Genomic DNA, 57671 nt, shown 5'->3' with positions numbered 1-57671 from the left:
TGTAACAAATCACGAGTGTAATCGTGCTGCGGATTTTGCCAAAGTGTTTCCACTTCGCCAGACTCCACCAAAACACCGTGTTTTAACACAATAACGCGGTCGCACAGCTTGCGAACAACGGCAAGGTCGTGGGAGATAAACAACATGCTTAATTCGTGTTTATCTACTAAGTAACCAATCAATTCTAAAATTTGTTTTTGGATTGTTACATCCAATGCCGAGACAGGTTCGTCGGCGACAATAAATTCTGGTTTTGTCGCAATGGCACGGCCAATAGCAATGCGTTGTCGTTGGCCACCAGAAAATTCGTGGGGATATTTGCGCACAAACGCACGGGCAAGGCCAACGTCATCCATTAATTTTAAGACCGCCTGATTTAATTCTGCGCCTTTGGCAATGCCGTGTAATTTCATCGGTTCTGCCAATGTATCGTAAATGGTCATGCGTGGATTTAACGATGCATAGGGATCTTGGAAAATCATCTGCATTTTGCGGCGCAAAGGTTTCATTTGTTGCGCATTTTTATTGAGCAGCTCTTCACCGTGATAGGTTACTGAGCCGCCGCTAGCATTCACCAAACGTAAAATACTGCGACCAATGGTCGATTTACCCGAACCAGACTCGCCCACTAAGCCTAATATTTCTTTCGAGTAAATGTTAAAGCTAACGTCGTTAACCGCACGGAAAACATTACCTTTGACTTTAAAGTCGGTGACCAAATTTTTAACCTGCACCAAAATCTGCGAATCTGAATTGTTGTGGTGAGGGGTATCTTTTGCACCTGACGGAATTGCCGCCAATAATTTTTGTGTGTATTCGTGTTTGGGATTTGATAACACTTCTTGCGCGGTGCCTTGCTCGACAATTTGACCGGTTTTCATCACGATAACTTTATCGGCTAGGTTTTTCACAACACCTAAATCGTGGCTGATAAAAATAACACCAATGTTCCGTTTTTTCTGAATATCGGCGATTAAATCGAGAATTTGTTTTTGAATCGTTACGTCAAGTGCTGTGGTGGGTTCGTCGGCGATTAATAATTGCGGCTCGGCGATGAGTGCCATGGCAATCATCACGCGCTGACGCATACCGCCCGAAAATTCATGGGGCCAAGCATCAAAATTTTCTTCCGGGGTGCGAATTCCTACTTCAGTCATTAAATCAATGGCTTTCTTTTTGGCTTCGGCACGGGAGAGTTTTTTATGATAAATCAACGGTTCGACCAGTTGTTCACCCACGGTTAAATACGGGTTTAAACAGGTCATTGGGTCTTGGAAAATCATGGCGATTTTATTGCCGCGAATTTCTCGTAATTTTGTGTCGCTGCAATTGAGCAAATCAACACCGTCAAATAATGCTTTGCCGGATTCTATTTTTCCCGGCGGGCAGGGAATTAATCCCAACATCGAATAACAACTCACCGATTTACCAGAGCCAGACTCACCAACAATGGCTAGCGTTTCGCCGAGCTCCACCGAGAAGCTAATGTCTTGCACGGCGCGAGTAATACCGTTACGGGTATAAAAGCTCACCGCGAGGTTTTCAATAGAAAGTAATGCCACGGATTACCCCTTAATCTTTAGACGCACGTACATCAAGGGCGTCACGCAATCCGTCACCCAAGAAATTCAAAGAAAACAGCACAATCGACAGTGCCAAACCCGGAAAAATTAATAGCCACGGATATTCTTCCATGCCTTCTACGCCGTTAGAAATAAGCACCCCCCACGATGATTGCGGTGGCTGAATACCTAATCCTAAGAAGCTTAAAAAGGCTTCCAGCAGCATTACGTTTGGAATGGTGAGGGTGGTGTAAACGATAACTGGCCCCAAGGCATTGGGAATAATATGACGACGAATAATGGTTGCTTTGGATAAACCAATCGAAATAGCAGCCTCAACGAATTCGAGCTGTCTTAGCGTTTGCACCTGACCGCGCACAATACGCGCCATGGTTAACCATTCGACCGCGCCAATCGCTAAGAACAACAACAGCAAAGATCGGCCAAAAACCACCATTAATAACACGATAAAAATCATGAAAGGTAGAGCGTAAATAATGTCGACCAAACGCATCATGATGGTATCGACTTTACCGCCGGTGTATCCGGCAATGGCTCCCCAAGTCACACCAATAGTCAAGGCCACCGCTGTGGCGATTAAGCCAACCGCCAGAGACACACGACCGCCGTACATGACACGAGTCATAAGATCGCGACCTAGGTTGTCGGTGCCGAACCAATGCTGTGCCGAAGGTGGTGTTGCACCCAGCGCGAGATTTTGATGTTCGTAACTGTAGGGTGCTATCCACGGTGTCAGAATACAAACCAGACCAATGAAGATGAGTAGTGATAAGCCAATAATGGCGAGTTTATTTCGCTTAAGTCTGCTCCAAGCGTCTTGCCAAAGTGAGCGTCCAGATTCGAATTGATCGATATTCGTTAAGTTTTCTGCTTGGGAAGTCATTAGGATTTACCTCCAAGCTGACTGCGAAGGCGAGGGTTTAAGTAAGCGGCTAACACGTCGGAAAATAAGTTGAAGAGAATAATTAAAGCAGCCAAAAATACGGTACAGCCCATAATTAAGGTGTAGTCGCGGTTGAATGCTGCCAATACGTAGAATCGGCCAAGTCCGTGAATTTGAAAGACCGACTCAATAACAAATGAGCCCGATAAAATTCCGGCGAAAGCAGGGCCTAGATAGGCAACCACGGGCAACATACCCGCGCGTAGACCGTGTTTTAAAATAACCACGTGCTCGGGTAATCCTTTGGCGCGGGCAGTGCGAATATAATCCTGTGATAGCACTTCTAGCATGCCGCCGCGACTTAAACGAGCTACGTATGCCGCGTACACTGCGCCCAGGGTTAAACTGGGTAGTACTTTATCGCCGGGTAAATCACCCCAGCCCGAGACCGGTAACCATTCAAGCCAGATACCAAAGATTAAAATTAACAACGGCCCCAATAAAAACGCTGGCATACAAATACCAATCATCGCTGCCGACATAGAAACATAATCGCGGGTGCTGTTGGGTTTAAGCGCCGACAGCACACCGGCACAGCCACCAATGGCAAGAGCCACTAAAATCGCGTAAATACCTAATTCTGCGGTGATAGGAAAACCAGCACCAATTAATTCGTTAACAGAACGACCCGGATATTTAAATGAAGGGCCAAGGTCGCCTTGAATCAAATCGCCTAAATACGAGAAATATTGAGTGATTAACGGTTGATCGAGATTGTATTGTGCTTCTAATGCTTTCAATACCGAAGGATCGACCTTGCGTTCGCCGTCGAATGGGCCGCCCGGTGCAAATCGCACCAAGAAAAAAGTAACGGTGATTACCACCAGCAATACCGGTATTGCTTGCAGTAATCGAGTAAAAATAAAACGTAACATGGTGATTAATTTCCTAGTGTGACGTGTTTATAGCTGTAGTAATCCATAAAGTTCGGGGTTAAACCTTTCACGCTAGGATCGAGCAAATACTTAGTTTTGTAGGTATAAATGGGCACAAAAGGCATTTCGTTTAAGATAATTTCTTCGGCTTTTGCAAAGTTCGCCAAACGTTCTTCTTTGGTAGCCGATTCAGGAATAGTTTTTAGAATTAATTCATCATAGGCAGGATTGTTATAGCCGGAGCGGTTGTTACCATTGCTTGAAAGTCCTAAATCTAAAAAGTTAATTGGATTAACAATATCGCCAATCCAGCCAGCGCGAGCAATGTCATAATCGAGGTTGTTACGGCTGGCGAGATACACTTTCCATTCTTGATTTAATAACTGAATATTTAAATTCAGGTTTTCGTTCCACATTTGTTGTACGGCAACGGCTATTTTACGGTGTGATTCGTTGGTGTTGTAGAGCAGTTCTACTTCAGGAAAGCCCTCACCATTGGGATAACCGGCCTCGGCGAGCAATCGTCGAGCTTCTTCAGGATCAAAGCTGATCAGCTTTGGTGGCTCATAACCACTGGCACCCGGTGGCGTGAGAGTGTATGCAGGTTCTACAACGCCAAACATTACCGAATGATTAATGGCTTCGCGGTCAATGGCTAGCGACAGCGCGCGCCGCACTCTCACGTCATCAAAGGGTGGTTTAGTTACGTTAAATTGATAGTAATAGGTGCCAATATAAGGCTCATTTCGTAATGTTTCGGGATTTTCTTTGCGATAGACATCGACTTTATTGAGTGGAATTTCGAAGGTTTTGTGGACTTGGCCAACGCGAAACATACGCTCGGCGGTTGAGAAATTCTCGATGGGATAGAAGTGAATTTCATTTAAAGACACGGTGTCTTTATCCCAGTAATACGGGTTTTTCTCTACCTTTAATACTTTGTAAATATCCCATTCTTTTAACCGAAAGGGCCCGCTAGATACCATATTGCCGGGTCGAGTCCAGTTAGAGAAACGATCGGTTTTTGAACCGTATTTTAAAATGGTGTGTTTAGGTACAGCGTAGGTTGAGTGGTGGTCGAGTAATTGTAAAAAATAATCGGTGGGGTTTTCGAGTTCAACTTTTAAGATTCGATCGCTGATTGCGTGTACGCCCACTTCATCAAAGTTATCCATTTTTCCGGTAGCATATGGCTCGGCATTTTTTAATGGAAATAACATATAAGCGTATTCGTTGGCCATCTGTGGATTTAATGAACGGCTCCATGACCAAACATAATCGTGAGCGGTAATAGGTTCGCCGTCTGACCAGCGGGCATTTTCACGAATATAAAAAAGATAGGTTTTACCGTCTTCGCTGATTTCCCAACGTTCGGCAATACCGGGTACAGGCGTGAGATCGGCGGGATCTTTACTGACTAAGCCTTCAAATAAGGCCAAAATGATGTTGTTTTCGGGTACACCGGTACTGACGTGAGGATCAATGCTTTGTGGTTCAGCAGAGTTTTCAACATGAAAAATTCCATCCCGATTGCCAGATTCAACTCGCGTTTCTCCGTTTGAGCAAGCCATCAGGGTCAAGCTTGTTAGGGCGAGTGTCGATATCAACAATCTGTGCAGTGTTCGTTTCGGGGATGTTTGCCGCATTAGGGTTCGCAGCAACTCAATAGCTCTCAAATGTGGGGGATGCATAAATTCTCTCGGGCGTTACTCTCAAGTCAATTGGGCTTGCATGGACTCTCGGTGAAATCTTTACCGATAACCCATAGCGACGAATGATCTTCAATTGTCTTCATAGACAGGTTTTAAGAGTAGCTGGGTTTTTTATCGATTTCCTCAATCATAATTGCTAAGTTCTCGCAAGTTTAACTGGGAATGTTACGGCTATATTCAGAGAGCACTTTTACACAAACATTCCATTTTTGATCGTATATCTTCTGAGAGTTTTTTATATAGGGTTTTTTATATAGCCATGGGAGATGGATCAACGGTTATTGATGTTGGCTACGATAAAAAAATATGAGCAATCATTACACTTAAATGGGTGGCCATTGGTGTAGAAAATTTGGGTTAATTTGGATAATAGTTAATCGAAAATATCTTTGAATTGAATGTATCAGAGGACAGAAATTGACAGTGCGATTCACAGTGCCAGTCACTTATCGTTCTTGACATTGGCGACACATCCTTGTGCCGCTGGAAACTATCGGTTAATCGGAGTTTCCTAGAATACATATCAAAGCTTTCTAGACATTCTTACAGGATTTTATTCTTCTAAGAATTCTATTAATGATCTTTCAGCCACGAAATTACATTACTAATCTATGCTCAGTCTTTTTATTTTCACCAGTACAATGCTAGCGCTCGCACCGGGGCCGGATAATCTGTTTGTTTTTAGTCATGCATTGAGTCATGGCCTGAAAGCAGGTTTATTGATCACGCTGGGCTTATGTACGGGCTTAATTGTACATACCAGTTTAGTGGTGTTGGGACTGGGGGAGTTGGTCGGCGAAAATAAATTGGTGTGGCAAATAATTGCGATATTAGGTGCTTGTTATTTGTTGTATCTGGCTTATCTCAGTTGGCCAAAATCACGATCTACCTCAGTAATGTCAGACCTCGAAAAGGGTATTGATGTTAATCCGTCCGAGTCCATGATGTCTGATTTTGCGTTTTATCGCCGCGGTATTATTTTAAATATCTCTAATCCCAAGGTGGTAATATTTTTTATCGCTTTTTTACCGCAGTTTGTTCAAGCAGAAAGTGACTTGTCTACAACACTGCAATTGGCTTTGTTGGGAATTCTATTTATCGCAGTGACATTGGTAGTGTTTGGTGGTATTGCGGTGGGTGCCGGTGCTTTACGACGCTTTGCGGTGAAAAGTTCTGGCTTTGATTTTTGGCTACAGCGAATCAGTGCGGTGATATTTTTAGCCATTGCGTTGCGTTTATTCTTTTCGCTTTTTTGAATAAACGCAAATCACCAAAAATAGTTGTGGCTACGTATTTAAAAACGGTACGCGCCGGAGAAAAATATCAGTGGTTCGCCGCTTTCGGCAGCAGAAAATTTCTCAACTTCGCCCACCAAAATAATGTGATCGCCGCCTTCGTATTTTGCCCAAATTGAGCATTCCATGGTAGCTAGTGCGTCTTTTAAAATTGCCTGGCCAGATTCACCTAAAATGTATTGGTCTTTATTCAGTAAATGCGAGCCGCGTTGTGCAAACTGATTGGAAATATCCATTTGTTGATCACTTAAAATGCTAATGGCGTAGCCGTTGGCAGTATCAAAAGCTTGAAAGCATTCAGAACTTTTTTGGATGTTCCATAATATAAGTGCGGGTTCGAGAGATACCGACGAAAATGAATTGATGGTCATTCCAATTGGGCCATCGGCCGTATCTGTGGTGACAACACAAATTCCGGTAGCAAATTTTCCAAGTGTATTTCGAAATTCTACCGTATCGATTCCGCTACTTTGTTTTCCCACAAAATGTCTCCGTTAGTTTTGCGCACTGAACCAGTACGGTTTTATTGTCCTCTACTCGATCAGGAGTTTACGTGAATAGTGATTGATTTCTCAATGGCATTAGCAATCAGCTGTGCGTATTTGTGTGGAAACTTGCGTTAATTAACGAATTGCTGATTTAGAAGTATTTAATGCGGTTTTGGATTGTTAGGTTAACGACAATATTTTGCTAGCCAGCGATCTAAACTGTTCGCGAATTGTTGCTTATCTTGAGCCGTAAAACTTTTTGGGCCTCGTGAATGAATGCCACTGGCTCTTAACGTTTCGTTGAAATCGCGCATTTTTAGCTTTGCTCTAATAGTTTCCTTTGAGTACTGATCGCCTCTTGGATGAAGTGCAAAAGCGTTCTTTTCTAAAATATCTGCGGCTAAAGGAATATCTTGGGTAATGACTAAGTCCCCCGATACAACACCTTCGCAAATGTAATCGTCGGCTTTATCGAAGCCTTGAAAGACTTGTTGTGATTTTAAATAAGGAGAGTTTGGTAAGCTGAGAGGCTGGTTAGCAACAAATACCGCCAGTATTTTGGCTCTACCGGCGGCTTTGTAGATGACTTCTTTGACGGCAACAGGACAGGCATCTGCGTCTACCCAAATTTGGGGTTTACGCACTTGCTCATCGGATGTTGCGGTCATTGCTGTCGAGAATTACTGGCAGTTATTAATGTTCGCGAGCTTGGAAGCGTTCACGTGGTTTAAAGTTGCGTTCACTTCTACCACCGCCGTTACTACCGCGATCACCTCTGCCGCCACTGTTACTACCACGATCGCTTTTGCCGCCGCCACCGCCGCTACGCTCACGTCGTTGCTTGGCCGGGAAGTCAGAAGAATCTACCTTATGAAGATTCAATGGCTTGTTGCGAACGTAAATACGCTTGAGGATTTGGTTAACCTCACTCGATAAATTCTGTGGCAACTGTACAAAGCTGTGAGTATCGTTAATCGCAATTTGACCGATGTTGTTGCTGCGCATGTTGGCTTCGTTAGCAATAGCGCCAACCAAGTCACCTGGGCGTAAGCCATCGTTGCGACCTACTTCTACTCGATAACAATCCATTGGGATGCTATTGAAACTGTTGGAACCGCGACGCTCACCGCGATCTCCTCGGTCGCCGCGATCACTTCTGTCACCACGTGAACCTCTATCGCCACGCTCGTCACGACGACCGTCTCGACCTTCGCGACGTTCTGCTACTAGTGGTTCGTCGAGCATTTTGTCTTTTGCAACGAATAACGGTTTATCCGACTGAGCTAAATACGCTAATGCAGCGGCAACCTCGTCAGCACTTACGTTTGCTTCGCTTTGTACTTCTGCAACTAGATCTTTAAATTCACCTAAATCTTGCGCATCAAGGGTTTCCAAAATACTTTCGCGGAACTGCGAAACTCGGCGAGTGGTTAATTCTTCAGAAGTTGGTAAACGTGTTTCTGTGATAGCTTGACCGGTACTGCGTTCGATTGAGCGCAGTAAATGTTTCTCGCGTGGCGTAACCAGTAGAATGGCTTTACCAGAGCGACCCGCGCGACCGGTACGGCCGATGCGGTGTACGTAAGCTTCGTTATCGTAAGGAATATCGTAGTTTACTACGTGAGTAATGCGCGGTACGTCAATACCACGAGCGGCAACATCGGTTGCAATCACAATGTCGATTTTGCCTTTCTTTAATTGCTCAATGGTAATTTCACGCTGTTTCTGATTAATGTCACCATTCAACGCAGCGCTTGCATAACCACGGGCTTCTAATCTTTGTGCTAAATCTACGGTCGCGGTTTTGGTACGCACGAACATAATTAAGCCATCGAAATCTTCGACTTCTAAAATACGCGTAAGTGCATCGATTTTGCGACTCGGGCTGACCATAACGTAGTTTTGTTCGATACGATCAACGGTTTTAGTCTTAGATTCAATTTGAATTCGCTCAGGGTCATTCAAATAGTTCGTCGTAATTTTTTTGATAGCAGCAGGCATGGTGGCACTGAACAAAGCGACCTGACGATTTGCAGGCGTGTGCTCCAAAATCCACTCGACATCGTCAATGAAACCCATGCGAAGCATTTCGTCTGCTTCATCAAGAACAACGGTTTTTAAACGCGATAAATCCAAGCTGTTGCGGCGTAAATGATCCATAACTCGACCGGGTGTACCTACCACAACATGCACTCCGCGCTGCAATTGACGCAACTGCGCACGCATGTCCTGACCGCCATAAATTGGCGCAATGTGGAACCCAGGAGTATTTTTCGCGTAGCTTTGGAAAGCTTCTGCGACTTGAATCGCCAGTTCGCGCGTAGGTGCCAAAATTAACGCCTGAGGTTTGTTAATGTTCAGATCAATATTGGCAAGAATCGGTAAAGCAAAGGCTGCGGTTTTTCCAGTACCTGTTTGCGCTAAACCTAATAAGTCTCGGCCAGTTAAAAGAACTGGGATACTTTGCGCTTGAATAGGAGATGGAAGTTCGTAGCCAATGGCTTTAAGAGATTCACATAAATTTTCAGGAAGGCCAAGCGATGCAAAATCGCCGGAAAAATCATTCGACATGTAAGGGTGCCTGTTAAAACGAAACGATTGCGGACCCTTACCAATAATGGGTGTTACTACACACGAGTGTTGTCTCAAAATTACCAACACACAAGAGAGAAACTCTTGGACATATTGCTTGGCAGGGCCAGTGAAGAAAGCTAATTATAGGCCAGCTCGCGTATAAACAAAACGCTTTTTTTATAAAGCTGATAAAACACTTTAAAAATTGCTGCAATAACCATCGAATAAACCGTTAAAGGTGTTTGGGTGTTATTCAGAAAAATCGCCTTTTTATGTCGTTTTGAATGCCCATTTGTTAGAAACCGCTATGAAATTGTCGCGCGGGCTGTTAGATGTATCAGTAATTCCTTATCTGGCGGCGGGTAAGTGTTTGCATTGAGAGACGTTGGTGAAAAATACCGTAACAATTCAAGTCTTTCTTTTTAACGTCAAGCTTCTGTAATTAAAAGCATTTTTAGTGTGTACACGAATAGCGTATCGACATAGTCAGTGTTTTGAATTGACTAGAAAATGTCAGTTGAGACAACACATGGAATAACACTGTGAAACACAACTTGATCGGTAATGATTAAAGATTACCCGTTGATTGAAGAGAGCTTGGTTGCTGATTCTTAAGAGATCATTCGCTGCCATTCATGATTTTTCATCATTATTCATGCTTTTTTCATGTTATGGCTTCGATTTTCAGGTATCGCCTCAATTTTAGGGACGACATCTTTCGATACGACATCGATTTTTGTAATAAAAGATAACTTCATGCATGATAAAAGAGTCGCACTAAGTTTTGTAAAGTATATGAATAGATAGCTTTTATGGTAATTTTTGTCTCACTAATTATGTCGTTTTGTGTATTTGCTTTAGTACTGTGGGTACTGTTAAAAGTGAAAACTCCGCGATATCGTGTTCAGGCGTATCAAATAAAAAACTTGTTAGAGATGATTTTATGTGGGCAAGCATCCAGTAATGATTGGAATTTGTTTCTAGCATTTGAGATTCGAGACAATGACTATCTCGACAGTATTCGCCAACGCTGCATTGAAATCGACTTATCTGAATTCCGAGACAATGGTACTAATCAATATTTGTTTACATCGAAGGGTCTTGGTGAAATTCGCGAGCTACTTTCGGAGTTGAATGCAACACTTAATGAAGAGTCTCGCGATAGCTGATTCTTAATTTGCTAAAAATATCTGTGTCGAGCGGTAAGATACATAACTTTCATTTTATCTTAATAATCGCAACATCCATCTACGATCATTATTACTTTGCTCTTTTTGTTTGAGCCAGAGCGACCCATCCATATTATTAATCTCCGAACGAGTACTTTTCGCCGTGACTGTGTCGTTTTAGGTCATTGTTCGTTTGGAATTTCAGCTGAGATGCTTCTCGCTTTCTAATTGAAGTTTGCTGTTAAGCCACCTGTGCTCTGTTACTACAAGAACTGCTACCACAACTACCACCAGAACTTACAACCTAAACTATAACCACAGTGCTGCAATTAACGTCGCCATTAACCAATGATTGGCGTTGCGTTACAAAGCTTGTACATTGCTACTTTCTAAGACTCAGCAACGCAGCATTAAAAAATGCTAAGGAATGCTATGAATTTTGAAGTTTCTCCCGTAACACGTTTTTTGGTGATTTCTGCGGCAATCGTAGTAGTGGTTGCCGGGATGAAATCAGCAGAAGCTATATTAGTCCCGTTTTTTTTATCGCTATTTATTGCGGTATTGTGCTCGCCGCCATTAGCGGCTTTAAAACGGTTGGGCCTACCCAGTGGCTTGGCGATTTTAATTATTATTGTTGTCATCATGATTTTGGGGATTGTTGTTGGCGCCGTGGTTGGTTCGTCGATCAACAGTTTTCGATCCGATTTACCTGAATATCAAGAGCGCTTAAGAGCGCTCACCTCCGGCGGTATAAAATTCTTGAACAGTTACGGCATTGAGCTCGATGCTGCGCAAATTCGAGAGAGTTTTGATCCGAGTGCTGCTTTAGGTTTTGTCGGAAATACTCTCGCCTCGCTCGGCAACGTCATGACCAACGCTTTTTTAATTTTGCTGACCGTTGTGTTTATTTTGGCGGAAGAAGTGCGTTTTAGTGATAAATACATGATGGCAACATCGAAAAACAAAAACGCTCTAGAGGCTTTAGGCCGATTTACTTCAAGCATAAATCGCTACATGGCCATTAAGACTTTAATGAGTGTTATGACCGGCGTGATTATTACCATTTGGTTGTTGGTGCAAGGTGTTGATTACGCGGTTCTTTGGGGACTCTTAGCCTTTTTACTCAATTTTGTGCCTACGTTGGGTTCCATTTTGGCGGCGATACCGGCAACGCTTTTATCGCTGGTGCAATTGGGTGTTACCGATGCTGCTATTACCGCGTTAGGTTTTATTCTGGTCAACGGTATTATTGGCAACGGTATTGAACCCAAAACTATGGGGAAAGGCCTTGATTTATCAACATTGGTGGTCTTTCTATCATTGGTTTTTTGGGGTTGGGTATTAGGCTCTGTGGGAATGCTTCTGTCGGTTCCGCTGACGATGACCATAAAAATAGCGCTGGAAAGTTTTGATGATACGCGCTGGCTTGGGGTAATTTTGGGGTCAGGAAAGATGCCCGTAAATCTTTCAGAGATAAAAATGGAGCCAGCGGCCGATATTAACCATCGTATCTCTCAAGATAAAGACAAGTAGTCCATTAAGCTCAATAATGATGCTCGGTGCACCGATTAACTTGCTGCGTCCATGAGTCTGCGATCTACAGTCGATTTTTCGATAATGATAAATTGCCAAAATCGAGTAAAAACCTGGAAATCGTATTTCCAATTTCAATGTACCGATTCAGGAGCAGATGACTTAGGCGAAGATTCCGATAGGTTTCTCAGAACAACAGAGCTGTTATAATCGGTGTCCTGTATTCAACCGAGAAATTGAGGAACAACAATGTATAAGCTGGTGCTCGTGCGACATGGCGAAAGTTTGTGGAATAAGGAAAACCGCTTTACTGGTTGGAAAGACGTCGATCTTTCTGAAAAAGGTAAGCAGGAAGCAATCGATGCCGGTAAGCGCTTGAAGGCAGAAGGCTATGAGTTCGACAAAGTTTATACCTCTGTTTTAACTCGCGCGATCAAAACCGCTTGGTCGATCATGGCTGAACTAGATGCTTGCTATTTACCCGTCATTAACAGCTGGAAATTGAACGAGCGTCACTACGGTGGTTTACAGGGGTTGAACAAAGCAGAAACCGCCGAGGCACACGGTGAAGAACAAGTGTTGGTTTGGCGTCGCAGCTACAATACGCCACCGCCAGCACTGGAAAAATCCGACGAGCGCTACCCTGGTAATGATCCACGTTATAAAGACTTGGATGAATCCGATATTCCGCTGACCGAGTGCCTAGCCGATACCGTTGCTCGTGTTGTCCCTTATTATGAACAAGTGATCGTTCCTGAAATTAAAGCCGGTAAGCGTTTGTTGGTTGCTGCGCACGGCAACTCCATTCGTGCTCTGGTTAAATATCTTGATAACATGGGCGAAGATGAGATCATGAAAATCAACATTCCAACAGCAACGCCTTTAGTGTATGAGTTGGATGAAAATCTAAAACCAATTAAAAACTATTACCTTGCCGATGAAGAAGCTCTTCAAGCTGCTATGCACGCGGTTGCTAACCAAGGTAAAAAGCAATAATCAGCAGATACAGCGTCTAAAGAAGCCCCGGTCTCCGGGGCTTTTGTTTTCTCGTCTTTTAAATTTTAAGAACTTTTTACACTGCCTTGGTCTTTATCTCAGTAGTATGGCTTTAGGGAATTCTGATTAACCTCAAGGTCATTCAGGTCAGCAAGTTTTTTTATTTTTTATTAAGGTGTGCTTTCGGCTCTAACGACTTAAATCGAAAAAGCAAACACTACAGCAAGAAAAAACGAGTAGGGTTCAATAGGGCTGCGCTTTACTCAGCATATTTGCTGCATTACAGTTTTTGTTTGGCGTCACGATTATTAAGTGTAAATGTCGCCTTGCAATTGCGAGCTTCAGATCACGTTGAGTAATTTTGAGGTTAATTAGAGATTCCTTTAGTTCATCAAAAACACATAGGTTTATTATGAAGATTGTAAAAATACTCGCGGCCATTATTTTGGTGGTACTTATTGTTGTTGGTATTGGGGTTTATTTTGTTTTTAAAAACTTAAACGACATTGTTAAATACGCCGTTGAAGAAGGTGGCACCGAGGCGACGCGTACCGAAGTACTTTTGTCTTCGGCTGATATCGATATTCGCGCCGGACGCGGTGAATTGGGCGGTTTAAGTATTGCCAATCCTCAAGGTTTTAGTTCGGAAAAGCTTTTTAGCTTTAACAAGATTGTTGTAGATATAGAGCCAACATCGATTACTAAAGATGTCATTGTTATTGACGAAGTTACTATCGATGGCGTTAATGTTCGTGCAGAACATAAAAATCTTACCGAAACTAACATCGAAGCCATGCTTAAAAACCTGACTCAAGGGGCTGGTGGTTCTTCCTCGGAGAGTTCTGGTAGTTCGGGTGAGCCTGGTAAAGAAGTTTTATTAGCCGTGAAAAAACTGGTTTTCAGCAATTCCAAGCTCAGTCTTTCATCGGATCAATTGGGAAGTTTTGACCTAACGGTGCCTAGCTTTGAAGTGAATAACCTAGGTTCAGCCAGCAATGGATTAACGCCCAAACAGCTTGCTGAGGCGGCCTTAAAACCGTTGTTAAAGAAAGCGCAAGATCAGGTTGAGAAGACCATTAAAGATAAAGCCGAAGACGAATTAAAATCTAAAATCGAAGACAAATTAAAAGAAAAAGTTGATCAAGAAGATCTTGATAAATTGAAAGGATTAAAATCACTCTTCGATAAGGGCTAATGCTCTTGAGCAGGCGCACTGCTATGGTGGGCCTGCTAAACATCCGCTGCTAATTCTGTCCTCTGTTAGGCTGATTCCCAGTCAATCTCCGTAAATTCTTTTTCATCTTATCTCGGCAGTACAAATATTCTTCACATCCGAAAATTACATTCGGAAACTCTGCTTAAGCTAGTGTTTCTAATAGCACAGCGGTGTATCCGCCAATTTCAAGAACTGTAGGTGATTGAAGTCGTAGAGAAATTGAAAGCCACCTTGTCAAATTTTTTCGCTGATTAAACCCTAGATACGTTCGTTAGAACCTCCGATCCTATCACTAGTAACTCGAACAATACGATGGTAGATAAACCGTATGTGAAAGTTGAGCTCACCTGAGTACTGAATATCTAATGGCGTTTAAAAATACGATGTTTCGGGATTTTACGAATTAACTCGACCGTTGGTTGTATCAATGTCACTAAATGACACGTTTGGTTAAGCGTTTAAAAAATTCATCCCTAAATGCCTTATCAGCGACGCCTTCTGTGAAATTTATTCTTTTTTATAGATAACGCGAATGGATCTGGCCGAATTTCAGATCGGCAGAATTCAATCTTAATTTTATGAAAAAATAATAATAACCAGATTTCAATTAGCTAAAAATCGGTTGTTGTTAAATCTCGTTAGATAGTGACGCAAAAAGTCAAATTGTGATCGGCTTGCGCAGTTATATTTTTTAGGAGTGATCTACCTTCTAAGAATATCTGCATAAATCGCTCTTAACGGCTTTGGAGTGCTTTTTGAATACTTATTTTGAGAAGTTCTGATTGTGACCCACCTTAGAGGTATTTCAATGACAGTCTCTGACCGTAGAATTAGTAAAATTTTGCGCGTTTCGATTACTTATCGTTATTACGATTAACAATGCTGTCTTATATCGCTAGAAACTCAGGGTTATTTGGTGTGTTCTTTATTCTTTCTAAAGTGATAAGAATGATTTACGAATCCGGCAAGCTACATCGCTGTGGTCGTGAGTTATGCTGCAAAATTAATCGGTTTATCGTTTGAAAATGCTTGTGGTACATCAAAAGATGGCGAATTCGATTCGCTAACAAGTAAACCTGTGATTATTGTCGGTGAAATGTGAATAAATAATCATTATGTTCATCTTGTCCTCTACTGCACCCTCTGTGAGAAAATACACCCGTTGAAAAGCGCTAGACTGGGTATAACAGTTGATGGAATGATTTGGCTCCAAAGACGCAGCGATTACCAGATTTTTCTGAATCGAAATATTAAAATCAGCTGTTATTTTTTTAAAATTGGACAATTTGTTAAAAACTTTGGACAGTTACTGATTTTTAAAACTGAATTTCTTTTCAAATTGTCCTTAAGCTATAGCTTGTTATAAGCTCGCTGCGAAAATTTTCAGTACCTGTTCGTGTGAGAAAATATGCAAAATTCATTAGCCAGAGACGCCAACCAGAATGAAGTCGAACGACTCTTGGAGTTTATTCCTTTTTTCAGGCAGGTGAAAAACAAAGAACCGCAGCAATTTCATGTTTTAATGGCGTTTTCGAAAGTTGCTCAGCTTTCCACGGGAGAAGAGATATTCTCTATGGGATCTGACGATCGTTGGCTATTTTTCTTGGTACGCGGTGAACTCAACGTGCAGCTGCGAGATACCAATGATCGACTTCTAAACCTCAATAGCATTCATTCTGGCGAAGTGTTTGGTGATTTAGCCATGTTGCTTGGACGCCCCAGAAGCGCATCAATTACGGTTGCACCCAATTGCAAGCAAGCACTGGTGTTTGGTCTAGATTGCAATATTTTTGGTTACCTAAACGATTTCTCATTGGTGACTTTGCACACCAAGTTAGTCTTCTACCGTAATGCCGTGCACAGCTTGCGATGGAAGCTAGAAATGTATCGCAATCAACATCCCGATCATTCCTTGGCAGGCGAACACCGAAAACTGAAAATACACCATCCTCAAGACGGTACTTTAGAGGAGCTACAGTCGTTGCATGAACAGGCTGTTGCATTGGCTACACTGCTCGTAACTTGGAATCAGTCGTTCTGTCAGTTTGGCAACAGTGCCTTACTGAAGAAGCCCCAATAGAGAATCCTTTATTGGCTCAACTTAAGGAATAGACTCTCCTAAATTGACGTTCGGAACTCTGATTAATTCAGAGTTCTCAATGATTTAGAGGTGAGCGATTTGAAGATTCCTCTAGAGCGTTTATTTCTCCTTTAATTTTAGGAGCCTCTGATTAACTCATCTCCTGATTTAATCAGAGGACAAAAATTGAAAATGCGATTTCCAATTTCTCAATTTCAATCATGTACCGTTTTTGAAATTGACGACACCTCCTTGTGTCGCTGGAAACTCTAGGTTATTCAGAGTTTCCTCTACCGTCACAACCTTTTTACTATTACTTGAATCTCGTAAATCAACTGTTTCTATAATTACGCGTGATTGGTCTATTCCAATGAAGCTTAATTTGTTAAAAACGGCGTCATTTATACAGGTTCTATCACTCTGTAAGAGTCTGGGAGTTGTTTAAGAACGTTAATTCCTGACGCTGTTTCTACGTTCAATCAACAGACAAGGTTCGTCTTGGTTCTCGTCTGACTCAAGCTGCTACACTGAATACATCACAAGTGCGGGTGATGTTATGGACCTAAATAAACATCGATTACTCTGTCAGAAAACGTTATTTGTTTTATGTGCGTGCAGCTCGGCTTTTGCGTCATCGGATCAGGCTGAGTCGATGCATACGCAAGAAATCGAACAGCATATGATGCACACCGATTCCAATATTGATCCCAACAAGCTGTTGTTACCCAGCAGTTTAGATTTTTTAAAGCCTCGACTTGTTCAGGCGGCAGAGATAGCGTCTGCATCAACAGAATGCGTGTCTTTTGTGAAGGGTGAATTAAAAAGCATCAAACCGGATAAATCTAAACCAATATTTAGAATTATCTGCAAAAATACTTCTCAACAAACCTTTGCGTTATTAATCGATGGCGATAATTTTGAATTTATCAACGTTAAGGGCGAAACCAGAGCGCAGCAACATCAACGTCATTTGCATCAGTACTGGCAAATTTGTCGGAAAGAGATTGAAAAAAAGACCGATAAAATGACGGGTGTACGATGGCCTGAAGGTGGATTCGTCGATCCGGTTTCAATTTCTGACGATCACGTAAATTTTGAAATCGATATTGACGCGAAGGGTTTTGGTGGGCAACCCTTGCTGTATCGGGGTTATTGCGAATTTCAAAGCCTGAAAAATTTCTCGGTTGAGCTGAGAGGACGTCCTAAAGCAGATTCTTAAGCAAAATACACTAAAAGAAACGTCTATCCGCGTTAATAAGACGATTAGTCATTTATTCTGCCTGCGGTGATGACGAGCTACGAGATCCATTCTTTCGACAAGTTGGCGCCCTTGTTTTACCTTCGTGTCCTTTGATTTGGAATTTTTGTTTAAAATATCGCTAAGAACTTAACGCCTGATCAGAAACATCTTAAGAATACGCATTGAGCCTAACGACAATATTTATCAATTTTTGCCGTGCTTGAGAGCTAAATTTGTAGTTGTAGAGCGAAAATAAAAAAGGCCGACAGAGTCGGCCTTTTTGGGAGTCTACTTAAGCAGTTGCTTTTGGTGGACGTCCACGACGTTTTTTAGCTGGAGTGCCTTCTGCTGCTGGCGCTGCTTTAGGTGCAGCTACTGCGGCTTTCTTAGGACGACCGCGACGCTTTGGAGCGGCACCGGTAGCTGCAGGAGTCGCTGCTGCTGCAGGTTTAGCGGTAGCTGCCTTTTTCTTCGCTACAGTTTTAACTGCTTTAGCTGGAGCTTTTTTGGCTTTGGTTTTTTTCTTGGTCGCAGTTGCAGCTTTTTTGGCTTTAACAGCTTCTTTTTTAGCGGCGGCTTTTGCTTCAGCAGCTTTTGCTTTAGCAATTTTAGCCAATTCACGGCTCTCGGCTTTTTCTAAAGCGTTAGCTGCTTTGTTAGCTGCTTTCAAATCTTTCAATTCGTTTTTAGCAGTAACTTCTGCGGCTTTCGCTGCAGCGATTTCTTCAGCAGCAGCAGCAAGATCAGCTTTAGCTTTAGCAACGGCCTTGGCAGCAGCTGGAGTTTTCTTACCAGCAGATGCTTTTAGTTTAGCTTGAGCTTTAGTTTTGTTGTCGGTTGCTTTTTTAGTTGCCACGGCAAGTTTTGCAACTTCTTTGGCGAGATCAGCTTCTTGTTTTGCTCTAGCTTCTGCAAGTTTTGCTTTCAGAGCCGCAAGTTCCTGTTCTAGCTGCTGGACAGGATCAACAGCCTTTGCCTTCGCTTTGCGTGCAGCCATATTTGCTTTCCTTTAATGTATTAATAATGCGGGCGAAAATATTAGATATAAATATGCGACATAAAATAAGCATTTGAAAAAAAATTTCAAGCTCTTTGGTAAAAAAATAGTCCATTTTTTTAAAAATGGGAATAAATTTTCATCTTTTTTGGAATTTTTTTTGATTCATGAGTAAAAAAAACCTCATTTGAGAAAAAATATCGGCTCAGTTTTATTTTCTGAAGGGCTGAAAATTTTTCCTGAACTTAAAAAATTTTCTTGATTCTCACTTTTTGACTGCCTTGAAAGAAAATCTTTAAGGCGTTTTTAGTTGATAGTCAAAATCTCCCGATCAGAGCATTTCGAAACAAATAATCAGTATGGGTATTCGATAAGGTTTGATTATTTTTTACAAACCTTAGGTAAAACGATTCAACAATATGCCATAACGACCTGAATTTTGAGATTGAATCCGTTATCGCGCTTTTTAATGATGTGCTCTCGGCTTTCTGATGGGCATTTTTGTGCCGAAACATTCCACTTGAGATTCTTTGCTAACTTATTCGCGAGTGAGTTCCGATCTTTTTGTTGTCTCTTGGTACTAAGTTGTCTCTTGGTACTAAGTTGTCTCATAGTACTAAATAGGATTATTGAGCGTCCTTGTCTTGGCCTTTTGACAATGATAATGCGCAGACGTTAAAAAATTTGGCTTAGCTTGGTCGAAAGTAGGGGAAAACTAAGGAATATCTGAATTGACTTTTCGATATTAAGGCAAATTTGCCGATCTTAATTGAAAATCTTTTTGTTTATCCCATCGTCAACTGTGTCTGTGTGAATCAATTTAGAGATCATACTGTTTAAAAAAATAGATAACGATCTGTCTTGAAATCCATTATCGGTCAGAATCTTATGTTCTTATAGGGTGCGTTGGCTCTATTTACTCGGTATTCGGTTCTAAAAAAATTCTCGATTGATCGTTATATTGATTAACACAACGGTGAAACGTTGAAATCTGCAATTAGATCTCTGGATTTATCGCCTTGAGTAATATAATTGCCGTTGTTGTTTAGTAGGACACCTTGATATTAGAGAAATCGCTCGGTATTAAATGAGTTGGAAGTAGAAAATTGTCATTCAATAATCAACGATTGGTTTTACATTGCGATGCGGACAGTTTTTTTGCCGCAATTGAATTACGTGATCGCCCACAGCTAAAAAATTTACCGGTTGCGGTTGGTGGTCGAGCTACAGATAGAGGCGTTATTGCGACGTGCAACTATATTGCGCGCAAGTTTGGTGTTCGATCTGCAATGTCTACAGCAATGGCAGAAAAACTTTGTCCAAATCTTATTGTTTTGGCGCCACGTTTTTCTTTGTATCGGCAAGTTTCTGAAGAAATGCACGGAATTTTTTCCAACTACAGTCGTTGTATCGAACCTATTGCGCTGGATGAGGCCTATTTAGAGTTAGATTCCGATGATTGGAATATCTGCGCAGAGATTGCCAAAGATATTCAGCGACAAATCGAAAGCAGTCTTGCCATCACGGTTTCAGCCGGATTATCGCGCAATAAATTTTTGGCAAAGTTAGCCAGCGAGTGGAATAAACCCGCTGGGTTTAAAATTATTCGTGACGAAGATGTCGCTCAGGTGATGTCGCAGTTGGCGGTCGGTAAAATTCCAAGTGTTGGTGGTAAAACAAAAGAGAAGCTAGCGAAACTTGGAATTGTGACCTGTCGGGATTTACAACAACAAAGTCTAGATTTCTTAACACAACATTTCGGTGTGCATGGTCAATTACTTTTTGATCGATGCCGCGGTCGTGATTTGCGAACAGTAAAAAATACTTGGATTCGGAAATCCATCAGTGTCGAGCGAACGTTTTCGAACGACTTGGTTCGTGACGACGAGATCAGTGCCGCATTGAATTCGTTAGTTGGTTTATTAGATGAACGTTGGTTGCGCCTGAAGTCAGGATATTTGGCAAAATCGCTTTTTGTTAAAATTAAATATTCCGATTTTTCTCTTACGACCCGAGAATCAGCTTTTTCTGGTTACATTCATTCCGGCGAGCATTTTTCGCCTCAACAACAGCTGCAATTGACCAGCACGGCAAAAACTTTATTGACCTCGGCTCTTTCCGTAAAAAATGCCTCCATACGTTTACTGGGTCTGGGTTTTTCAGTACATCAAGGCGATCAAAAACAAATGAATCAGACGGATTTATTTATGTAATCTATTAAAAATGTCCGCTCATAAATCCCAAATAATCTTGATGATTAACCGATGTGTTCAGTCCTGTTGGCTGATTACTGCGATGATAGTGGTTGTTTGATGGGGCCTTTTCTATGTCTAAATTGCTGCCTTGGGTCTCTATTAAGATTCAATGCTCAAGCTGACTTCTAATTTACTGCATATTTGTAGTAAATTTCTGAATTTTCTAACATCGGGTGTTTGGGTATTTAAGCTAAACCTCTATAAAGTTCGGTCAAAGGCATTGTTTTCTTGCGTTTTTATAGATCGAAAATCGGTAGGTTAATTTTTCAGAATTAATGCATTCGGAAATTTTGTGCTTGGTGTCCTGCAATTGCGCGATCAAGAACCAATAGGCATAGTGAGAGTGGAATTTGCTGGGTTGTATTTTTGATCAATACTTCTTTATGGTAAAAAATCAGTACAAAAATGTCGGTGAGCCCGGATTGTGGGTGTCTTAAGTAGCGGTCGAGAATTTCAGTTGCTGCAAGCTCGGGGGAAAACTCTTTTTGATGTAAGCAGAATTCCGATCTCGATGATTGTTGATGGCGTCAGTTATTGGCCCGGCTATTTTGGAATTTCTGGTCAAATTTGCAATGGGTTTTGATTTACTTTTGGGGTTGTGCGAGCGGATTTCACCGATTGGTTGAAATCATTTCAGAACTTTTTCGGTGTTTAAAGTTGGTGGTACTTAGTGTCTAATCCGTCTTCTGGTCACTTAGAAAAATTTAGGGACATTTGGGCAGAAGCTGATAATATGTTTGTAAGCTTTTGGGGCTAAAATCCGGCCTTTGAATGTAAGAAATTATTTTGCCAAGTTAAGAAGGGGGCAGTAGTGAGCCGAAGAAGACGGCGCGGCGAGGCCGAAGATAAAGCAGACATCGACTTAACGCCGATGTTGGACGTTGTATTTATCATGTTAATCTTTTTTATCGTTACAGCATCCTTCATTAAAGAAGCGGGCTTGAACGTTAACATTCCAGAGGTGCCTGAGAATCCACCGCCACCAGATCCAGATGAACCGAAAAACATTTTGGTTCAGGTGAATGCTGCGAACGAAGTGATAATGGATAACCGTCGTGTCGACGTACGCGCGGTGCGTTCTGTTATTGAGCGTCAGTTTGCTGAGAACCCTAAAGCTTTGGTGATTATTCGTGCTGATCCAAAATCAGAAGCGGGTACTTATGTGGCGATCGCTGATGCGGCTATTTCTGCTAATCCAAATGCGCAAGTTTCTCTGATTCCCGAGAAGCCAAAGAGATAATTTCTGGCGTTCTCGCTATCGTAAAAAAGCCCGCATAAGCGGGCTTTTTTACGTCTTGAGTTTATCTTAGAGAAGTGTCGCTAAGAAGGTAGAGCTTTCACTCCACCGTTCTATGGTTTCAAGCGGCGGATTTGGATCGACTCTTCTCAAGTTCTTCCTTTTGCATTTTTTGAAAATCCAACTCCTTTTTAACATCGAAGTTCGAGCGAATAAAATCACGAAGTCTCGGCTGGATTTCGGTTCTAAAGCGCTTACCGTTGAACACACCGTAGTGGCCTACGCCGGGTTGGATGTAGTCAAACTGCTTATCTTGTGGAATGTTGATACATAAGTCGTGAGCCGCCTGAGTTTGACCAATACCCGATATATCGTCGTTTTCACCTTCGACCGTCATGAGAGCAACTTTCGTAATTGCTGCCGGATCGACTCGCTGCCCATGATGGTAAAATTTACCCACCGCTAGGCTGTGTTTTTGGAATACTTCATCGATGGTTTGTAAATAAAACTCTTGAGTGAGATCGAGCACCGACAAGTACTCATCATAAAACTGGCGATGTTTTGCGACGCTATCGCAATCGCCTTCGACGAGGTGATTGAAGTATTTCTGGTGGGCATCCAAATGCAATTCACTGTTCATGGAGATAAAACCACTGAGTTGCAAAAAGCCTGGGTAAACACGTCTAAAGGCGCCCGAATGAGGCATTGGCACCGAGTAGATCACGTTGTTCTCAAACCAAGATAAGGGGCGTTTTTTGGCGAGATCATTCGGTACCGTTGGCGAGCGACGGGTATCAATGGGTGAACCCATAATAGTCATTGACGACGGCAAGCAGGGGTTGTTGTTTTGCGACATCAATGATACCGCGGCCAATACTGGAGGCCCTGGTTGGCAAATGGCTAAGATGTGAGCGTCGGGTCCTACGTGTTCTAAAATCTCAATAACATAATCGACGTAGTCATTAAGGTTAAAATCACCCTTGTAAAGTGGTACGTCACGGGCGTCAGTCCAGTCGGTAATGTAAACCTCGTGTTCTGGTAAAAATGCTTCTACAGTGCCGCGTAAAAGGGTCGCGTAGTGCCCAGAAAGTGGCGCAACAATTACTAATCGTGGATCTACATGCTCTTTTCCATAAGCTTTGAGCATGTCTTCTTCTTTACGTTTGAAGTGAACAAGGTTGGCAAAGGGCTTAGACCAGACGACTTCTTCTTCGATTGCGACAGGCTGGCCGTTAATTTTGGTTTGGTTTAGACCAAATTCGGGTTTGCCGTAGCGTCGAGTCATCGATTCGAACAGATCGCAGGTTGCCCCAATGATTTTACCGGGATAGGTATAGGCCAAAGGGTTGAGCTTAGAATCAAAGACTTTTTTGCCAAGGCCTGCGGCGTCACGGAAGGGTTTTAAGGCCGCATGATTGAGTTCGTATAAGTAATATAACATCGGTATCTCCAACGGACGCGCCCATAATGCCTAATTGGTAGCGTCATTCTATTCATCCGTCACAGGTAAGATTTATAGATTGTGATTAACATTTCTACAATTATGGCGCAAAGATTCTTACTTTATTAATTAGCTCTCTATAAACAGCGGTAATCAAGTAGTCTAATTGCAGTATGCTGCAATGCAGCAAAGATTATACTCTACACCGTTCAGTTGGCAAATTTTTGCGCTCGATATGTGAATTTGTATCTAGTGCTGAAAAGTAAATAGCTAATGGTGCTAAACAGAGCAGCGATGACCTTTGTTATGGTTGAAATACGTCATCTATTTTGAATAGGTTGGCGCAAGGCTGCGGAATTGCGTCCTAACTTCACAAAGTCCTCATATTTAAAAAAAAGTTTCAAACGCGCAATTGAATAAAAATATTTTCTTATAAAAAACACAAAAAAATGAGAGATGTTGCCTTTAAACACTCTTTTCTTGTTACTTAAAGAAACTTTCGCGCCAAAGATGACAGTATTTTTTGACTGGTAGTTCAGGTTTTGGAAGCATTTGTAGAGCCTGAACTGACTTTGACTCTCGATGCCAATTGGCTGAGTATAAAAAAGCCCGCAGGTGCGGGCTTTGAGGAGCTGTTAAGCGTTGATGTGTTTATAGACAGATTCTAAAGAGTCGTTAGCATCACCAAATAGCATTCGAGTGTTCTCTTTATAGAACAAAGGATTATCAACACCTGCGTAACCGGTACTCATACCGCGCTTGAGAACGATGGTTGTTTTGCCATTCCAAGGCTCCAATACGGGCATGCCGGCAATTGGACTATCTGGTACTTCTTGAGCTGCCGGGTTAACAATGTCGTTAGCTCCAATGACGATTGAAACATCGACCTTGGGGAAGTCTTCGTTAATTTCTTCCATCTCAAACACAATGTCGTAAGGGACTTTTGCTTCAGCGAGAAGTACGTTCATGTGCCCCGGCATACGACCAGCAACCGGATGAATCCCGAAGCGAACATTGACACCTTTTTCGCGCAAGCTCTTGGTGATTTGATAAACCGTGTGCTGTGCTTGAGCAACCGCCATTCCGTAGCCGGGGATAATCATCACTTCTTTTGCAGAAGTCAGCATGTTTGCTGCTTCCTCGGCGTCTACAGATTTAATATCTTCAGCGTTACCTGCAGGTCCGGCTTGAGCGCCGCTCGATGATTTTTTAGGGGTACCAAATCCGCCAGCAATAACATTGATAAATTTACGGTTCATAGCTTTACACATAATGTAACTTAAGATTGCTCCCGAAGAGCCAACAAGCGCACCAGTAACGATTAACAAATCGTTGGCGAGCATAAAGCCGGTGGCGGCCGCGGCCCAACCGGAGTAGCTGTTGAGCATCGAAACAACGACGGGCATATCGGCACCACCGATGGCCATTACCATGTGTACACCAAATATCAGTGCGATGATCGTCATGATAACGAGCGGAGTTAAGCCTAAACCTTGGGCTGATTGGTCGACAAAACTGAAACCTAACCAAATTGCCGCCAACAGCAAAATGAGATTTAAGTAATGGCGTCCCGGAAGCAGCAGTGGTCTGCCGCCGATTTTGCCGCTGAGTTTTAAGAACGCGATGATTGATCCTGAGAAAGTCATTGCACCAATTAAAATGCCAATATAAGTCTCGACATCATGAATGCTTTTTTCGACACCGATTAAATTAGGATCGTGTTCTAGGAAGTTTGCGTAGCCGACTAAAACAGCCGCCAAACCAACGCCCGAGTGAAGAATGGCCACTAATTCTGGCATTTGAGTCATAGCGACTTTTTTGGCCAAGACGAAGCCAATAATTGCACCGCCAGCTAAAGCAGCCAATAACAGCGCGTAATTATCGGTAACAGAGCCAATAAAAGTGACGATTAACGCGATCGCCATACCGACGATACCAAAATAATTACCGCGTTGAGCTGTTTCTTGTTTACTTAATCCACCTAATGCCAGAATAAAAAGAATAGTGGCACCGATGTAAGCAACATTAATCATACCTTGAGTCATATTCAGTGCCCCTTACTTTCTAAACATAGCCAGCATGCGCTGTGTAACCGCGAAACCACCAAAAATATTAATACTGGTGATCAAAATTGCGACTGCTGCAAGAACAATTACCCAAGTGCTGGGTGACGAAATTTGAATTAATGCACCAATTACAATGATGCTACTAATGGCGTTGGTAACGCTCATTAATGGCGTGTGCAGGGCAGGGGATACGTTCCAGATAACCATATAACCAACAAAGCACGATAAAACAAACACTGTAAAATGAGACATAAACGATGCAGGCGCGCCGGCACCGATACCCAGCAAGGCAAGTGCACCAAGCAGCACCCAAATCCAGGTGTAATTCTTGGCGGGCTTTGCTTCGGTTGCTTCTACAGCAGGTTTTGGCTCTTCTTTTTTCTCAGCAGGTTTGGCTGACAATTTTGGCGGTGGTGGTGGGAAGGTGATTTCGCTGCCAAGCACAGCGGTTGCGCCACGCACGACCTCATCGTCGAAATTAATAACAAGTTCGCCATTTTTTTCAGGCGTCATGTCGGTTAATAAATGACGTAGGTTGGTTGCGTATAATTGACTCGCCTGACTGGCCAATCGACTTGGCATATCGGTGTAACCAATTAAGGTAACGCCATGTTTAACAACCACTTCATTGCGTTCGATTAATTTACAGTTACCACCTTGTTCCGCCGCCAAATCGACAATTACGCTACCTTCTTTCATGGATTTAACCATGTCTTCGGTAATTAATTCGGGCGCTGGCCGGCCAGGAATTAGTGCGGTAGTGATAATAATATCAACGTCTTTCGCTTGCTCGGCGAACAATGCCATTTCGGCTTCGATAAATTCTTTCGACATGGTTTTGGCATAACCGCCAGTGCCGCTGCCGTCTTCTTTAAAGTCGAGCATTAAAAATTCGGCATCCATCGACTCGACTTGTTCTTTTACTTCAGGTCGAGTATCGAATGCGCGCACAATTGCGCCCATAGCTTTTGCCGATCCAATTGCCGATAAACCGGCAACACCCGCCCCAATTACTAATACTTTAGCGGGATTAATTTTTCCTGCCGCGGTGATTTGACCGGTAAAGAATCGACCAAAATGTTGGGATGCTTCGACCACTGCGCGATAGCCAGCAATGTTCGACATCGAACTTAACGCATCCATTTTTTGAGCGCGTGAAATTCGGGGCACCATGTCCATGGCAAGTGTGTTTACTTTTTTTGCCGCAAGTGTTTCTAGTAATTCCGCATTTTGTGCAGGCCAAATAAAGCAAATTAGCGTTTGACCCTCTTTTAAAAGATCAACTTCGTTGATGCCAAGAGATTCATTAAATTCCGGCGCGCGAACCTTCAAAATAATGTCGGCATTGCTCCAAAGCTCACGAGTGTCGGTAATAACTTCTACACCAACGGCTTGATAATCTTCATCTCGATATTTGGCGTGATTGCCAGCTGAGCTTTCAATTTGCACTGTATAGCCCAGTTTAATGAGATGCTGTGCGGCTTCCGGCGTAGTCGCTACGCGTTTCTCTCCCGCTTTTATTTCTTTAGGTATTGCGATCTTCATTTGTATTTCCCCAACTGTGATCACCTAACCAGTTGCACCGGTTTTTGTTTTTAATTTAAGTAATTCTCTGCGCACAAAACGTAGCTTGCACTTTATTTGCGTTGCTAATAAAAATTAGAACGCTGAATAAAATTTGAAATAAATATAATAGTGATGAAAAAAATAAGAAGAACTAGAGAATTTAAATTGCGTTAATAAAAAGGAATGTCTCCAAACGGGCTATTTGATGTGTTTTTCGTGATCATGTAAATCATGCTTAAGGTCTAAATTGGCTATTCGTTATCAAATACAGTGCCGAAAATAGCCTTAATCATTTTATTGGCAATATTTTATGGAAAAACTAATTTAAGAAACCGCTGTTTTAATGTGTTAAATCAAATTAATTTTTATTTTGAATCGTTGTTTGTTGTATTTGTCGTAAAAATTGTTTTGCTAATGAAGTAAAGAAATAAACAAAATTATGAATTTTCGTTCTTTTGGTGGAAAAACACCTCTCGGTTTACACTCTAACTGCTTAACTCCTATCTTTTTTGTAGATGTATTTGTCGTAAAAAGCCAAATTTAATAGAAAATACTTTTTTGTCAATCGGTTCAGTTGAAAAAAATCTATTGAATTCGAACCCGATTGTTATTTCAGTCTTACTTTCTGGTTGGTGATTTTGGAGATTGAGTGCTAAGTGGAAACACTTCTTTCAATATTGGGTCTTTTTTCAACGGACTGACTCAGGTGTTGAGTGGTATATTGGCGGTGTATTGCGCCTAACGTTCTGAGTGTTATAGGCGTATCGATATTTTTGAGGAATATTCATGCAAGACATTATCAAGGGTGTTGAAAAGTTTCAGCGTGAGATTTTCCCTGCGCGTAAAAATGAGTTCGTTGAACTGGCGTCTGGTCAGGCACCAGAAGTGCTGTTTATCACCTGCTCGGACTCACGTATCGACCCTTGTTTGCTAACCCAAACCGTACCAGGGCAGCTTTTTATCTGTCGTAATGCTGGTAATGTGGTTCCGCCTCATACCAACCAAACAGGCGGCATGACTGCTTCCATTGAGTACGCCGTTGCGGTTTTGAAGGTCGGTCACATTATAGTGTGCGGGCATACCGACTGTGGTGCTATAAAGGGCGCCGTGTTGCCCGATACCATCGCCGACTTACCGCACGTAAGAGAGTGGCTGGGTCATTGTCGGGCGGCTGCTGCGGTTGTTAAAGAGAAGCGTGGCTGCCTTGGCTTGGAGCACACCGAAGAGTTAACGCGGGAGAATATCAAGTTGCAATTACAGCATCTGCGCACCCATCCCGAGGTCGCTGCAAAGCTAGCAACTAATCAGTTAAAATTACACGGATGGTTGTATCAGATTGAAACTGGCGGCGTATTGGTACTTAATGATCAAACGGGAGAGTTTGAGCCTTTGATCAAGTAGTTTTCTGCGATAGTATTAAGGCTATAGTTTGGTTGTTTTTTATTGCTTTAGTTTATCGTTAGAATAGAAAAAATCAGTAGAGCTTTTTCTTTTTTACGTGTCGAACAACCAACTTTTGATCGATCTTATTTGTATATTTTTGACACTGTCGAGGAGATTTTTATGGCTGACGTTAATGCTACAGATGCCAACTGGCAAGACGAAGTGATTTCTGCTGATCGTCCAGTATTAGTAGACGTTTGGGCGCCATGGTGTGGACCTTGTAAAATGGTTGGTCCAGCACTTGAACGCATCCATGCAGAGAACACCGATCGCTTCAAGTTGGTTATGGCCAACATGGAAGAGTTTGAAAAAACCGCTGAGCAGCTAGAAATTCGCGCAACACCAACCTTAATGATCTTCAAAGGTGGTGAGTTAGTCGCTAAGAAATCCGGTGCTATGATGCAAAGCCAAATCAAGCAATGGTTAGATCAAAACATCTAAGCTCATGCTTGATTCAAACATCGCAATGAAGGCTCACAGTTGTGGGCCTTTATTTTTTGGCAACCAGCACTCTAAAGGGTTGTTTCACGCCAATTCTTTCGTCAAATCCCATTAATCTACCTACCACGGTTTGCGATACACGTTGGCCTTTGGCCATGAGTAAGGTGCCCGTATTTGAGTAGATATCTTCCGAAAACACCATACCTGGCGCCAACTCCGCAAGACTGATGTTCTTAGGAATCATCATTTCGCGGCCTTTGTCGGCGGTGGCTTCTAGGGCATCAATCTGTATGCCGTATTTACCTTTAAAGTGTTTACGAAGTTTATCAATGGCTTGTTTGTGGCTGCCGCCAGCCATAATGACATCTTCGTAGAGGCCAGCGAGGTATAGCAGTCTTGAGCCGACCACGACTTCATCACTGAGTTTGGATTCACCTTGCTTAAGTTCGTTGTTAGGGTTATCGGCGGTATTTTGGTAGCGCACGATTTCGGCAACAGTTTCTAAACGTGGAATTTTGTGTAACAGATGGTAGGTGACTTCGGGGTGATTTCTAACCAAATCCAGCTCGTCATCGGTCAACTTGGTTCTGGTATACACTTTTTCGAGCAGATCGTGCGATAGCGTTACACAGCCGAGCTGTGACATTAGCGCGGCAATTTCATACTGCCATGCGTTGTTCAAACCCAGCTTCTTCGACATTTTTGAAATGGTACGGCTTAAGCGCCCCGCGCGGCTAAATGCCACAGGATTCACTAAGCTCAATACTTCACTCATCACTTCGACACATTTAAACAGCGTGGTTTTGAGTAGATCGGATTCAATGGAGCGTGTTTGATATTCCTCCGCCGCTTTGCTGACGATGTCGATCAGTTCTTCCGGCGGGCAGGGTTTGGTTAAAAATCGGTATACACCGCCTTCGTTGACGGCTCGGCTAGCAGATTCGGTATCCGCTTGGCCGGTCAGGAGTATGCGCACCGAGTCGCTGTATCTTTCTTTAACCTCTGATAAAAATTGAGCGCCATCGATTTCAGGCATTCTCATGTCGCTGACCACCACGGCAAACGGGCCGGCGGCGCTCAGAATTTTGAGACCATCGGCGGCGCCTGTGGCGGTGTAGATATTAAAATATTTACGTAGAATATCTTTTAAACCGCTTAAGACATTCGGTTCGTCGTCAACCAGCAAGACTTTATGTCGATTCATTCCCCTTCTCCGCGGCTTCTAATGTTTCGACAACTGGAATAAATATTTCAAATTGTGTCCCCTCGTTAGGTGCGCTTGAAACTTTGATGCTGCCGTTGTGACCTTCGTGAATGATGCGATGACAAAGCGATAGTCCTTGTCCGGTGCCTTTACCAACCGGTTTGGTAGTAAAGAACGGATCAAATACTCTTTCGATAATTTCCCTAGGGATTCCGGCGCCGTTGTCCCAAATGGTAATCACAATATAGTCGTCGATATCTCGCGTTGTTATCGCAATCTTGCCCATGATCTTGGCCGGTTTGTCGCCAAAACGTTCTTCAATGGCATGCGCCGAATTAACGATCATATTGAGAAGCACTTGGTTGATATCGCTAATATGGCAGTATATTTTTCGTATATCGCCCAAATCCTTATCAACTTGAGCGTTGTACTTATATTCGCTGCTAGCTACGAGCAGTGTGTTGTCGATGGCTTCGTTAATACTGGCGAGGGTTTTTTGTTTGTTTTCTTGGCGGCTAAAGGACTTCATTGCCTTGATGATGTCGCTCACCCGCTGGATGCCTTGGGATGCTCGCTCTAAGCTTTCGGGAACGCGCTCGTTTAAATAATCCAAGTCTAATATTTGATTAATTTCTTCAATACGGCGTTGATTTTCTGGATTGGTTTTATCAATAAGGCTTTCGTATTCAGATAATCCACGTTGTAGATCGTAAATAGATTCTTTTAAGAAAAAAATGCTATCGCCCACGAACTGAATCGGTGTATTAATTTCGTGCGCAATACCCGCAGAAATTTGCCCCAGAGCTTCCATTTTTTGCGCGAACCTTAGTTCTTTTTCAACAGCTTCGCGCTGCTGCATTTCTTCTTGTAATTTTTGTCGCGAGAGAATTAATTCTTGGTTGATCTCAGTGAGGCGCTCGGTTCGGCGTTCTACACGTTTTTCTAATAAAACATTCAGTTTAGTCAATTCTTCGGTGCTGGACTCACTTTGTTCGAGGGAGTTTTGCTGCGCCTCCATGAGTAACAAGAAGTAGGTGATTGGTTCATAAAGTGCGTAATCTTCCATGGTTAGGCCGGTTTCTTCTAAGGTTTTAAAGTCTGAAACCCACGGACAACCGGCAAAGAAAAGAATGCCTTCTTCTTTGAGCTGAATGAACTGACCTCGCAATATGAGCTTTGGGTGATTCTTAGGTCGTAAAATGAACACCTCTTCTAGATGGTCATGCATCTGCTCAATATTGCTGACTTCGGGTGTATCAAAATCAAAGTGATGAAATAGTGATTCTTCGCCGTTACTTTCGCCAAGATAGCGGTTTAAGCTTGGGCCAGTAGAGACAATATGTCCCTGTGGTGCCAAGCAGAAGTAGAAAGGAAATAACCTAGCAAGCTCATCTTCGGTTACATACATTGTTGAACTAATCCAACTGAAAATTTGAATAAGTAAATTAGGTGGTTAATTCAACTCTAGCACAAGAAAAAGCTGCTGAAGGTTAAACCTCTAAAGCACGCTGGTAGTGAATATTTGGAATTGTTAAACAAATTAATTCTGAAACATTGCGTCACAAAAAAGTGACTTTTCAGGCAGGTTCAAAATTGGAACCAATAGGTTAGTCTTCAGTCGCAATGAACAGACGCAACGATCACCCGCGCAGTGATAAAAGTTAATCAAAACATTGAAGTTGAATTTCAGTTATGTTGATAAAAAGTTTCCGTAAAAGTGATTTATCTGAAGCAAAAGTTACCGATGAATCCGTCTTTAAAAATCGTCGTCAGTTGTTACGTAATTTAGGTTTTATAGGTGCAGGTAGTTTGCTTGCCAGCTCCAGTAATGCAGGTGTTTTTGATTTTCTCTCAGATGATCAAAGCAATGCAGAAGATACCTCCGGCTTAAAAGCGTTAGATTTTAAAAAAGCGAGTGCATCTAACCAAAAGCTGACCAGTGAAGACAAAGTTACCAGTTACAATAATTTTTATGAATTTGGATTGAGCAAATCCGATCCGAAAGCAAATTCAGCGAAGTTTGTTAGTGATCCGTGGAAAGTAGAAATTGTTGGTGAGGTTGAAAAACCTATCACCTTAGATTTAGACGATCTTTATAAATTTGGTCTTGAAGAGCGCATTTATCGACTCCGTTGTGTAGAAGCTTGGTCGATGGTCATTCCTTGGGTGGGTTATTCGCTATCAAAAATCCTTGAGAAGGCGGCACCAACCAGTAAAGCGAAATACGTCGCATTCGAAACCGTCTACAATCCAGACCAGATGCCCGGTCAACGCAGTCGTTTCTTCGGCGGCGGTATTAAATATCCTTATGTTGAAGGTTTACGCCTAGACGAGGCCATGAATCCTTTAGCATTTATTGCTGTTGGTGTGTATGGAAAAGCCCTTCCTCCGCAAAATGGCGCACCTTTGCGATTACTGGTGCCTTGGAAATACGGCTTTAAAAGTATTAAATCCATTACGCGAATTCGTTTAACCGATCAACAACCACCAACAACTTGGAATATTTCTGCGCCTCACGAATATGGCTTTTACGCAAACGTGAATCCTCAGGTTGATCACCCTCGTTGGAGTCAGGCCAGTGAGCGCAGAATTACTACGGGTGGTTTAGGCGCCGACGAACGTATTCCAACGGAAATGTTTAATGGTTACGCCGAAGAGGTTGCACACCTTTACGCAAACCTTGATCTTAAAAAATTCTATTAAGAGTATTTTCGCTCATTTTCTTAAGGCGGCAGTTTTTCTGCCGCTCTCTTCAGATTTTCTTCAGAATAATGATTTATTGTTCTCAGATTAGTGGCTAGCTAAGACGGTTTGGGTTTTAGCCTCAAAGCATTCAGTCTCAGAAACAATAAAGGCCCATTTTTAAGGTTCACGCAAAGAAATACAAATCCATACTTTATCCACATTTATTGGCGAATTTAGCAATAAATTATAGAGACTAAAGGAAAGTTATTTGAGGCGTTGCAATTGGCTCGAAATGAGAATGAATTACAAATTAAATTCGACCAACGCTATTTGTGAGCTTTTATCCCAATGAATAGGGATTTATATTCTCAGGGCACGATTATTGGTGCCGAAATTGCTTAATAAGTTACTAATATTGGATAAAAATTATGTTGTTAAGCTGGTTGAGGCCTAATTCATTTAAAACGCCTCATATTGTTGGTTTAAAAATAACCACCCATGTTGTGTGTTTGTATTTGTTAATTGAGGCATTTTATTTAGCGTTCACCGATCAGATTGGTGGCGATCCCGTGCAATCGTTGACGCATTTTACGGGATTAGGCGGGTTGATCTTAATGCTTATAACCCTGGCCGTAACGCCGCTAACGCGCTATCTCCGTCAAGGTCAACTGATGCGAATGCGCAGGCTTTTGGGGCTTTATGCGTTTGCTTATGCCTGTTGTCACATATACGTTTATTTAGCTTACGACCTAATTTTTAATTGGTCTTTATTGGTTGAAGAAATTATTAAAAGACCGTACATCACCGTGGGGTTTGTGGCCTTTATTATTTTAACCGCTCTGGCGATTACATCTATTCCGAGCATTATGAAAAAAATGGGTAAGCGTTGGAAAACGTTGCACAACCTTATTTATCTAGCAGCCATTTTGATTTGCGTGCATTTTTTGTGGTCGGTAAAAGCCGACATTACAGAACCACTGTTGTATATGGGAATACTTGCCGTAATGTTGTTTTTCAGATGGGAAAAATTAATGCGTTACTGGCGAAAAATAACTGCTTCGTCCACGGGTTCAGTATCGTCGTAAGTTTTTTTAGACGCTTCGAATAACACAGGTTTTCTCGAGCCAGAATTTCTTACAGATCGGATTTAGCCAAATAAATAGAATCATTAGGAGTCGTTTCTATGAAAAAGTTAGTCGCCGTTACGGCAGGTTTAATATTGGGATTTTCTCTGCCGACATTCGCGCACAGTTCAAAAGACCCCATCAAAAATCAAGTTCAGTATCGCCATTCTACCTTTAGTTTGATCAACCACCACGTTGGTAAAATGGGTTCGGTAATGAAAGGCGAAGCCGATTACGATAAAGATTCAATTCTTACCAGTGCCGAAGTTGTTGCCGCTTTAGCAAAAATAGCCGGTGAAGGTTTTGTATTAGAAAGCGCCGTTGAAGGTTCTGATGCGCTACCAGACATTTGGAAAAATAAAGACGACTTTAATAATGAGCTTCAAGCGCTTATTGATACCAGTGCTAAATTAGCGGAAAACGCCGGCACTGAGTCAGGCTTTAAAAGTAACTTTATAGCAGTTACTAAAACCTGTAAAAGCTGTCACAACAAATACAAAGACTAATTTGTATTGTCGTACAGAGGCCCGCCAAGGGCCTCACATTTACACATCAATTTCCCGACCTAATTCTTCTTTTAATTCTACCCTAGGTTCTATTGAATCAGAGCTTCGTCTGCTTGAGAACTTAGCGAAAATCACTCGGTTATTAACCAGTCGTTGGTGTTTTGCACGCGATATAAGCCAGATTCTTTAGCAAGTTGACGCAGATAATTTCCGTGTCCTGCACCGTACACAACCAATACTCTGTCGCCTTTTTCGGTGTGGCTGACGATGTTATTAAAAATCCTTAAATTTCGTCCAAACCAGTATTGAACCCAATTTGTACCCACAGGATCTTCCAAGGTACCCAGTTGTGTTAAATGAAAATAAGCGATGGCATCTTGGCTTAAATATTCTTCTGAGTTTAAATGGCGGATTGCATCCAAAACGGTACCTTGTTTCAGTAATAAATCGCTTTTAAACGCGTAGGACTCGATGAATTCTATGTGCTTTTTAAATCGATCTTCTTGGTGATATCGTTTCACCGCAGATTGATAATCGATGTCTTTCACTGGCGTGGAATCGTCAGTGTCAACCGCGTACAGGTTCTTAAGTGAAAGAGCACAGGCAGTTCGAGCACCCAATTGATAGCTTTCGCTTCGCCTTGAGATTGTGTTCTCTAAGCAGGTTTGTTGATAATTTTTATCGACTTCCGATTGTTTGGTTACGTCGATCTCAACCATGATTTTGGTGGGGTGAAACTTTTCTAAAGCACGAGAAATATCTCGTATTTCAGCTTGTCTTTTATCGGATAAAACATCGTCTGCCTTTACATTTACCAGATCTAACCCCGGATTATTCATGTGGAAGCTGCCGACAAATAAAAAATCGGCAATGGGTTCTGCTTGCAGCGATACAGCACCGAATAGTGTAGCGAATACTAGGGCAGTCTTACTGATAAGTTGGTGTGTAAATGTGTTCATGGCGCTCCAATTAACACGATCGTTAACACAATCGCGGAGAAAAAAACGAGACAAAGTGGCTGATTATGGGAGATAAAACGACCGGGTTATAGACGCGTAACTTGACCAATGGGTTTACCGCTCAGGATTAGGTCTTTTAGTAAGAATTTGCATTTTTACCTCAAGGTCGATGACATTGAGTTTTTCAGCTGACGAATCTGGAGAACCGTTTTTCAAATTTATTTTTCATAGATTTTGTGAGTTTGCCTCGGTATCGTTTGAATCAATCAACAATGGCTGTTTTGTAGCGTTAAGGCGATCTAATTGGATGTTTGTTAAGAGCTTTTATCGAGAATCCCTTCGATAAATTTCTTTATACCGCTATTAAGTTGCTCAAATAAGTTACTCAAAAAATACAGTCATTTATTTTATTCATGCAAATAGATAATAAGGCAAATTCTAATGACCAAACCCTTATGTATTGTGGCGGGTGTTGGACCCGGTAACGGTTTAGCATTTTGTAAACGCTTTCTCAAAGAAGGTTTTAGGGTCGCCATTGTGGCGCGCAGCTTAGAGCGAATGACCGAATACGCGCAAATGGATGAACAGGTTTTTCCATTCGCTTGCGATCTTTCAGACCCGGTTGCGGTGGCTAATACATTTCACCAAATTATCGAGTCGCTGGGTACTCCTGAAGTCACGATTTATAACGCTGGCTCTGGGGTTTTTGGTACTGCACTTGAAACCTCTATCGAAGATTTCGAATCTACGTGGCGACTCAGCGCCCTAGGCTTGTTGTCGGTTTCCCAAGCCGTAGTACCTTCTATGTTGGAGCGCGGTAAAGGAACGCTTTTGGTAACCGGCGCCACCGCATCATTGCGAGGTGGTGCTAAGTTTGCCGCATTTAGCTCGGCAAAGGCTGCACAACGTAATCTTGCGCAATCCATGGCTCGCTCGCTGGCGCCCAGTGGCATTCACGTGGCTTTGGTGATTATTGATGGCATTATCGATATCCCGCGCACCAGAGCGATGTTCCCAGATAAACCCGACGATTTCTTTATGCAGCCGGATGATATTGCCGATACCTATTATGCCTTGAGCCAACAAAACAAAAGCGCTTGGACATTTGAAGTTGATATTCGAGCAAATACAGAAAGCTGGTAATAAAAAAGAGGCCGTTTGGCCTCTTTTTAGAAAAGCGTTGTGAATCAAAAGCATCTGATTTAACAAGTTATTTTTTGTATAAATTCAGATTTATCGTTACTGGCTCATAAAAATCACGTCACTGACCAAATCACACGCTAAGTCGTTATAAACCAAATGGCGCCAACGCATATTACGGCGCTAACAAAAGCCAATACAGGTGATTTTAACCTAGGCACAACTTCTGCTGGAATCGATAGCGTTTTCTTGCCGGTCACCATTGGACGAACAAGGTTATCGCGTTTTACCAGATAAGCGATTATCGCCAAAATATGTATCGCAACCAAAGCTAATAAAAGTTTGAAGCCAATGTGGTGAATGTTGGTGAATAGCTCTCCGAGATCGGCGTCGATCGAATCAGCAAATGGACCACCGTAAAAATACCCGTCAGACGTAAACAAACCCGTTGTTGCTTGAACAATCAATCCGGCTATTAAAACCAACACCATAATGCCACCCGCCGGATTATGGCCGATTTGCTCTGCATGACTGTGTTGAGATTTATTTTTTAGATAGTGAATAATCTCGGCCGGGGATTTGATGAAGTTAGCGAATCGCGATGTATCACTGCCGATAAATCCCCAAACAATTCTGAAGACAATTAATCCCAGTAACAAACGCCCGGCTCTCATATGCCAATCCATAAGATCATCGGAGATTTCAGCGCTGTACCATAAAAATATCATCAACAGAACGATAGACCAGTGCCAAAGGCGCGTGGCGCCATCCCATACTTGGACTTGATTCGATTGCGCAACCTTCATGAAATTAAAACTCTCCTTAAAACTGCTGAATAAAACAAAGGCTCTGAAATATAGCACTGTTGTTTATAATGCCTGTTTGTGTTCGATCAATGAATTTATTTACACAATTTATTTAGTGATAACCTGTGTTAATGTAGCGCCTAGGTCTATTGTTAGACGAGCAGAAGAGGAATGAGTAAACGGGGATGCCTGAAAAATCATCAGTACGAGTCATTAGCCGAGAAAAAGCCACCAATATTATGATTGCCAACGGAAAAGGCGGTGTTGGTAAAACAACTTTGGCTACCAATTTGGCCGCACATTTGAGTGTTATCGGCCCGGTTGGCATTCTCGATCTCGATCCTCAGGGCAGTTCGCGTTTTTGGTTGCAACTGCGTGGTGAGCGTGAACCTAAAATCATCTGTTTAAACTCTAAAGAGTACGATCGCGGCCAGGTAACGCGCACATGGATGGCCCATAAAGTGAGCCAGCAGGTTCGTTACGTTGTCTGTGATACTCCCGCCGGTCTTGGTTCTCCAAAACTTGATCAGTTATTAAAAGAAACCGATGTTCTGCTCATTCCGGTGGCCCCGTCTCAAATAGACATTCACGCCACGGCGGCGTTCGTAAAATCGCTTTTACTGAATCCACAATTTCGCGCGCGACCCGTGCGTTTGGGCGTGGTTATGAATCGCGTTAAACGCAACACGCTGAGTTTTCAGAAGTTAGAAAAATTCTTAGCCAGTTTAAATATTCCCGTTGTAGCAACTATTCGCGATACGCAAAATTACTTAAAAGCGGTTGAAGCTGGTATGGGAATTAACGAACTACCCAAAATTACGCCAGAAGATGAAAAATCTTGGCGTGATACCATCGCATGGGTACGACAGTCGGATGCTACGCCTGCGGCGATGCTGGCGCGGCAGCAAGCAAAACAAAAGCTGGAAAAGGGCACCGACGAGCTATTGGGCTCAGGCACAAACCAGACGGATTAATTTTAGGAACCTCTGATTAACTCATCCTTGATTTAATCAGAGGGCAGAAATTGAAAATGTGATTTCCAATTTCTTCACAATTTCAATCACTTACAGTTCTTGAAATTGGCGACACATCCTTGTGTCGCGAGAAACTCTAGGTTAATCAGAGTTTCCTTTAGTTAAATGTAACGCTAAATTAATCGGCAATTGTCTCTATTTTTATGTGGGAACACTTCATGTCAGGACCAGCTAGAGCCGGGTTAATAATTTACGCGTTAAATCGCAAGCTTTTGGTTGATTTTTATTGCACCGTTTTCACCATGCATGTTTTGCATCAAAGCGATGATTTACACGTGTTGTCATCAAACGATATTCAGATAATTATTCATGACGTTCCCGAATATTTGCAGCCAAACGATAAGGTTAATTTATCCGTCGAGCCAAAAGTATCGACGTTGAAGTTTTTTCTCAGTACCAACAATATGATCGAAGCAGAACAGAAAATTATCGAAATGGGCGGCGGCGTATTATCGGAAACTTGGCAAACACCGTTATTTACAGTGAAAAACGCGTTTGACTCTGAAGGTAATGTGTTTCACCTAAGAGAGTTTGTATAAACGAAACTCTGATTAAATCACGGTAGCGTTGATCAGAGCTTTCTAAAGGTTTTGCAGTTATTGCTTGGATACCGAAATAATGTCGTTAATTTCGGTTAAATGTGTATCGAAACTCTCGGTACAGAAATACATTTTCGGCTCGACAGAAGATTGTTCTGGTGGCAGTTGTTGCAGAACGCTTAAATAGAAGTCTTCAAACAGTGGGGCGTTAAACCCGGTAATATTGTGTTTTTTTGATGCTGGTGTTTCTTGCTCATCGATTAAATGTATCTTGTTTTGCCTGTTGATTTCAAAATAAAAACTCGATAATGATTTTTGTAAACCTACGCCTAAAGCTTTTACGTAAGCTTCTTTTAATGTCCAAATCTTAAAAAATAATTCTATTTGCTCGGCGCCTGCTTCTTTCAATGCAAGCACTTCTTTAGCGTGAAAGTAGTGTTCGGCAATGTCGATAAAATGGTTTTTACGCTTTTTAATCTCAATATCAACACCAACTTTACCGCAGTTGGTTATCGCGGCAATTACAATGCCTTGTGTGTGTGAAACGTTAAAATCAATTTTACGATCAGAATTAACCAGTGACGGGCGGCCAAACTCGTTGCGGTTAAAGCATACGTTCTCGGGTGCAATTTGGGTTATTTCGGCGAGTTTTTTTCGTAATAACACTCGTGCAATAAGATGTTGTGTTTGAGTGTCTTGGTGGCGAATGCGGTGATAACGATCTTGTTCTTGATCGTTTAACAAATACATCCATTGTTGGGTAATTGCGTTTATATCCCAGTCGCTATAACGGCAAATATAAAGATGGCAGAATGGTTGATTGAACATAAAATTCTTAAAGTGCAGCCTAAATAGGTATTAAAACTGAGTTATTGGTTTATTCACTTTGCCAGAGAAAAATCTCGCTTTAAATTAAGGTGGGCAAACGCCGCGTACCTGAGTGCCATCGCGTTTATGACAGGTGCCGTTCCCGGTCATAAGCCCGTCAGAGAGCTCACCCTCAAAGCGATCACCACCGGCATTCCAGTAGGTGCCAATACCGTTTTTCTTATCGTTTTTCCAAGCACCGTCGTATTTTGAGCCGTTCGCGTATACAATTTTGCCAAAACCCCAGCGCATACCGTTTTTAAATTCACCTTCGTAACGACTGCCCGACGACCACTCAAATACGCCAAATCCGTGCGGTAAATTATTTTTGCATTCGCCACTGTAGTAACCACCGTTTTGAAAAGTGAGCGAGCATTTGTTATCAGATGTTGTATTGTGGGTGTTGGCAGTAATTTGGTTGGGGGTATCTGGAGTGGTTGTTAGATTCGAAACTGAGAAACCTACAAACACAAAGATAATCATTACACCAAGAATTAACATCCACAGGTTTAAGCGGAATGCTGTTTGGTCTTTTTCGCCGAATTCATTATTGGTTGAGAATTTTTGCCGAACGGATTTTGGTAAAAGGCCAAGAAATGCTGCGCTAAAAAAACCTTTAATGGCGCCGGTGGTGTTGTCTGTATCGTGTACGGAATGTTCTAAATCTTTTAAATAAAAACTTTGCGCTTGCGGGTTTCGAGCATTATTAACGACGGTGGTTTGACTGGTATTTTCGAGAGATTCTACACGTTGTTCGTCGATATATTTTGCGGTACATTTAAAGCCTGAAATTTGTGTGCCGTCCATACCAACAATGGGATGACGTTTGGCTTTAAATACAACGTTAATTTCAGAGCCGATTTTAAGGTTTTGTTTGAGTTGCAATCGAATCTGGTGAGCGCCGCCGTTTTCGGGCTGATTAACTACGGCGTTGATTATTTCCAACCATTTGCCTTCGGTATCGGCTTTAAAATCCGCAACAGATACACCTTGATGCGTAGCAATGATTTTATTTAACGCGATGGTTACCGTATTGCCTTCGCTGACGCTCAGTATTTCTGGTGGACTGCTTGTCATTGCCAAGGCTTGATCACTTTTTTGCGTTTTACTGCGAATGGCTTCAAGCAGCTTCGCCGACTTTGCAGCAGCTTTATCGGAATATTTAACCGTAATTTGAGCGCTGAAAGGTTCAATGCTCTCGTCGGTAGTCTGTGACCACATCAAAACCTGCTTAGGGTGGTAGCGAAGTTCGATATTTTTAACAATTGGTAATTCTTCGTCTAAAACCAATAACAGAGAAGATGGCTGATGTTCACCCGAAGATTTTATTTCTACCAACGCCGGAGCGATGATTTTTTCGTGTTGTGAGCCTGGTGCCGAGATCGCTAAGGAGAAATCTTCAGCCAGTGGCGCCATGTCGATGTCTAATAATTGATTGGTTTCGAGCTTTAGTAAAGCTGCTGAAGCCACCGCGCGGGTGATTTTGAAACCGTTATTTACGCTCGATAAATCATTATTAGAGCTTGATTGCATAATTCCCAAATAACTTATGTTGGTGTGTATTAAGTTTAGCGCACTTAAGCGCGTGTCATGACATGGCCAATGTAATCTCTGATTGCAAAGACGGTAACAAGGTTCGATGGAATACTAACGGATTTTTGGCAACTTTTCTTCTGGATAGGGAAGTCACGAATGACTCTATGACACAAACTGCTTTATTAATAGCGTGTTGATCAGTGAGAAGCAATTTAAAAGACAATATCTGTGGGAGAAGATGGCAATCCCTTGCCGAGAGAGTTGATCCGTGTAGCCAGAGGCGACAAAGATCATCAGGTGAGTCCGTATTCTTTAGCTGGCCGAGCTGTATCGCAATTGTTCATGAAATACGACGGGGCTTTTGGGTTGCTTGTCGGTACGTTTAACATTAATTGAACGGCGTTCATCTCTTGGCGCCATACCGACTTGCTCGCGATAAACCTTACTGAAATGCGGCATTGATACGAATCCACATTTGTTGGCAATAGATACGATCGATTGTTGAGTTTCGCGCAACATCGATTGCGCACGAGCGACGCGCAGCCTCAGATAATAACGCGACGGTGAGCATTGCAGGTGTCGCTGAAACAGCCGCTCTAATTGGCGGCGCGATAAATGAATGTAGTTCGCCAAGTCATCCAGTGGTAAAGGTTCTTCTAGATTGTTTTCCATCAGGGCAATGGCTTCGGCTAGCTTAGGTTGCTTAGCGTACTCGGCGCTGGCACCTTCTACTTGGTTTTGGATTTCACGAGAACTTTGTAGCAGCGAACCCAAATCAAAATGATGGCTGAGTTTGTTAAGCACACACAGTGCGACCTTTTGACCACCTTGCTGGCCGACCAAATTCAAAATCACCTTAACGGTATCGCACACACCATTGTGTTTGCGGCTTGCGGTTAGTGCTTGCGAGCTGTCGGTTGCCGCTTGAGTATCATTTGGAATGAGTGTGCGAGTGTTTAAAATGGTGTGATCAATACGCTGCTGACGTAATTGGTTGAGGATTTGAGAAGAGTTGGCAGATAGATCGGTTTCGATTGTGCTGGTCAGAACAATCAGTTTGAGATGGGCGTCGGGCAGATTATTCGAACTGTAGGTTTGATCGGCCATGACATTGACGCCCAAGTCGGAGCGAACCATCCGATCATTCAGTGCATAGGTTTGCCATTCGAACTCTTCGCAGGCCATGGCTTCGTTAGCCAGCTTTAGCGCTTCTATCACTAATGTTAAATGAAGTGAGCAGAATCCCGGTGTTAATAAGATCCCAAGTTTGCAACTGGATTGTTTGTCCCAATGAATCATATTTCACTCAACCTTTTTGTTTGGTTCCCGGTATCGAAATTTTGAGTCAGATACTTCGCCCAACTCTGCACTGTTTTTATTCAAAGAAAAGTTAAACGGTTAAGCAGCAAGATATTTGCCATGGTTCAAAAATTTTATCGCTACTTATTCGGTTTGGTCGTAGAGTTTAGCGAAGTTATATATCGATAATGTTTCGAAAACCAAATAATTTCAAACTTTCGTGTTAGGTTTTATAAAGGTTCTATGTAAAAGCACTGTAATTTCAGGGTTTTGCGAGTTAGTGCCTTTGTATCGAAAATTTGCGACGACGGTCAGATATTGGAAAAGTTTTTTGGAATAGCCATTAAAGTTTTCGCCATAAATCGCAAAAAAAACTTTCAGCCGTTCTTAAGGTGATTAAAGATTCAAAATAAAGACGCTATTTTTGCACTCAACACGTGCAAGCAGTGCTTAAATAGGTTGCAAACGATTTTCGGCTAATGGTTATGACATGCGGGAGGTTCGCCATTACTAAGGCGTTGTTCTGGTCATCGGATACCCATAAAAAACGGCACCGAGGTGCCGTTTAGTACGAGTGTAGCTTCGCTTAGAACTTCTCTGCGAATTGCTCTTTGTACAACAAGATATCCGCTGAGGCGAGAGCACTCATGTTGAAGATCGCGCGTGGCGACGCAGAGTTCACAATCACATGAGCAGGTCTGGCAAGGCCGGATAGGAAAGGCCCAACCATCAAGCCATTGGCTTTGCGACGTAACAAGCCAAGCGTGATGTGCGCTGCATCGATATTTGGGAAGATCAATAAGTTAGCAACGCCTTTAAGTTGACTGTGCTTAAAGATACTTTCGCGGTAAGGAATATCCAGCGCCGCCATGGAGTGCATTTCGCCATCCAATTCAACATCTGGGAATTTCACGCGAAGAATCTCTGCGGCCTTACGCATTTTAATCGCTGACGGCGCGTTAGACGTGCCGAAGTTTGAGTGCGACATTAGCGATACGCGAGGCTCTAAACCAAAGCGTTTAACTTGGTTAATAGCAGATTCGGTGATGCTAACAATTTCTTCTGCCGTTGGATCAACGTTCGCAAAACAGTCCGCTAAGAACAGTGGGCCGTCTTTCATAATTAAGGTAGAAAGTGTGCTCAACTGAGGATGTTGCGGATTGCGGCCGATGATCTCACTGACGTGACGTAAGTGGTAATCGTAACGACCCACCTTACCAGCCAACATACCATCGACGGTACCTTCGCGAACCAACATCGCCGCCATAACGGTGGCGTGGGTACGCAACATGGTTACGCAAGCATCAAAAGAGTTGCCCTTGCGACCAACAATTGCGTGGTAGCGCTCGCTCAAAGAGTTGATCAACTGCTCGTCTTCTGGGTTAACAACTTGGATGTTTTCGCCAATTTTTAAGCGTAAACCGAGTTGTTTGACTCGCTCTTCGATCACTTGAGGGCGACCGATCAGAACAGGAGTGGCAACGCGCTCATCAACAACTTTTTGCACTGCATGCAGAACGATTTCGTTTTCACCTTCGGCGTAAGCGAGTTGTTCTTCGCCGCGCTGTGCCGCTGCAACGATGGGTTGCATAAACATGCTTGAGCGAACAACGTAACCGTTAAGTTGTTTTTGGTAAGCGTCCAGATCTTCGATGGGGCGAGTTGCAACGCCAGATTCCATAGCCGCTTTAACAACAGCCGGTGGAATGGTCGCAATCAAACGAGAATCGAACGGTTTTGGAATGATGTAATCAGGGCCAAAACGCAGCTTCTCACCGGCATAGGCTTTTGCCACTTCGTGTGTGGATTCTTGCATTGCCAATTCTGCAATGGCTTTCACACAGGCAATTTTCATTTCTTCGTTAATGGTGGTTGCACCGCAATCCAACGCGCCACGGAAAATGAACGGGAAGCACAATACGTTGTTTACTTGGTTCGGATAATCCGAACGACCGGTCGCCATGATGCAGTCAGGGCGGGCAGCCTTAGCAATTTCAGGAAGAATTTCTGGAATTGGGTTAGCCATTGCCAAGATTAACGGGTTTGGTGCCATGCTCTTAAGCATTTCCGGCGTTAATGTACCGGGACCAGAAAGACCCAAGAAAATATCAGCGCCATCAAGTGATTCTTCAAGAGTACGCTTGTCAGTAACCTGAGCATATTCTTCTTTATACTTGTTCATACCGTCTGGGCGACCACTGTAGATCAAGCCGCGGCTGTCACAAATATAAACATTTTCTTTGCGAAGACCCATGCTCACCATTAGGTTTACACAGGCAAGACTGGCCGCACCGGCGCCAGAGGCAACCAAGATGACATCTTCAATTTTTTTACCGATGATTTTTAAGCCGTTGTAAACCGCTGCTGCGGCAACAATTGCAGTACCGTGTTGGTCATCGTGGAAGACTGGAATATCCATGCGCTCACGGCATCGACGTTCAATCTCAAAACACTCAGGTGCCTTAATATCTTCTAGGTTAATGCCGCCGAAGGTTGGTTCAAGCGCGCATACAAGATCAACGAAACGGTCTACATCCGGCTCGTTGACTTCAATATCAAATACATCGATGTTGGCGAATTTCTTAAATAGAACGGCCTTGCCTTCCATTACTGGCTTAGAGGCCAATGGACCAATATTACCAAGGCCAAGTACCGCGGTACCGTTTGAAATAACACCCACGAGATTACCGCGCGCAGTTACTTCTGCCGCCGCCGCAGGATTTTCTTCGATAAGCTGACATGCGTAAGCCACACCGGGAGAGTATGCTCTTGCAAGATCGGATTGTGTTTCTAGAGTTGTTGTAGGCGTAATTTCCAATTTACCGGGTCTTGGTAAGCGGTGATACGCAAGCGATGCTTCTTTAAAAATTTCTTCTGGAGTCTTGTCGGACATTCACCCTCTCCTTGATTTTTTTTGGAGTCGATCCGGGGGTCGTGATATTAATGGGAAATACAGTAAAACGATAGACAGATATACATTAACTTAGAGAAGCTAGTTTTAATTTAGCAGAAGAAAATTATTGTATGTCCACGACATTATAAGGATTTTTACTGTGCCAAAAAATTAACACGGGCTACACTCTTTTTGCAGGTGCAGCAAAAACAGTGTTATTTTTTTTGTTTAGTTAGTTTATCTTGATTCACATGACAAGAATCAGTTCTGCAAAATTCATGATTACGAAAATATCTCAGCAATTATACGCACAAATTCCCGAAGATACCCTGTATCACTACACCTCTTTGACCGGTCTAATGGGTATCGTCGAATCGAAAATGCTCCGCGCTAGCGATATTCGCTATATGAATGATTCAACTGAGCTGAAACATTTGTTAGTTTTATTATCGGACGAAATAAATATTCGTCTAAACGCTGGTTCCGCTTTTGCCCAATTACTTAACCAGTTTTCGCAGTGGCTTTCTCATCGAATTGTTGATGGCCCTATGTTATTTGGTGCCTCCTTTCGCGCTAATGGTAATTTGTTAAGCCAATGGCGTGGTTACAGTACGCACGGCAAAGGCGTTAGTTTAGGGTTTAATCCAAAATACGTACTCGATTGCGCTGCCTACCACGATTTTTCGGTTGGTAAGTGCATCTACAATCCCGAAGAACAAAAGCAAATCGCTCGCCAAATCGTAAATTCCGTGGAAAATACGGCAAAAAGTAACCACGCAGACTATGTCCAAGCTGCAATACCCGATTTCACTCCAATCTTTGAATATATTGAAGGTGATCTGTTAAAAATCGCAGCCATCTTAAAGCATCCCTCGTTCGAGGAAGAGCAAGAATGGCGTGTGGTTTCGCCAATATTTACTCAGAGCAATCAAGCACCCATTTATTTTCGCGAAAGTTTATCGATGCTAGTGCCTTACTATGCCTTTGATTTTACACGTAATAACCCAGAGCATACGCTGCAATTGCAACATGTTTTTGTCGGCCCAACCAGTAACAGCGAATTGTCAATGAAGTCCGTGGCGCTGTACTTACAAAGGCAAGGTTGCAGTCCAACCGAGAAAATCAGCTATTGTCGAATTCCTTATCGACAAAAATAAGGGTGAATTTTCATTATTGTCGACAGTTTTTCTGTGTGACCTTCTATTCTAGTTAATTAAAATAGCAGCTTTAATAATTTATCGGCTTTTATTGCAAAAAAGGCAATTTTAGTGATGTTTTAAACAACATTTACCGAATTTAAATTTACGCAAAGCCAAAAAATATTTAGACGCTGGATTTTTTGTTGACAAAAATTGCTTAGCTTGTTGACGCTCTTGCGTTTTAATCCGTATTTACTTCAACGGTTGATCATTTGCTCACACCTACGCATTTAAGTGTATTTCTCTAAAAGATGTATCAAATTTCCTGCGTTAAATAGCATTGTAATTGTGTGCATACATTTGATCTGAACGTGAAAATGTTACAATTTCCGCATGCTTTTATCCTGCGCCCCTATTATTTTGTGTATGAATCCACCCATCAAGAATTTGATGATATTGTGAATTAAAATTTTTGTGTTCGTGAATTTATGAAAAACCGTTTTTTTTATAATCTTTTTTAATCACTTAAATTGGAATTTTAGAAGACGTAATATTGCACTGCAGCATATTGATTGACGGCTTTTTTTTAAGAACGAGTTGAGCGCTGCGAGGCGCCTGTGCTCTTAAATCACACAGGCAAAAAAAGTTTATTGTTTGGGATGAGATTTAAAGAAAGACCAAATTTGTTCACTGATATTTGGCGCATCTGGATAACTAAAATCACCTTTTTCGCCACCATACCAGCCGTGATCGGGCCCGTCTAACCAAAGAGTTTCGATTAACGTTCGCGACTTACCCGATTCACTGCCATAGGATTTAGGGTAATTGAAACTCTCAAAGTGCCATTGGCAGCCCTTGGTTTGCCCAAATTTAGACGCAGCAGGATGTTGAGTATCAATACCATAAGCTTGTGCCCAGGTATCTCGCAGATTTTCACCGGATTGAAAGTGCACCGTGCCGTCTTGTTTGGAATGGGTTATTAAAATTGGAATAGGGCGTTGTGGATCTTCTAGAGCTTCCGTCATGGACGAACGACTTTCCTCCACCGATTGAAAACCCGGCTGCACAAAGTTGCCCATCAAATTAATCGCCCGAGCGGTTTCTCCGTAACAAACACCTGCGACCGGAGCACCGGAGGCGATCAATGAATTGCGTGTCACCATCAATGCCACGGTCATGCCCGCGCCCGACGATAAGCCCGTTACGTGAATTCGGTTTTGATCAACGGGAAATTCTTCACAAAGCTCCAGAATGAGCTGGTGCAAATCTTCAACTTCGCCAGAACCTGCTTCACGTTGACTGCGCATCCACCAGCCCCAGCAATTGCGAAATCGCAACCCGGCGTAGCTAGTAATAAATGGATAAACAACGATAAAGCCTTCTTTTTCAGCAAGTTTTGAAAATTCAGAAATGTGTTCAATATCGAGATGATCTTGTTTGCAGCCGTGCAGCACTAACACCAAAGGTACGGGTTTGGTTGGGTTGGACGATACTTTACTTGGAATAACTAAGCGGTAGTCGCGCGTGCGTGAGCCTCGATAGGCGCGCGATTCAAATTGTCGATCGTAGATCTGCGGTTCGCTGGTGGTGAATGCTTGAATGTTGGCTTTCAGTACTTCTGTTTTACGCTTTACTTTCGAAAGGCTTATGCCGCGTTGCAAGCTTTTGGCTTTTTCGCTGGCCGATGTGCAGCAGTCTTTAAGAAACGTGCTGGTTGAGTTGAAGCTTTTGCTGAGAGAGTTTTTAAAGAAGTCAAAACCGGGAATAGTGTTGGAATCCGATGGTGTTGATTGTTTTCTGCGAGATTTTTTCAGATCCACATCACTGCGGATGGTGTAAAGGTTTGCTAGTTTGTCTTTGATTTTCAAGCCGAGCTCCTTGCGGTGGTTGTATCTAATGAAAGCACCTTTTGAGTGATTCATCGAACTTTCGCGATAACGAGCATAACCTCAAGTTAAGAGGCCATCACCGGAAGAACTAAGGTCGCTAGGCTTCGGGGTGATTCATAGAGATGCCAGATATTCTATTCTTGCGGTAAACTAATCAGACCATACGTGTTTAAATTATATCCATAAACATCGAATGCCACAAAAACGTTCAAATATTGTTCAGAAGGGTTTCAGTGAGTCCGTCCCAAGCTAATTTATTAACGCAGCCTTTGGCATCGGATTATTACAGGCGAAACTTTCTTGAACTGCTGGATTTGGTTGAGCGTCAGTACGACGATCTATTCACACCGCAAGAAAGAACCTTTAATCAACATTTTCGTAAGCTCAGTTTCGATGCACAATGTTTATTGGTGCGTTTGGTGTCGCGAGCGCCGACAGTTTTTCGTATCGATAAACTGCAATACCCAGAAATCGCAGACATAAATGCTGCTCTTGCTGATCTGCATTGCCATGGTTTTGTCGCCAATCAATCTGAACGAGCAGCAACAGAACTTGAACCTTTGTTCTCACAAGAAGAATTAGCAACATGGCTTGGGGCTCAAAAAATTTCAGACTTGGTCTCGGTTCAAGGGTTGATTCCGGTCATTTCAAAATCACGTCAGCGTGAAGAGCTCGCGACCGAAACACAAGGTCAATTAGGAATGGTTGCCGCGCATCCACAACCAGAGCAGTTTTCTTTGAAAAAACTCAAGCGAGCGCAGTTAGGGCAATTATTTTTTGAATACGCTCAAGCACATTTAACGGATGAACTTTTAACACCACTCCCTTTTGAAACGATTACGCTTATTTGTGGCGACTGGATTACACGTTTACGAGTGATGTATTTTGGTAATTTACGCCAAGATTTATCGCAGTTCGTATTGCGCGATTTACAACTGCAAGAATTTCAGCCCTACGTTATTGACCGTGAAAATCGTCTGTTTTTACACAGTAATAGCATCGACCTATTCATTGAGCTGCACAACATAAAAACAATAATCAATGCAATAAATGTAGATCTTGAAATTTTCTCGGCGCATTTTGAGCATAACGAAGTATTTGTCTTCGACAGTCTTTTGCATTATTTAAGTCTTCATCTTAATTGTTGGAAAATATTTCTGTTTTTCAAGCGTTGGCGTGAGCTTGCCGGTGCCGAGATTATCCAACAACTAGAACTGCTTGCTCGGGCGGGACACGATCAACGACCATCAAAATCATTGTCGCACCTATTGTGGTTGACCTTGTCGATTATTGTTTCAATTATGCAGCGCAAAATACGCGAAGACTTATCGATAGAGCAGTCTTTGGCGGCGGCAAAAATTCATCGGCAATTAATTTCCATTACCGAAAAACTGGCTTATCAATTTGAACGCGCAGACTTTCTCCAAATAGCGTTAGATCTATACACCGGAATTGATACCGCCTATGCCAGAGAACGAAGGGCAAGAATTCACGAGCGTTTAAAGCAAACACAACTTGCGTTGGCAATTTGTCAATCGATTAAAAACAACGCCAGTGAATTTGATGCTGCGGTGTCAGTGGCTAATAATACTCGCAGCGATGAATCTGAATTGGAATTTGCTGAGAGTTTTGGACACAAGCTGACGAAAAAAATACGTTATCTGTATTGGCCAAAACCCAAGCGTTATGAGCCTCCCGTGGAGATTATTAGTTGCGTAAAACCCGAGCAGCCGCGTTTTAATTCCGGTGCCGAAGACTGTGTTATTGAATATTTTTCCGGCGCTGGTAGCTGCTTTTTTGTCGAAAATTATTTAGTGTTAACGGTATTTTCGGTCGTTTATTGGGATTTAATATACGCCAATATTCCCGGTGCATTCACACAGCCATTTCAGCATCGACCCCACGATATTTTTGATGCTGAATTTACCAGTCGAAGACGGGCTGTTAAACAGGCAATTGAAAATGAATTATTAACAGCAGAGTTTATTGACTACTCATCTTTCTTCGAAAAATACTCTGCGGTACAAGTACTCAAGCAACCGTTGATTGATTTGCGGTTTGTAGATAATAGATGTTTAGAGCTTGCGTTAACCAGAATCAAAACTGAAGATTGGTTAAGTTTGTTTAATCGTCTCTGGGGGAATCTCAACGAGCATCGTCGCGGTATGCCAGACTTAATTTATTTCCCCACGTTAGATTCGCCTGAGAATGCCTATTGTTTTATTGAAGTTAAAGCACCTAATGATAAGCTACAAGATCATCAGCGACGGTGGTTAAAATATTTTTCGCAAAAAAATATTCCTCATAAGTTGATACAGGTGCAATGGGTTGCAAACGATTAGGTTAAGTGTTTCGCAACTGCTGGACTTTGCTCGCAGCGGCAATCTTGTTCGCGGTCAAATTCAACCGCGTGTACAGGCCAAAGACGGCATTCGTATACATCAATTTATACAAAAACAACGCGATCCATCTTGGTATTCGGAAGTTTCCGTAACGACTCAAGTTATCAAAAATTGCCGAAAAATTATTGTTCAGGGACGAATTGATTTAGTGAAACCAGCGGACATAGTCAGTCCGATTATTATCGAAGAAATAAAAACCCTGCAACTGAAAAGCGACAGCGTATCCGACGCTAAATTATCACTGTTTTGGGCGCAGGCAAAAATCTACGCGTATCTGCTTAGTCAAGATTCACAGTGGCAAAGCGACAGCTATATATTGCGGTTGAATTTGTACAGTATGTCGGATCAACGTAGTACGATTATAGAGAAAGAAATCTCTCTGTCCGAGGCTGGCACTTTTTTTGAAACCATTTTAGATCGCTATCTAAAATGGTCTGCTCTGGTTGAAGAGCATCGAGAAGATTCCCGTAAAACCATACTGGATCTTAAATTTCCATTTGAACAGTTTCGAGATAACCAGCGTTATTTCTCTCGATTTGTGTATCAAAATTTCCGGAACAAACAATCATGTTTGGTTGAAGCACCAACAGGTATTGGCAAGACCCAAAGTGTACTCTTTCCTGCGATTAAATTTTTAACCGACGCATCGGTGGAAAAGGTCTGCCAGATCTATTATTTAACCTTTCGAAATTCCTGCCAAAAATCTGCGATCGATGCCTACAACACACTACGGCTTAACTCGGGTTTAAAAGCATCTTTATTACAACTTCAAGCCAGAGAAAAACTGTGCCCGTGTTTAAATGGCGATAGTGATGAAGCAGAAAGCTGTTGTCGATTAGAAGGTTTTTACGATCGGTTATACCCAGCCATGCACGCAGCTTTAGGTTTGGAATGCCTGGATGCAAACACACTTTGCGCTTTGGCGGAGCAGTTTACTTTGTGCCCACATGAATTGGCGTTGGAGTTAAAACCCTGGGTCGATATAGTGGTAGGTGATATCAATTATATTTTAACGTTAAATCAAGAGGTTAAATTAGAAACTTCAGCCGATAAAAATGAACGCCTATTTTTAGTGGATGAAGCACACAATCTGCCCGAACGAATTCGCCAAGCGCATTTGATAAAATTTTTACCGAAAGAAATTTCTGTAGCGGAACATTTTTTAAGAAAGCAACGGAAATTTTTTAAAGAAAGTTTTAGGTTGGTATCTTCCTTATTGAATTTTCTAGAAAAACTCACGGACGATTTAGCCGCGTTTAAACAGCCAATGCCTTCTTCTCGATCTGAGGTTCAGATTGTCAAAAATCCTACGACACTGCATCTAGGTGGTCAGAATCCAGCAGGTCAGAATCTAGACGGTCGGAGCATCGATAAGATTTTCCAAACGCTCTTATCAGAAGTCACTCAATTTTCTGAAGCGTTTTACACGACTTATTTTTCAGAGCTGGGATTGTATCTGAATGCAAATACAAGAGCTGTAAACGGAGTGTCTTTGGTTGCAAACGATAGTCAATCACCGGTCTTAGATATTTTGTTGGCACTGTATCGTTATTGCGAAATTATCTTGTTTTATCGCGAGATAAAACCCAGTGGTATCATGCTCACGATAGAGTCTTCGGGTGTTGTGTTAATAGAATGTGCTGATACAAACGCCGTAAGTGCTTTTTATTTGAAACGGGCACGCTCGGTAGCAGCATTTTCAGCAACACTATCGCCGCTGGATTTTTATGCGCATCAAATTGGATTTGGCAGCGAGTCTGGTGTATTAGGCGATTCTGCTATGGTCGATAGCATTACATCCAACAACGTTTTAGAGGCTACAGAAAATACTACGGATGAGTTGGGGATTGACATTCATCGAGTGATTTTACAAAAAACACCTAAAAAAATCGCTTTTTCTGCGTCTTTAAGTCGTGCTCCAAACGTCGAAAAACTATCCAGCATTAATTTAAGATTACCGAGTGTTTTTCCCAGTGAGAATCAATTGGTCATAATTTCACGTTATTTAGATCTTAGCTGGAACAATCGCGATAGAGTTATCGACGACGTTGTTGATTTAATTATTTCAGTAATTAGTCATAAGCCGGGTAACTATTTGGTGTTTGCTGCTTCGTTTGATCAATTAGATAAGGTTTATGATTCTTTTATTGACAGAGAGTTGAATATTTCGTCGGTAAAACAGTCGCGGTCTGATTCTCAAGCCGCAAGAGAAACACTGTTCGCAATGTTCGAACCCGGTAATCAGACGCTGGGTTTTGTGGTGTTGGGTGGTTATTTCGCAGAAGCATTAGATTTTTACGGCGATAAACTTCATGGCGTTATTATATTAGGAACTGGTGCGCCGGTTCCCTCGGAAGGTTTAACTCGTCAATCGATGTGGTTGAATGAAGCGGGTTACGATGGATTCGCTACAACATTTATTTATCCCGGTGTTACCAAAATTTTACAAGCGGCTGGTCGGGTAATTCGTACCGAAACCGATCGGGGCGTTGTGGTTCTTGCAGATTCGCGATTTTCGCAGCAGCCTTATCTAGGGCTGTTACCCGGTCATTGGCAGTCTCGTACCTGCTCAAATCTCGATGATATATGTTCTCACTTGCGTAGTTTCTGGTGCGCAGATTAGATGGTAATGATTTTACGCATTAACTTCATAGACATTATTCTTTGAATTCTGAATTTTCCATTCCGAATTAATATTAAACTCTTTAAATTTTCTTAGAATTCAACTTGCTGATTATGAATCTTCTACTACTTTGAAGGAGGAATAAATAGCGGTGGATAAGTTTTGTGGACAGAAAAAAATCAGCTTATATATTCTAAAAAAATAACAACCGCTATTTTTTAGTGATTTTAATGCCAGAAACTAGCGCATTAAGATTCTTTCGTTAGAATTTAAATGGGGCTGCAATTTTAGACTTAGATATTGTTGAATCTCGACTTTCTCAAATTGTTGCTGTTCGTATTTTGGGTTGAATTGGGCGGTTTCGCCAAGTGTTTGTTGTTAGTTGAGAGGTAAAATTTTGGAAAAGGTTATTTTTCCAAATGCTAATGTTAGAAGTTCTAAGTCTATGGCTAAAACTGTTTTAGAGCGTTCTCCAATTAAATTTGGTTTTTACACTTGGCATTGGTGTCCGTCTCAGCGCTTATTTAACTATTCAGGTGACTCCTTAATACCTGCCGATGTTCAGCATTGTCTCGATCCTAAAGTATGGTTAAAAAAGCTTTCCAATAAAGATGCCGAGATAATTCTGGGTGTTCTGAATGAGCCGACCAGCGATAGCTTTGACGATGATCAGCGCTTGTTATATGAGTGGCAGCTAACATTATTTTTCTCTCATGGCTCTTTAGTCTCTCGCTGGACCGCCGTCAAGTTGTCTGTGAATCAAGAGTTACTGAGTCTTGAAGCCGATATTAATGATCCAGAACAAATAGAAACCGATCCTAATAAATTCGCCAAAGCACGGCTTGCTGGTAAAACTGATGCATTACTGTCTGTGGCAGATGAAGCAGCAAGTTTGTGTGAGAATAAACTGCACGGTGTTGGGTTAGTTTTTGATGATGAATGCATCGATGGAGAGCTGTTAGAAGTTCGTCTGGATTTTTGTCACAGCAGCGAAAATACAGCCATATTTTTGGGCAATGATGATTTAATGTCCGAAAACAACATTAATCCTACTTCTCGACCGGCATCAGCCAAGAGTCACTCGCGGTTTGAATCTGATTACTGGCAATCAGTTGTTAATATTATTAATTCCCTGCCCTGTGCGGTTTGGTGTGTTGATACCAATGGCCGTTATACGGTCGCTAATTATTGTGCATTTTCGAACTTAAATGCTCAGCCATTAAGTTTAACCGGAAAAACCTTGGCAGAGATTTTCCCTGCATCGCAGGCTATGTCGTATTGCGATCGTAACAATTTGCAGGTACTTAAGTCTGGAGAAGCTGTTTTAAATGTAGAGTCCAATTTATCTTCAGTCGATAATAAATGGTTTCGTTATGACCATTTACCGTTAAAAAATGATGTTGGCGAGTTAATGGGTGTTATGGTCATTATCGCCGATATTACAGATGCTAAACAAAAAGAATTTAATGCTTTAAGGGCAGAGCTTAGCTATCGCAATTTTATCGCTAACAGTTCAGGGGCAATTTTTGGTGCAAAATTAGATCGCCCCATGCAAATGTCGTTAAGTCGAGAAGCAAAAGCACAATGGATTCGCGAGTACTTACGGTATACCGAGGCTAATGACTCCTATGCGAGAGGGCTTGGTGTTGATTGCAAAGACCTTTTAGATAAACCTGTTTATCCATTGGCCAGTAGTCGTATAGAAAAATATATTTATCAATTAATTGATAATAATTTTTCGCTCGATTCTATTTTATTCAGTCAGCGATTGAGTGATGGTCGTTTAATTTGGCTCGAATTAAGTGCACACGCTTGTTTCGATGGTGATGCTGTCATTGAAATATGGGGGTTTTATCAAGATGTTACCGAACGTGTAGAAAGTGAGCTTGAATTAAAACGCAGTGAACAACGCTATCGCAGTTTTATTCAAAACAGCCACGACGGTATTGCTTTTATTGAGCTTGAAACCCGAATTCACCTAGACGATATTTCTAAACATAATTCGGATGCAATTATTTCGTCGGCCAAAATTGCCGATTGCAATCACGAGTTTGCCCGCCAGAACGGTTACGATTTTTATGTCGATGTCGTAGATTTACCCTTGGTGGAAATTGCTACCGCAGAGCAGTTACAGAGCTTGAGAACTGCGTTTGAGACTCATGACTTTCAATTCAATTGCTTAGAAGTTAAAAATTTAAGCGTTAGTGATCGAGAAATTTGGGTCACAATCAATACCGATGCTGTCATTATTGATGATTACGTTTATGGTTTTTGGACGTTTCACCGCGATGACACACAACGCAAACTTCATTTAGAAGAGTTGGAATATCAAGCTAATCACGATTCACTAACGAATTTACCCAACAGAAAGCGCCTTTACGAATTTATCGATGAGGCGATTAGCAAAACTGATCAGGGCGGAAATCTCGCATTAATGCTCATCGATCTTGATCGCTTCAAAGAAATTAACGATACCTTGGGCCACCATGTGGGTGATGCGTTACTCCAAGCGTTTGCAGTACGTCTTGAAAATGCTTTTAGAGATCAACCGGCTTTAGTGTCACGTCTCGGCGGTGATGAATTTGCCGTGGCCGTTTATGTAGAATCTAGAGAAGAAGGTTTGAGCCTAGCGAAGCTTGTTTTAAGTGAAATTCAACAGCGGGTGACGGTGGTAAAAATTGGTGTTGAAATTCGAGCGAGTTTAGGAATTGCTTATTGCCCTGAACATGGTCGAGATATATCGAGCTTAATGCGCTTTGCCGATATGTCGATGTATCAAGCAAAGGCCGAAATGCTCGGTATTCAAGAATACGATCCTGTTTTCGATCAATATACTCATAAACGCCTAGCGTTAATGAATGACTTAGCACAGGCCATTCGCGATGATGGTTTAACGCTGTTTTATCAACCCAAAATTTGTCTGTATGAATCTAGATTAATTGGTTGTGAAGCTTTATTACGATGGCATCATCAAACCTACGGAATTGTTTCTCCGGCGGAATTTATTCCATTAGCTGAGGCGACAGATTTAATTCATCCACTGACATTATGGGTTATTCGCAATGCGTTGCGTCAATGTCGAGTCTGGATGAATGAGGGTAAAAATATTACGGTTGCGGTGAATCTCTCTGCGCGTAATCTCGTTGCCGGGAATTTATCGGACTTTATTCGTGATGCGTTGGTTCGATATCGTGTTCCTGCAAAAAATTTAGAATTAGAAATTACCGAAAGTGCCATCATGGTTGATCCTAAAGGTGCTTTGGCCACCTTGCAAGAATTGCATGATATGGGTATTTCACTTTCTATCGACGATTTTGGTACAGGTTATTCGTCGTTGGCCTATTTAAAACAACTACCAGTTTCTACCTTAAAAATCGATTTCTCTTTCGTTATAAATATGATGAACGATGAGTACGACGCGGTTATTGTAAATTCAACGGTCAATCTCGCCCATAACTTGGGTTTGCAGGTGGTTGCAGAGGGTGTGGAAACTAAGGAAATTCTAAATCGTCTAGGTTTGATGAATTGTGATATGGCGCAGGGTTATTTTATTGGTCGTCCTATGGCTGTAGAAAACTTTGAGCAATGGGTTCGAGATTCTGAATGGTCAAAAAATCCGGCCTTTAAAACTTAGCTGTTTACTGAATGGTTAAACCTAATTTAGTGATCGATGGGATATTTGTGTTTTTGTATTAAGAGATTGTATTGCAGAGCTCTTGGGTGTTTTCACTCTTGTAAGTTTTGTCTTAATCTAATGTCAGTTAATCTGAGATTTCTAATAGTTATATTAACGCCAGTTTCACCTTAAAATTTAATTCAACGATGTAAAATTAATGAATTGACGCGTTGAATCCTGTCATTATTGCTAGTCGTTGT

The 57671-nt window shown here is 42.1% G+C and carries 41 protein-coding genes (1 of these 41 only partly in view); 21 read left to right on the top strand and 20 right to left on the bottom strand.

Annotation, left to right across the window (positions count from 1 at the left end; translation table 11 throughout):
• The 4 genes in view from ACYQ28_RS08870 to ACYQ28_RS08855 are tightly spaced (at most 10 nt apart) and all read right to left on the bottom strand, a layout consistent with a single transcriptional unit that may run on beyond the window.
• Positions 1 to 1562, bottom strand: the 5' portion of a protein-coding gene (locus ACYQ28_RS08870; protein WP_460049607.1) for an ABC transporter ATP-binding protein. Its footprint begins 16 nt before the window's first position; only the first 1562 of its 1578 coding nucleotides appear in the window; its start codon is at positions 1560 to 1562; the stop codon falls past the left edge of the window.
• Positions 1563 to 1572: 10 nt separating this feature from the next.
• Positions 1573 to 2466, bottom strand: coding sequence for an ABC transporter permease (locus ACYQ28_RS08865; RefSeq protein ID WP_460049608.1), 894 nt, complete (start codon positions 2464 to 2466; stop codon positions 1573 to 1575).
• Entirely contained in the window at positions 2466 to 3401 is a 936-nt protein-coding gene (locus ACYQ28_RS08860; protein ID WP_460049609.1) for an ABC transporter permease, read from the bottom strand. Before ACYQ28_RS08860 ends, ACYQ28_RS08865 begins: the two co-directional genes overlap by 1 nt.
• A 5-nt stretch (positions 3402 to 3406) precedes the next feature.
• On the bottom strand, positions 3407 to 5092 hold the full coding sequence (locus ACYQ28_RS08855) for a peptide ABC transporter substrate-binding protein (RefSeq protein WP_460164705.1): 1686 nt from the start codon (positions 5090 to 5092) through the stop codon (positions 3407 to 3409).
• 632 nt (positions 5093 to 5724) lie between these two features.
• On the opposite strand from ACYQ28_RS08855, the gene ACYQ28_RS08850 reads away from it, so the two are divergent.
• Positions 5725 to 6369, top strand: coding sequence for a LysE family translocator (locus tag ACYQ28_RS08850; RefSeq protein ID WP_460049611.1), 645 nt, complete (start codon positions 5725 to 5727; stop codon positions 6367 to 6369).
• Positions 6370 to 6407: 38 nt separating this feature from the next.
• Here the strand turns inward: ACYQ28_RS08850 and ACYQ28_RS08845 are convergent, their stop codons facing one another.
• From ACYQ28_RS08845 to ACYQ28_RS08835, 3 genes are all read right to left on the bottom strand, one after another.
• Positions 6408 to 6890 (bottom strand): flavin reductase family protein, encoded by a 483-nt coding sequence (locus ACYQ28_RS08845; RefSeq protein WP_460049612.1) that lies wholly within the window; start codon positions 6888 to 6890, stop codon positions 6408 to 6410.
• A gap of 191 nt (positions 6891 to 7081) precedes the next feature.
• Positions 7082 to 7564 (bottom strand): YaiI/YqxD family protein, encoded by a 483-nt coding sequence (locus ACYQ28_RS08840; protein ID WP_460049613.1) that lies wholly within the window; start codon positions 7562 to 7564, stop codon positions 7082 to 7084.
• Between the two features lie 25 nt (positions 7565 to 7589).
• Positions 7590 to 9467: a DEAD/DEAH box helicase gene (locus tag ACYQ28_RS08835; protein WP_460049614.1), complete on the bottom strand. Its 1878-nt coding sequence runs from the start codon at positions 9465 to 9467 to the stop codon at positions 7590 to 7592.
• An 884-nt stretch (positions 9468 to 10351) separates the two neighbouring features.
• Between ACYQ28_RS08835 and ACYQ28_RS08830 the strand changes: the two genes are divergently transcribed.
• The 6 genes from ACYQ28_RS08830 (at position 10352) to ACYQ28_RS08805 (ending at position 17683) form a co-directional block, all read left to right on the top strand.
• On the top strand, positions 10352 to 10639 hold the full coding sequence (locus tag ACYQ28_RS08830; protein ID WP_460049615.1) for a hypothetical protein: 288 nt from the start codon (positions 10352 to 10354) through the stop codon (positions 10637 to 10639).
• A 432-nt stretch (positions 10640 to 11071) separates the two neighbouring features.
• The gene (locus ACYQ28_RS08825; protein ID WP_460049616.1) at positions 11072 to 12172 is read left to right on the top strand and encodes an AI-2E family transporter; all 1101 of its coding nucleotides are present in this window, start codon (positions 11072 to 11074) and stop codon (positions 12170 to 12172) included.
• A 249-nt stretch (positions 12173 to 12421) separates the two neighbouring features.
• Entirely contained in the window at positions 12422 to 13168 is a 747-nt protein-coding gene (gene gpmA, locus ACYQ28_RS08820; protein WP_460049617.1) for a 2,3-diphosphoglycerate-dependent phosphoglycerate mutase, read from the top strand.
• A gap of 412 nt (positions 13169 to 13580) precedes the next feature.
• Positions 13581 to 14363, top strand: coding sequence for a DUF748 domain-containing protein (locus ACYQ28_RS08815; protein WP_460049618.1), 783 nt, complete (start codon positions 13581 to 13583; stop codon positions 14361 to 14363).
• Positions 14364 to 15792: 1429 nt separating this feature from the next.
• Positions 15793 to 16464 carry a cyclic nucleotide-binding domain-containing protein gene (locus ACYQ28_RS08810; protein ID WP_460049619.1) on the top strand — a complete coding sequence of 224 codons (672 nt, stop codon included), beginning with the start codon at positions 15793 to 15795 and terminating at the stop codon, positions 16462 to 16464.
• A 556-nt stretch (positions 16465 to 17020) separates the two neighbouring features.
• Positions 17021 to 17683, top strand: coding sequence for a hypothetical protein (locus ACYQ28_RS08805; protein ID WP_460049620.1), 663 nt, complete (start codon positions 17021 to 17023; stop codon positions 17681 to 17683).
• A 313-nt stretch (positions 17684 to 17996) separates the two neighbouring features.
• On the opposite strand, the gene ACYQ28_RS08800 is transcribed toward ACYQ28_RS08805, so the two are convergent.
• On the bottom strand, positions 17997 to 18701 hold the full coding sequence (locus ACYQ28_RS08800; RefSeq protein WP_460049621.1) for a hypothetical protein: 705 nt from the start codon (positions 18699 to 18701) through the stop codon (positions 17997 to 17999).
• A 1106-nt stretch (positions 18702 to 19807) separates the two neighbouring features.
• On the opposite strand from ACYQ28_RS08800, the gene dinB reads away from it, so the two are divergent.
• Both dinB and ACYQ28_RS08790 read left to right on the top strand, forming a co-directional pair.
• On the top strand, positions 19808 to 20914 hold the full coding sequence (gene dinB, locus ACYQ28_RS08795; RefSeq protein ID WP_460049622.1) for a DNA polymerase IV: 1107 nt from the start codon (positions 19808 to 19810) through the stop codon (positions 20912 to 20914).
• An 853-nt stretch (positions 20915 to 21767) separates the two neighbouring features.
• Entirely contained in the window at positions 21768 to 22196 is a 429-nt protein-coding gene (locus ACYQ28_RS08790; protein WP_460049623.1) for an ExbD/TolR family protein, read from the top strand.
• A 118-nt stretch (positions 22197 to 22314) separates the two neighbouring features.
• Here ACYQ28_RS08790 and ACYQ28_RS08785 read toward each other — a convergent pair whose 3' ends face one another.
• The 3 genes from ACYQ28_RS08785 to ACYQ28_RS08775 form a co-directional block, all read right to left on the bottom strand.
• A complete protein-coding gene (locus ACYQ28_RS08785; RefSeq protein ID WP_460049624.1) occupies positions 22315 to 23634 on the bottom strand; it encodes a polyhydroxyalkanoate depolymerase in 1320 nt (439 codons plus the stop codon).
• Between the two features lie 635 nt (positions 23635 to 24269).
• A complete protein-coding gene (gene pntB, locus ACYQ28_RS08780; RefSeq protein ID WP_460049625.1) occupies positions 24270 to 25679 on the bottom strand; it encodes a Re/Si-specific NAD(P)(+) transhydrogenase subunit beta in 1410 nt (469 codons plus the stop codon).
• A gap of 12 nt (positions 25680 to 25691) precedes the next feature.
• Entirely contained in the window at positions 25692 to 27245 is a 1554-nt protein-coding gene (locus ACYQ28_RS08775) for a Re/Si-specific NAD(P)(+) transhydrogenase subunit alpha (protein ID WP_460049626.1), read from the bottom strand.
• A gap of 807 nt (positions 27246 to 28052) precedes the next feature.
• Between ACYQ28_RS08775 and ACYQ28_RS08770 the strand changes: the two genes are divergently transcribed.
• The gene (locus ACYQ28_RS08770) at positions 28053 to 28667 is read left to right on the top strand and encodes a carbonic anhydrase (RefSeq protein ID WP_460049627.1); all 615 of its coding nucleotides are present in this window, start codon (positions 28053 to 28055) and stop codon (positions 28665 to 28667) included.
• A 162-nt stretch (positions 28668 to 28829) separates the two neighbouring features.
• Entirely contained in the window at positions 28830 to 29150 is a 321-nt protein-coding gene (trxA, locus tag ACYQ28_RS08765) for a thioredoxin (protein ID WP_460049628.1), read from the top strand.
• Between the two features lie 49 nt (positions 29151 to 29199).
• On the opposite strand, the gene ACYQ28_RS08760 is transcribed toward trxA, so the two are convergent.
• Together ACYQ28_RS08760 and ACYQ28_RS08755 are read right to left on the bottom strand one after the other, a co-directional pair.
• Positions 29200 to 30354, bottom strand: coding sequence for a response regulator (locus tag ACYQ28_RS08760; protein ID WP_460049629.1), 1155 nt, complete (start codon positions 30352 to 30354; stop codon positions 29200 to 29202).
• A complete protein-coding gene (locus ACYQ28_RS08755; protein ID WP_460049630.1) occupies positions 30341 to 31762 on the bottom strand; it encodes an ATP-binding protein in 1422 nt (473 codons plus the stop codon). Before ACYQ28_RS08755 ends, ACYQ28_RS08760 begins: the two co-directional genes overlap by 14 nt.
• 284 nt (positions 31763 to 32046) lie before the next feature.
• Between ACYQ28_RS08755 and msrP the strand changes: the two genes are divergently transcribed.
• The 3 genes from msrP (at position 32047) to ACYQ28_RS08740 (ending at position 34669) form a co-directional block, all read left to right on the top strand.
• The gene (gene msrP, locus ACYQ28_RS08750; RefSeq protein ID WP_460049631.1) at positions 32047 to 33057 is read left to right on the top strand and encodes a protein-methionine-sulfoxide reductase catalytic subunit MsrP; all 1011 of its coding nucleotides are present in this window, start codon (positions 32047 to 32049) and stop codon (positions 33055 to 33057) included.
• A gap of 410 nt (positions 33058 to 33467) precedes the next feature.
• Positions 33468 to 34124: a protein-methionine-sulfoxide reductase heme-binding subunit MsrQ gene (gene msrQ, locus ACYQ28_RS08745; protein WP_460049632.1), complete on the top strand. Its 657-nt coding sequence runs from the start codon at positions 33468 to 33470 to the stop codon at positions 34122 to 34124.
• 98 nt (positions 34125 to 34222) lie between these two features.
• Entirely contained in the window at positions 34223 to 34669 is a 447-nt protein-coding gene (locus tag ACYQ28_RS08740) for a c-type cytochrome (RefSeq protein WP_460049633.1), read from the top strand.
• A gap of 131 nt (positions 34670 to 34800) precedes the next feature.
• Here ACYQ28_RS08740 and ACYQ28_RS08735 read toward each other — a convergent pair whose 3' ends face one another.
• Positions 34801 to 35628 carry a DUF5694 domain-containing protein gene (locus ACYQ28_RS08735; RefSeq protein ID WP_460049634.1) on the bottom strand — a complete coding sequence of 276 codons (828 nt, stop codon included), beginning with the start codon at positions 35626 to 35628 and terminating at the stop codon, positions 34801 to 34803.
• 441 nt (positions 35629 to 36069) lie between these two features.
• Here ACYQ28_RS08735 and ACYQ28_RS08730 point away from each other — a divergent pair, with 441 nt between their 5' ends.
• Positions 36070 to 36771, top strand: a complete 702-nt coding sequence (locus ACYQ28_RS08730; RefSeq protein ID WP_460049635.1) for an SDR family NAD(P)-dependent oxidoreductase — start codon at positions 36070 to 36072, stop codon at positions 36769 to 36771.
• 137 nt (positions 36772 to 36908) lie between these two features.
• Here the strand turns inward: ACYQ28_RS08730 and ACYQ28_RS08725 are convergent, their stop codons facing one another.
• Positions 36909 to 37574 carry a cytochrome b/b6 domain-containing protein gene (locus ACYQ28_RS08725; protein WP_460049636.1) on the bottom strand — a complete coding sequence of 222 codons (666 nt, stop codon included), beginning with the start codon at positions 37572 to 37574 and terminating at the stop codon, positions 36909 to 36911.
• Between the two features lie 185 nt (positions 37575 to 37759).
• Between ACYQ28_RS08725 and ACYQ28_RS08720 the strand changes: the two genes are divergently transcribed.
• Both ACYQ28_RS08720 and ACYQ28_RS08715 read left to right on the top strand, forming a co-directional pair.
• Entirely contained in the window at positions 37760 to 38548 is a 789-nt protein-coding gene (locus ACYQ28_RS08720) for a ParA family protein (RefSeq protein WP_460049637.1), read from the top strand.
• Between the two features lie 218 nt (positions 38549 to 38766).
• Complete coding sequence (locus tag ACYQ28_RS08715) at positions 38767 to 39147, top strand: VOC family protein (RefSeq protein WP_460049638.1); 381 nt, start codon at positions 38767 to 38769, stop codon at positions 39145 to 39147.
• A 57-nt stretch (positions 39148 to 39204) separates the two neighbouring features.
• On the opposite strand, the gene ACYQ28_RS08710 is transcribed toward ACYQ28_RS08715, so the two are convergent.
• The 4 genes from ACYQ28_RS08710 to ACYQ28_RS08695 all read right to left on the bottom strand — a co-directional run bounded on the left by ACYQ28_RS08710 (position 39205) and on the right by ACYQ28_RS08695 (position 45742).
• Positions 39205 to 39975 carry a 4'-phosphopantetheinyl transferase family protein gene (locus ACYQ28_RS08710; RefSeq protein WP_460049639.1) on the bottom strand — a complete coding sequence of 257 codons (771 nt, stop codon included), beginning with the start codon at positions 39973 to 39975 and terminating at the stop codon, positions 39205 to 39207.
• A gap of 84 nt (positions 39976 to 40059) precedes the next feature.
• Complete coding sequence (locus ACYQ28_RS08705; protein ID WP_460049640.1) at positions 40060 to 41547, bottom strand: MORN repeat-containing protein; 1488 nt, start codon at positions 41545 to 41547, stop codon at positions 40060 to 40062.
• A gap of 315 nt (positions 41548 to 41862) precedes the next feature.
• On the bottom strand, positions 41863 to 42849 hold the full coding sequence (locus ACYQ28_RS08700; protein WP_460049641.1) for a GlxA family transcriptional regulator: 987 nt from the start codon (positions 42847 to 42849) through the stop codon (positions 41863 to 41865).
• Positions 42850 to 43435: 586 nt separating this feature from the next.
• Positions 43436 to 45742: an NADP-dependent malic enzyme gene (locus ACYQ28_RS08695; protein WP_460049642.1), complete on the bottom strand. Its 2307-nt coding sequence runs from the start codon at positions 45740 to 45742 to the stop codon at positions 43436 to 43438.
• Between the two features lie 278 nt (positions 45743 to 46020).
• Here ACYQ28_RS08695 and ACYQ28_RS08690 point away from each other — a divergent pair, with 278 nt between their 5' ends.
• Positions 46021 to 46899 (top strand): DUF2971 domain-containing protein, encoded by an 879-nt coding sequence (locus ACYQ28_RS08690; protein ID WP_460049643.1) that lies wholly within the window; start codon positions 46021 to 46023, stop codon positions 46897 to 46899.
• A 629-nt stretch (positions 46900 to 47528) separates the two neighbouring features.
• On the opposite strand, the gene ACYQ28_RS08685 is transcribed toward ACYQ28_RS08690, so the two are convergent.
• The gene (locus ACYQ28_RS08685) at positions 47529 to 48749 is read right to left on the bottom strand and encodes an extracellular catalytic domain type 1 short-chain-length polyhydroxyalkanoate depolymerase (protein ID WP_460049644.1); all 1221 of its coding nucleotides are present in this window, start codon (positions 48747 to 48749) and stop codon (positions 47529 to 47531) included.
• 254 nt (positions 48750 to 49003) lie between these two features.
• Between ACYQ28_RS08685 and ACYQ28_RS08680 the strand changes: the two genes are divergently transcribed.
• From ACYQ28_RS08680 to ACYQ28_RS08670, 3 genes are all read left to right on the top strand, one after another.
• Positions 49004 to 51112, top strand: coding sequence for a VRR-NUC domain-containing protein (locus ACYQ28_RS08680; RefSeq protein WP_460049645.1), 2109 nt, complete (start codon positions 49004 to 49006; stop codon positions 51110 to 51112).
• The gene (locus ACYQ28_RS08675) at positions 51099 to 53795 is read left to right on the top strand and encodes an ATP-dependent DNA helicase (protein ID WP_460049646.1); all 2697 of its coding nucleotides are present in this window, start codon (positions 51099 to 51101) and stop codon (positions 53793 to 53795) included. Before ACYQ28_RS08680 ends, ACYQ28_RS08675 begins: the two co-directional genes overlap by 14 nt.
• A 445-nt stretch (positions 53796 to 54240) precedes the next feature.
• Positions 54241 to 57429 carry a sensor domain-containing protein gene (locus ACYQ28_RS08670; protein WP_460049647.1) on the top strand — a complete coding sequence of 1063 codons (3189 nt, stop codon included), beginning with the start codon at positions 54241 to 54243 and terminating at the stop codon, positions 57427 to 57429.
• The last annotated feature ends 242 nt before the right edge of the window (positions 57430 to 57671 follow it).

The organism is Sessilibacter sp. MAH1 (assembly GCF_054658315.1).
Note: the sequence above shows the minus strand (reverse complement) of the source record. Positions and strands in the feature narration are given on the sequence as shown.

What these genes read in the sequence shown, in the direction of transcription:
- ACYQ28_RS08735 (WP_460049634.1), bottom strand. Translation starts at nt 35,628, where the DNA reads ATGAACACATTTACACACCAACTTATCAGTAAGACTGCCCTAGTATTC.
- gpmA (WP_460049617.1), top strand. Translation starts at nt 12,422, where the DNA reads ATGTATAAGCTGGTGCTCGTGCGACATGGCGAAAGTTTGTGGAATAAG.
- ACYQ28_RS08855 (WP_460164705.1), bottom strand. Translation starts at nt 5,092, where the DNA reads ATGCATCCCCCACATTTGAGAGCTATTGAGTTGCTGCGAACCCTAATG.
- ACYQ28_RS08785 (WP_460049624.1), bottom strand. Translation starts at nt 23,634, where the DNA reads ATGTTATATTACTTATACGAACTCAATCATGCGGCCTTAAAACCCTTC.
- ACYQ28_RS08865 (WP_460049608.1), bottom strand. Translation starts at nt 2,466, where the DNA reads ATGACTTCCCAAGCAGAAAACTTAACGAATATCGATCAATTCGAATCT.
- ACYQ28_RS08690 (WP_460049643.1), top strand. Translation starts at nt 46,021, where the DNA reads ATGATTACGAAAATATCTCAGCAATTATACGCACAAATTCCCGAAGAT.
- ACYQ28_RS08670 (WP_460049647.1), top strand. Translation starts at nt 54,241, where the DNA reads ATGGCTAAAACTGTTTTAGAGCGTTCTCCAATTAAATTTGGTTTTTAC.
- ACYQ28_RS08770 (WP_460049627.1), top strand. Translation starts at nt 28,053, where the DNA reads ATGCAAGACATTATCAAGGGTGTTGAAAAGTTTCAGCGTGAGATTTTC.
- trxA (WP_460049628.1), top strand. Translation starts at nt 28,830, where the DNA reads ATGGCTGACGTTAATGCTACAGATGCCAACTGGCAAGACGAAGTGATT.
- pntB (WP_460049625.1), bottom strand. Translation starts at nt 25,679, where the DNA reads ATGACTCAAGGTATGATTAATGTTGCTTACATCGGTGCCACTATTCTT.
- ACYQ28_RS08730 (WP_460049635.1), top strand. Translation starts at nt 36,070, where the DNA reads ATGACCAAACCCTTATGTATTGTGGCGGGTGTTGGACCCGGTAACGGT.
- ACYQ28_RS08825 (WP_460049616.1), top strand. Translation starts at nt 11,072, where the DNA reads ATGAATTTTGAAGTTTCTCCCGTAACACGTTTTTTGGTGATTTCTGCG.
- ACYQ28_RS08760 (WP_460049629.1), bottom strand. Translation starts at nt 30,354, where the DNA reads ATGAATCGACATAAAGTCTTGCTGGTTGACGACGAACCGAATGTCTTA.
- ACYQ28_RS08700 (WP_460049641.1), bottom strand. Translation starts at nt 42,849, where the DNA reads ATGATTCATTGGGACAAACAATCCAGTTGCAAACTTGGGATCTTATTA.
- ACYQ28_RS08740 (WP_460049633.1), top strand. Translation starts at nt 34,223, where the DNA reads ATGAAAAAGTTAGTCGCCGTTACGGCAGGTTTAATATTGGGATTTTCT.
- msrP (WP_460049631.1), top strand. Translation starts at nt 32,047, where the DNA reads ATGTTGATAAAAAGTTTCCGTAAAAGTGATTTATCTGAAGCAAAAGTT.
- ACYQ28_RS08710 (WP_460049639.1), bottom strand. Translation starts at nt 39,975, where the DNA reads ATGTTCAATCAACCATTCTGCCATCTTTATATTTGCCGTTATAGCGAC.
- ACYQ28_RS08815 (WP_460049618.1), top strand. Translation starts at nt 13,581, where the DNA reads ATGAAGATTGTAAAAATACTCGCGGCCATTATTTTGGTGGTACTTATT.
- ACYQ28_RS08840 (WP_460049613.1), bottom strand. Translation starts at nt 7,564, where the DNA reads ATGACCGCAACATCCGATGAGCAAGTGCGTAAACCCCAAATTTGGGTA.
- ACYQ28_RS08705 (WP_460049640.1), bottom strand. Translation starts at nt 41,547, where the DNA reads ATGCAATCAAGCTCTAATAATGATTTATCGAGCGTAAATAACGGTTTC.
- ACYQ28_RS08720 (WP_460049637.1), top strand. Translation starts at nt 37,760, where the DNA reads ATGCCTGAAAAATCATCAGTACGAGTCATTAGCCGAGAAAAAGCCACC.
- ACYQ28_RS08835 (WP_460049614.1), bottom strand. Translation starts at nt 9,467, where the DNA reads ATGTCGAATGATTTTTCCGGCGATTTTGCATCGCTTGGCCTTCCTGAA.
- ACYQ28_RS08715 (WP_460049638.1), top strand. Translation starts at nt 38,767, where the DNA reads ATGTCAGGACCAGCTAGAGCCGGGTTAATAATTTACGCGTTAAATCGC.
- ACYQ28_RS08805 (WP_460049620.1), top strand. Translation starts at nt 17,021, where the DNA reads ATGGACCTAAATAAACATCGATTACTCTGTCAGAAAACGTTATTTGTT.
- ACYQ28_RS08755 (WP_460049630.1), bottom strand. Translation starts at nt 31,762, where the DNA reads ATGTATGTAACCGAAGATGAGCTTGCTAGGTTATTTCCTTTCTACTTC.
- msrQ (WP_460049632.1), top strand. Translation starts at nt 33,468, where the DNA reads ATGTTGTTAAGCTGGTTGAGGCCTAATTCATTTAAAACGCCTCATATT.
- ACYQ28_RS08695 (WP_460049642.1), bottom strand. Translation starts at nt 45,742, where the DNA reads ATGTCCGACAAGACTCCAGAAGAAATTTTTAAAGAAGCATCGCTTGCG.
- ACYQ28_RS08810 (WP_460049619.1), top strand. Translation starts at nt 15,793, where the DNA reads ATGCAAAATTCATTAGCCAGAGACGCCAACCAGAATGAAGTCGAACGA.
- ACYQ28_RS08860 (WP_460049609.1), bottom strand. Translation starts at nt 3,401, where the DNA reads ATGTTACGTTTTATTTTTACTCGATTACTGCAAGCAATACCGGTATTG.
- ACYQ28_RS08800 (WP_460049621.1), bottom strand. Translation starts at nt 18,701, where the DNA reads ATGGCTGCACGCAAAGCGAAGGCAAAGGCTGTTGATCCTGTCCAGCAG.
- ACYQ28_RS08725 (WP_460049636.1), bottom strand. Translation starts at nt 37,574, where the DNA reads ATGAAGGTTGCGCAATCGAATCAAGTCCAAGTATGGGATGGCGCCACG.
- ACYQ28_RS08850 (WP_460049611.1), top strand. Translation starts at nt 5,725, where the DNA reads ATGCTCAGTCTTTTTATTTTCACCAGTACAATGCTAGCGCTCGCACCG.
- ACYQ28_RS08775 (WP_460049626.1), bottom strand. Translation starts at nt 27,245, where the DNA reads ATGAAGATCGCAATACCTAAAGAAATAAAAGCGGGAGAGAAACGCGTA.